Below are 56,318 nucleotides of genomic sequence, written 5' to 3'. Positions count from 1 at the left end.
GCGTGCCGTCAACACCGGCTCCGCGGCCCCGGCCCCGCATACCGGGCCCGGCCTGCCGCCGCGACCCCGGATGGGTGTGTTCGGAAACCGCCTCAGCCGCGGCCACCAGCGCTGACATGGCTCACGTCCGTGAGCCGGGGCCCGCGCAAAACCAGTTGCCGCCGGTGATGGGCCGTTCTGCTGCGCCCGTGGGGGTGGCTTCCGTCGCCCCGTTGACTTCCGACGCTGCGTCCCGGCTCCCGCCGGCCCCCGCGTTCGGGCAGCGCTCCATCGCCGAGGTCCTGACCAGCGCCGCAGCGAGCCTTGGGGTTCCGGGGTTCGAGAACAAACTCGACCTTCCGGCCGCCAAACGGGTCTGCGTGGTGCTGGCGGACGGGCTGGGCCGCAATCTGTTGAAGCAAAAGTCCGCCCATACCCCGTTTCTACGCTCGGTCCTGCAGGCCGGCCAAGGCAACATCCCCGTGTCACTGGACTCGGCCTTCCCGTCCACCACCGCTGCGTCGCTGGCGAGCTTCGGCACCGGTTTGCCCGCGGGCCAGCATGGCATGGTGGGCTACGACGTCCTCGACCCGGACCAGGACCGCGTAGTGAACATGCTCGGAAACTGGGATGCCGGCGTGAATCCGCAGGTGTGGCAGCCGTTTCCCACCGTTCTTGAACGGGCCGCCGGTCATGTCGACGTCACCACCGTCAGCCTCCCGCAGTTCAGCACCTCCGCGATGACCGAGGCCGCGCTCCGCGGCGGGCGATTCATTACCGGAACCACGTCGCACGCCCGCACGGCGGGGGCGGCCGAGGCCATGGCCGGCGCCGGCCCGTCGCTGATGTACTTTTACGTCAATGAGCTCGACAAGGCCGGGCACCGCCACGGCTGCCAGTCACCGCAGTGGGAGCACCAGCTTGAAGAGCTCGACGCCACTGTCCGTCGGCTCAGCGCCACCCTGCCGCCCGGCACCACCGTGCTGCTCACGGCGGATCACGGCATGGTGGACGTGCCGGAATCGCAACGGATCGATTACTCGGCGGAGCCGGCGCTTCTCGCCGGAGTGCGGCACACCGCCGGTGAGCCGCGGATGGTCCATCTCTATCTGGAGGATCGCACGGACGACGCCGCGCGCGCCCGCCTGCTGGAAAACTGGCGAACCCGCTTCGGCGAGAGAATATGGGCCTTCACCCGGGAGGAAGCGATCGCGGGCGGGCTGTTCGGTGATGTACGGCCCGAGGTCGCCTTCCGGATCGGCGACGTCATGATCGCCGCCCGGGACGCCCTGGCGCTTTACGACACGCGGCGGGTCCGGCCCACGGCCCTCGAGGTTGTCGGCCAACACGGATCCTTGACCAAGGCCGAACGGGAGGTTCCGCTGCTGTACTTCCAAGCTGACGGTAAGAGGGCCCCTCGAGGCTAAGCCCGCCGGTAGCGGAGTGGGGTGCCCTGGTCACCGGAATTGGCAGCGGCGCCTTGGTTCCGGCCGCTCCAGTCGCGGCGCTGCGCCCTAGTGGGCTGACAGTGACCGCTGGCCGGGCCCCAACCGTGGCTTTCGGCCCCTTCTACTGGTCGTTGCGGGTCCCAAAGACGATCTCGTCCCAGCTGGGAACGCTCGATCGTTTCGGCTTTGCCGGCTGGCGCTCCGGCTGCTCGGTGCCGGATTCGTTCCTCGCGGCTTGCGCCTCGCGGTGCTGGCGGCGGGAAGTTCCGCCGCCGATCAACTCGTCCAGGCCGGGGCTCGCCGTAGGGCTTTTGCTCACTGGACGCAGCTGGGAGGCCGCGATGGTGACTTCCCGCGTCTCGGTACTGACGCCGTCGTGCAGCCGAAGGCTATCGTCCTCCTCCTCGGGAAGGCGCGGTGCCAGGGTCAGCCGCGACAACATGGACGGCCTGCCGTCGCGCCGGCGCGTGAAGGCATCGGTTTCCGTCGGGGCGGTCTCATCAATGGCAGAGGTGGCGGCGCCAGAAGCGGCTGGCTCTGTGAGTTCGGCAGCGCCCGGAACGACGTCGTCGGCCGTAAGGTCTTCAGAAGGAGCCTCCGGCTCGGCATCTTCCGGCACCTCGGGCGCGTCCGGAACCTCGGCAGGCCTGGGGTGGGCCGCAGGGATCCCGGTGTTCAGGAGCATGGCGAGGGCATCGTCCGCGTCCTCATCCACCCCGATCCGCTGGCCCCGGCGGGAACGCAGCATGTCCAGCAGACCGTCGGCCTCCTGCTCCTGGTGAATCCTGTCCTGCTGCAGCAGCATCTGGTGGATGATGCTGTGCTGGCCGGTCGCTGTGCGGGCCGCAGCCTCGGCATCGGTTTCAAAGTCAAAGGGGCGGTCCGAGACGGCCGTAAGCCGCCGGGCCGGCACGGGACCCTCGAACGGCTCGAGCTCGCTGAGCTGCTGGGCCCAGCGGTTGGCGTTTTGAAGGGACTTCCGGGCCGGGTGGAAGGTCCACATGGCCGGCGGCTCCTCGCCGATCCCGGCAGGTCCACCGGGCTTGGGCTCGAACCGCGCCACCACGTTCCAGCTTCCGTCAGGACGCCGCCACGAGTCCCATTCCAGGGTCGAGGGTTCGACGCCGTAGGCCCTCAGGCGGTGCTCGACCATGTCGCTGAGGGAGGCGGGGTTGTCCCCAAAGACGGATCGGTAGGCGTCGTGGCCGGGGGCGGGGGAGGCCACTTCCACTTTGCGAGCCTGCTCGGCGATGTACTCGCGTTCGGCGAGGACCGGTCCTTCATAGCGCTGAACTTTTTCCAATGGAATACCGGACAGCTCAGCTACCTCCGCGGCCGTGGCTCCGTTGCGGATCCGGGTCTGGATGTCGCGCGGAGACATGGCAATCGGTGGTGCGGCCTCGCTGGCAACGGCCTTCGCCGTCGCGCGGCTGGCCGCCACCCGAAGTGCTTCATCGATTGGCAGCTGGAACATCTCGCCGCCGGCGCCACTCAACAGGAGATGCTCTCCATCGTCGTGGACGCCTACAAGCCGTAGATCCTGCATACAAATCCTCCACCCTGGCATTACTAACAATCGAAACTCTGCCACCAGCGGGACACATTTCGGGTTAGGACGGCAGGCGCGCCGCGATTTTCCGCGACTTTCCGCCGGTTTTGGTGGCTCCGCCGAAGATGGCGGGCGGAACCGACCGGCGGCCTCTGGCGTTCGGAGGGCGCTTAAGCAAAAATGTCCCGACAGCGGGCACAAAAACCGCATGCCCGGTGTTACATCGGTGAACCGATCCAGGGGCCCAGGGTTACCGTCCTGGCAGGGCCGACTGGAACGGCGAACCAACCGAATGAATGCGGAGTGTGAGCAACAAATAATGGCGACTGATTACGATGCGCCGCGCAAAACCGAAGAAGACCTCAGCGAGGAATCGATCGAGGCCCTGAAGGCGCGGCGTACGGAGAAGCCTTCCGCCGTGGTGGATGAAGACGAGTCCGACCTCGCCGAAGGCTACGAACTTCCTGGCGCCGACCTGTCCGGGGAGGAATTGCTGGTACGGGTCCTGCCCGCCCAGGCAGACGAATTCACCTGCGCCTCATGCTTCCTTGTCCGCCACCGTTCGCAGATTGCCCGCGAAAAGGACGGCCTCAAGTATTGCAAGGACTGCGAGGGATAGGTCCTGGCAATGGGGAAGCCGGGCAATAAAGAACGGGTGAACGGGTCAAGGGGAACGGGACGCGGAACTAGGAGCTGAGTGCGGCGAGCAGCCGATCCGGGTGCCGGGTGGACGTCAGCCAGTACGGGGTGCGGTCCGACGGGTCCTCGATCTCGATCCGGACCACCGGGTCCACCCAGCCGCGGATGCACAGGAATGCGAGCCCGTTAAGCCGTGGTCCCCGTTCCGCCGTCGCGTCCTTGCCCCGGTAGGCCGTTGCCTTGCCCAGGAAACCGCGTTCGATAGTGGCCCGCCCCACCTTCAGGGTCGCCTTCGTGACAATGATTGACGGGGTGGACAGCAGCAGCAGAACGGCGATGATGACGAAGAGCACGATCGCCGCCGTGATGCCGACCCAGATGCTGATGGGTGCCAGCATGAGGATTCCTGCGCTGGAGAGCAACGCCGACACGAGCCAGATCCAGAAGTTCGGCCAGAGCTTCTCAGCGTAAAGGACAGTGGAGTCGCTAGGGGCGCTATTGGGGGCAGGCGCAGCTGCGCTGGATTCGGGCATAAACACAGCTTTTCACCTTTCGCAGGCTATTTCATCTCAGCTCCTGCCCACTCCCACCCCGCGGGTGGTGTGGCCCGGCAGGGTGCCCCGGGCAGGGTGCACTGCCCGGGCGGTCGGGCGGCTAGGCCGATGCTCGTTGCTGGCGTTAGAGTGAGAAACTGTGACTGAAGAAAACACCGCCGTCGCCAGTGCCGCACTCACGGCCGACGGCAAAGAGTACGGAACGCCCACCCTGACGGTACAGCTGAAGATGCTCGACGACGGGCTCGAGCCGCCGTCGTACGCGCACCCGGGCGACGCGGGCGCCGACCTCCGCGCCCGCGAAGACGTCGTCCTCGCACCGGGGGAGCGCCGCTTGGTACCGACAGGGGTGTCGATTGCGCTCCCGGACGGCTTCGTTGCGTTGATCCACCCGCGGTCCGGCCTCGCCACAAAGCACGGGCTGACCGTGGTGAACGCCCCGGGCACGGTGGATGCCGGCTACCGCGGAGAAATCGCGGTGACGCTGCTCAATACTGACCAGTTCGAGCCGATCGAACTCCGGCGCGGCGATAGAATTGCACAGATGGTCATTCAGCGCGTGGAGTACGCGACGTTCCTCCGCGTTGAGGAACTGGACGGCTCGGTCCGCGGCGGAGGCGGGTTCGGATCCACCGGCGGTTTCGGCCGGCCGGCCTGAGCACGGGTCATAGCGGGTTGTCCGGGATTTTGCAGGGCCACACCTGCCGCTGCAGCGAGATATCCAGCACCCGCGGGATATGCGGTGCAGCGATAATTGAGCAGGCGGAAAATTGAGCAGGCGGCTGGCGGGTAGCGGGCGGCCAAGCGGGACGGCGCTGAGCGGCGGCACAGGATCACAACTGAAGGAGAACCCCCCATGGTTTTTGGGCGCGGCAGGAAAGCCAAGCAGGAACAGCTGACGGAGCAGGGGGCTGCCCAGGAAGCTGGGGCCCTTGAACTTGGGGCCGAGGAAGCTGTTGTTGAAGGTGCCGGGCCGGCCGGGGGAGGCGCCAAAACCGTCGGCCGGGCCGTGACCGGTCCCTTTGACGTTTCGGAAATCGAAGACCAGGACGGTTACGTTGACCTCGGTGCGCTCCTGATCGCCCCCAGCGAGGGACTCCAGCTGCGCCTTGAAGTTGAAGAGGCCACCCAGCGGGTCGTGGCCGTCACGCTGGACCTGGAGGGTTCGAGCCTGCAGCTCCAGGCTTTTGCCGCCCCCCGTTCAGAGGGCCTGTGGGATGAAATCCGGGAGCAGATCGGCCAGTCGGTCGGCAGCCAGGGTGGCCAGATCGAGGAAATCGAGGGGAGTTTCGGTCCCGAACTCGTGGCCAAGCTTCCCGCAGGCGGAGCCGACGGCAGCCAGGGCTACCGCGTGGCCCGCTTCATCGGCGTCGACGGACCCCGCTGGTTCCTGCGCGGCGTCTTCGGCGGCGAGGCGGCACTGGACCGCGACGCCGCCGCAGGACTGGAAGGGCTCTTCCGGAAGATCGTCGTCGTCCGCGGCGACAACCCCATGCCGCCCCGCGACTTGCTGCAGCTCCGCCTTCCCAAGGACACCGCGCCCGCTGCCCCGCAGGCCGCGCCCGAATTCGAGCAGCCCGAACGCGGACCGGAGATAACCCAGATTGGCTGATGCCCCCGGCCAGAAGGCCGCCGTCGCGGTCCGGGAACTGCCCGACCGCGGACGGGCTCTGTGCCACGGCTTCATCGAATCCGTGACCTACGTGCCGGCCAACCAGGTGGCATCCTTCATCGCCCTCGTGATCGATCACGAGGCGCCCGCACCGGCCTCCCGCGGCCTGGTGTTCGGGGCCAAAGGCGGTCCGGGCGCCGGAGCGGCCGGCACCCTGCCCGCCAACACCGTGCCCGCACCCCGCGTGAATCCCGGAGCGCAGCGCCAGCGGCCAGCCGGTCCCAAGGAACGGCTACGCGTCGTATGGCTGGGGCGGCGCCGGATCCCCGGCGTTGACGCTGGTACCGAACTCCGGCTCGAGGGCATGGTCACCATGCGCGACGGGCTACCCACAATGTTCAATCCCCGCTATGAAATACTCTCCCGCCAGGAGGAGCAATGAGCTTGCCCGAACACCCCGAGCGGGCCCAGCAGGACGCCCAGCGGGAAAACAGGACCGCCGGCGGGCAGGAGCCCGGGGTGTCCGGCGCCGCGGAACAGGACATGCCCCGGCAGGGCGCTGCTCAGCCCACTGTCGCCCAATTTGCCGAGGACTATGCGGCCAAGGCTGGCCTGCACCGGTCCAGCAATGGCAACATTGATGTGCTCAAGACTGCCGGCGGCATCCAGGGCATCGCCGAGAGCATCCTGCCGGGGCTCGTCTTCCTGATTGCCTTCACCATCGACAGGGAGAACCTGTCCATGGCCGTCATCGCCTCAGTGTCGGTGGCCGCCGTCTTTACAGTCGTGCGGCTGGTTCAGCGCAAGCCGCTGACGCAGGCGTTGGCGGGCTTCATCGGCGTCGGGCTCTCCGCCTGGCTGGCCACCTCGACGGGTAAAGCCGAGAACTTCTACGTTCTGGGATTCTTCACCAACATCGGCTACATCGTGGCGATGGCCATTTCGGTGGCAGTCCGCTGGCCGATCGCCGGCCTGCTCTTCGGTTTCATCCGCAACGAAGGCCTGGACTGGCGCAAGGACCCGAAACGGGTCAAGGCCTACGCCATTGGCACCTGGGTAATTGTTGCCGTGCTGGTCCTGCGGCTCGTGGTGCAGGTGCCGCTCTACTTCATGGGGGAGCAGGGCCTCGCCGCCCTCGCCACCACGCGGCTCCTCATGGGCGCCCCGCTCTACATCCTTGGCGTCTGGATTGCCTGGCTGCTGACCCGGCCCGTCAAGCAGGCTGCCGGAGCCGAACAGCCCAACTGACCGGATGCGCTACCAGTTATGGTCCTCACCAGCGCTTGGGAAGGACCATAACTGATAGGGCATCTGGCAGGTTAAGGCCGTTAGCCGTCGAAGCCGTCGTCTCCGGCCGGCGGGGCGCCGTGGGTGTGCTGGTCGGAGGTCACCGGGTGCTGGTCCTCGAGCGGGGACTCGGGGGAGAGCAGCGCGCGGAGTTCGTCCTCGGCCGCGATCGTGGTCACGAAGAACAGTTCGTCGCCGCCGTCGATCACGTCATCGCGGCTCGGCGTGATGGGCGCCTGATCCCGCAGGATCGCCACCAGGGTCGCGTCCTCGGGCCACTGGATGTCGCCCACGGTCAGGCCGATCACGTGGGAATCGTGCGGGACCGTGAACTCCACCAGCGAGGAGACGCCGGTCTGCAGGGTCAGCAGACGGACAAGGTCGCCAATCTCCACTGCTTCCTCCACCAGGGCGGTCATGAGCTGCGGGGTGTTGACCGCGACGTCGACGCCCCAGGAGTCGTCAAACATCCAGTCGTTCTTGGGGTTGTTGACGCGGCCGACGGTCCGGCCGACGCCGAATTCCGTCTTGGCCAGCAGTGAGACCACCAGGTTGACCTTGTCGTCACCGGTGGCGGAGACCACGACGTCGGCGTCCTCGAGTTTGGCGTCCTGTAGCGTGCTCAGCTCGCAGGCGTCACCGACCAACCAGTGGGCGCCGCGCAGGCCGCTGCGGCCGATGACCTCCGGCTTTTCGTCGATCAGCAGGATTTCGTGCTTGTGGGCGAGAAGCTCACGGGCGATCGAGGAACCGACGCTTCCGGCACCGACGATGACGACTTTCACTTAAGACTCCTTGGCGGGGGACTTGGCGAGAACATGGCCGATCTCGGAGCTCCGGTCCACGTTCAGCATGGCGTGGACGGTGTCGCCGTCCTGGTAGGACGTTCCGGCGGTGGGCAGAACGCCCTCGCCGAACCGGGTCAGATAGGCGACACGGATGCCGGCTGCCTTCTCGATCGACGTGATCGGATGCCCGATCCAGTCCGGGTTGAGGTCTATTTCGGCAAGGACCAGCCGGCCCGAGGGCTCCCGGAAATCGCCGGCGATGTGCTGTTCGGGCAAGATGCGGCGCAACACCTGGTCAGCGCTCCAACGGACCGCGGCGACCGTGGGGATGCCCAGGCGCTGGTAGATTTCCGCGCGGCCCGGGTCGTAGATCCTGGCCACGACGTGGGGAACATGGAAGGTCTCCCGCGCCACCCGGGTGGCGAGGATGTTTGAGTTGTCGCCGCTGGAGACCGCCGCGAAGGCGTACGCTTCCTCGACGCCGGCCCGCTTCAACGTCTCGCGGTCAAAGCCCACTCCCGTGACTTTCCGCCCGGAGAAGCCTGCCCGGAGCCGCCGGAAGGCACGGTCGTCCTGGTCGATGATGGCCACTGAATGGCCGGCCTCCTCAAGCGTGTGCGCCAGGGTTGACCCGACACGGCCACAACCCATGATCACGAAGTGCGCCACATGGGCCTCCTCTTGGTTCTACGTCTGATACTGCGTAGAACTCTACCGGCCACGGCGTGCACTAAGGCCACGGCCGCAAGCCGCCGGGCGGCGCCGTCGCGCGTGCCTTATTCGCCGTCATGACATCGCGTCCGAATCAGACTAGCTTTGTGTAGTGCTGACAATTTTCAATGCCGTGAAGCGGGTGCTGGTAGGCAAGCCCTTCCGGAACGACCGTCTGGCCCACACGCTCTTGCCGAAGCGGATCGCGCTCCCCATCTTCGCCTCGGACGCCCTGTCCTCCGTGGCGTATGCGCCGGACGAAATCCTTCTCACCCTGGCCCTGGCCGGCGTGAGTGCGGTGGCAATCGCCCCGTGGGTGGGACTGGCCGTCATGGTGGTGCTCCTGACCGTCGTGGCCTCCTACCGCCAGAACGTCCACGCCTACCCTTCCGGCGGCGGCGACTACGAGATCGCCAACGTGAACCTGGGCAAGTACGCGGGTCTCACCGTAGCCTCCGCGCTGTTAGTGGACTACGTGCTGACCGTGGCCGTATCCATGTCCTCGGCCGCGACCTACCTGACCACCGCCGTGCCCTCGCTGCACGGGCAGCAGGCGGCGATTGCCACGATCGGCGTCGTCATCCTGGCGCTTGTGAACCTGCGGGGCATCCGGGAAGCCGGCAGCGTCTTCGCCGTCCCGACATACATCTTCATGGCCTCGATCCTTGGCATGACCGCCGTTGGCATCTTCCAAGCCGTTACCGGCCAGCTGGGGCAGGCGCCCTCGGCGGCCTTCACAATCGTGCCGGAGCCCGAGTTCGATCAGGGACTCGTCGGACTGGCCGGCGCATTCCTGCTGCTGCGCGCCTTCTCCTCCGGCGCCGCTGCCCTGACCGGCGTCGAGGCCATCAGCAACGGCGTGCCGAACTTCCAGAAACCCAAGAGCAAGAACGCGGCCACCACGCTGCTGCTGCTCGGCGTGATTGCCTCCGCCATGCTCGCCGGCATCATCTACTTGGCCAACGCCACCAAGGTGCACATCGTGCTGGATCCGGCGACGGAGTTCCTCCTCAACGGCAAGCCGTTGGAGGAGGGTTACATCCAGAACCCGGCCATCAGCCAGATCGCACAGACCGTCTTCGGCGAGGGCTCCATCCCGTTCTATATCGTGGTGGCCGCCACCGGCGTCATCCTGGTGTTCGCCTCCAACACGGCGTTCAACGGCTTCCCGGTGCTCGGCTCCATCCTGGCCCAGGACGGCTACCTGCCCCGCCAGCTGCGCACCCGTGGCGACCGGCTGGCCTTCAGCAACGGCGTCCTGGCCCTGGCGGCCGGCGCCCTCGTACTGATCATCGCCTTCAACGCGGACGTCACAAAGCTCATCCAGCTCTACATCGTGGGCGTCTTCATCTCGTTCACCATGAGCCAGCTGGGCATGATCCGGCACTGGGGCCGCGAACTGAAACTGTCCAAGGAACCTGCCGTGCGGCGGCGCATCATCAAGTCCCGGACCATCAACACCGTGGGCTTCTGCATGACCGCCTTGGTTCTCGTGATCGTCCTCATCACCAAGTTCTCGCAGGGCGCCTGGATCGCGCTGCTGGCCATGTTCGTGCTGTTCCTGATCATGTGGAGCATCCGGGCGCACTATGACAACGTGGCCACGGAACTGGCCGTGGACGAGGACTCCTCACCACGTGCCCTGCCCACCCGCGTGCACGCTGTGCTGCTCGTCTCCCACGTGCGCAAGCCTGTGTTGCGTGCCCTCGCTTACGCCCGGGCCTCCCGCCCGTCGCGGCTGGACGCCATCACCGTGGACATCAGCCCGGAGGAAACCGAGGCGACTGTGGCGGACTGGGAGAAACTGGAAATCCCGGTGCCCCTGACGGTCCTCGCCAGCCCGTTCCGTGAAACCGTGTCCCCGATCATGGAGTACATCAAGAACATGCGCCGCGATTCGCCGCGCGACCTGATCGTGGTCTACATCCCGGAGTACGTCGTGGGCAAGTGGTGGGAGCAGCTGGTTCACAACCAGACCGCGCTGCGCATTAAGACCCGGCTGCACTTCGAGTCCGGCGTCATGGTGGCCAGCGTGCCATGGCAGCTCAAATCGTCCGAAGAAGCCAAGAAACTGCAGGATATCCAATGACCGACACCCGGACAGACGCCCCCACCGATCTCATCGTCGACGTCGGGCCCGTCGCCCACGGCGGGCACTGCGTGGCCCGGCATGAGGGCCGCGTTGTGTTCGTCCGGCACGGCATCCCCGGCGAAAAAGTCAGGGTCCGCCTTACGGAAGCCGGCGCGGATGCCAAGTTCTGGCGCGCCGATGTGGTGGAAGTTCTGGAGCCCTCACCGGACCGTGTCCCGCACTTCTGGGACGTCGCCGATTCCGCGCGCTCCTGGTCCCACCGGCATCCGCCCGTCGGCGGCGCCGAACTCGGCCACATCTCGCTGGAGCGACAGCGCAGCCTCAAGGCTGACGTCCTGGCCGAGCAACTCAAGCGGCTGGCCGGCATCGAACTTGTGCCTGAGGTGGAAGCCGTGCGGGAGCCGGCTGGAGCCGGTACCGTTCCCGGTCTCGGCTGGCGGACGCGCGCCGGCTTCGCCGTGACGCCGGCCGGAAAGCTGGGCATGCACGCCCACCGCTCCGATTCGGTCCTCCCCGTACGGGAGATGCCCCTGGCGGCGGACGGCATTAATGCGCTTCGGCTCTGGGAGATCGACCTGCAGGGCGTCGACCGCGTGGAGGTCGCCGCCCCGGCGAACGGAAGCCGGCCGCTGGTACTGCTGGTCCCCGCCCCGGGAACCCGGTCCAAGCGGCTCAGCGGCATCCTGGCCCAGCTGCCCGACGACGTCTCGGTGGCCAGCCTGGACCCGGCCACGGGCGAGGTTTTGCAGCTCCGCGGCCGCACCTATGTCCAGGAGTCCGCGGCAGGCCACGAGTACCGGGTTACCGGCGACGGCTTCTGGCAGATCCACCGGGACGCACCCGAGACGCTCGTCGGGGCTGTCACCGGCTTCCTGCACGACGGCGGCTACCTCGCCCCGGGTTCCGTGGTGGCCGATCTCTACGCCGGTGCCGGCCTGTTCACAGCACCAATGGCCGATGCCGTGGGCGTATCGGGGTCCGTGCTGTCGGTTGAGGGAGCGCCCGGAACCAGCCGTGATGCGCGCAAGAACCTGCACAACGCCACCCAGGTGGAGATTGTCCAGGGCCGCGTGGAGCGGGTGCTGCGGCAGAAACCACGCAACTTCGACGCCCTCATCCTGGACCCGCCGCGTGCCGGTGCCGGTAAGGCGGTGGTCAAGCAGCTGATCGACGCCGGTCCCCGGGCCGTCGCCTATGTGTCCTGCGATCCGGCCTCGTTCGCCCGTGACCTCGGATACTTCCGGCAGGGCGGCTGGGACATGGCGGGCCTGCGGGCCTTCGATCTTTACCCGCACACCCATCACATGGAGACTGTGGCGTTACTGACTCCCCAACCCTGATGCCATTAGGATGGGCGTAGTAGTCCGTCGTCGCGCTCCAATTCACGGCTGTTCCCTGTGCTGCGTACAAGCAATGCTGTACCGCTTTGTACTGCTGCTCGCGTAGTTAGGCAGACCTAACTAGCAAGGGTCCAGTGGCGCGACAAAGATGAAACTGTTGCGAGAGGAGTCCTGCGATGAGCATTGTGGACAGCTTCGGTTCAAAAGGCAAACTTAATGTAGCCGGAACCGAATACGAAATTTTCCGGTTGAACTCCGTCGAAGGTGCAGAAAACCTTCCGTTCAGCCTCAAGGTATTGCTTGAAAACCTGTTGAGGACCGAGGACGGTGCCAACATCACGGCCGACCACGTCCGTGCCCTGGCAGGCTGGGACCCCAGCGCCCAGCCCGACACTGAAATTCAGTTCACGCCGGCGCGCGTGATCATGCAGGACTTCACCGGCGTGCCCTGCGTCGTTGACCTCGCCACCATGCGTGAGGCCGTCAAGGAGCTCGGCGGCGACCCCAAGCGGGTCAACCCGCTGGCCCCGGCTGAAATGGTCATTGACCACTCGGTCCAGATTGATGCCTTCGGCAACTCCGGCGCACTGGAGCGCAACATGGAGATCGAGTACCAGCGCAACGGCGAGCGTTACCAGTTCCTGCGCTGGGGCCAGACCGCCTTCGACGACTTCAAGGTGGTCCCGCCGGGCACCGGCATTGTGCACCAGGTCAACATCGAGTACCTGGCCCGCACCGTCATGACCCGCGAAGTTGACGGCGTCCTCCGGGCCTACCCGGACACCTGCGTCGGCACCGACTCGCACACCACCATGGTCAACGGCCTGGGCGTGCTGGGGTGGGGCGTCGGCGGCATCGAGGCGGAGGCTGCCATGCTTGGCCAGCCCGTCTCCATGCTGATCCCGCGCGTCGTGGGCTTCAAGCTGACCGGGTCCATCCCGGCCGGCGCCACCGCCACCGACGTCGTACTGACCATCACCGAACAGCTGCGCAAGCACGGCGTGGTGGGTAAGTTCGTCGAGTTCTACGGCGAAGGCGTCGCTGCCGTGCCGCTGGCCAACCGCGCCACCATCGGCAACATGAGCCCGGAGTTCGGCTCCACAGCCGCGATGTTCCCGATCGACGACGTCACCCTCGAGTACCTGCGCCTCACCGGCCGGTCCGAGGAAAACGTCGCACTGGTGGAGGCCTACGCCAAGGAACAGGGCCTCTGGCACGATCCGTCCCACGAGATCAAGTTCTCCGAGTACCTCGAGTTGGACCTGTCCACCGTGGTTCCCTCGATCTCCGGCCCGAAGCGTCCCCAGGACCGCATCGTGCTCACCGAGGCCAAGGACGAGTTCCGCCACGACCTGCTCAACTACGTCAAGCACGACGCCGACGCCGGCACGCTGGACGAATCCCTTGAGGAGAGCTTCCCGGCCTCGGACCCGCCCTCGTTCACCCAGTCCGACACCCACGTGACGGACACGGACCGCGAGCCGCCGATCTATTCGGCAGCGCACGGTGCCGCCGGCCGCATTTCCAACGCCGTCAAGGTGACCACGGAAGACGGCCGCGAGTTCGAACTTGACCACGGTGCCGTGGCCATCGCCTCGATCACGTCCTGCACCAACACGTCCAACCCCTCGGTGATGCTGGCCGCCGCGCTGCTGGCCCGCAACGCCGTGGACAAGGGCCTGACGTCCAAGCCGTGGGTCAAGACCTCCGTCGCCCCGGGCTCCAAGGTCGTCACCGACTACTACGAGAAGTCGGGCCTGACGCCGTACCTGGAGAAGCTTGGCTTCTACATCGTCGGCTACGGCTGCGCCACGTGCATCGGCAACTCCGGCCCGCTGGATGCTGAAATCTCCGAGGCCATCTCGGCCAACGACCTTTCGGTCACGGCCGTGCTGTCCGGTAACCGCAACTTCGAAGGCCGGATCAACCCGGACGTGAAGATGAACTACCTCGCCTCCCCGCCGCTGGTCATCGCCTACGCCCTGGCCGGAACCATGGACTTCGACTTCGAGTCGGACGCCCTGGGCAAAGACGAGGCTGGCAACGACGTGTTCCTGAAGGACATCTGGCCGAACCCGGTCGAGGTCCAGCAGGTCATCGATTCCTCCATCGACAAGGAAATGTTCGCGCGCGGCTACGAGGGCGTCTTTGACGGCGACGAGCGCTGGAAGGCACTCGACACCCCGGCCGGCGACACCTTCGCCTGGGATTCGAAGTCCACGTACGTCCGGAAGCCCCCGTACTTCGAGGGCATGAAGGCCCAGCCGGAGCCGGTCCAGGACATCACCGGCGCGCGCGTGCTGCTCAAGCTCGGCGACTCCGTCACCACGGACCACATCTCCCCGGCAGGCTCGTTCAAGTCGGATACCCCGGCCGGACAGTACCTGCTGGCCAACGGTGTGGAGCGCAAGGACTTCAACTCCTACGGCTCACGCCGCGGCAACCACGAAGTCATGATCCGCGGCACGTTCGCGAACATCCGGATCAAGAACCAGCTCCTGGACGGCGTGGAGGGCGGCTTCACCCGCGACTTCACCCAGGCAGACGGCCCGCAGGCCTACGTCTACGACGCCGCGCAGAACTACCAGGCCGCCGGCACCCCGCTCGTGGTCCTGGCCGGCAAGGAGTACGGTTCCGGTTCGTCCCGTGACTGGGCAGCCAAGGGCACCGCACTCCTGGGCGTCAAGGCCGTCGTGGCCGAAAGCTACGAGCGTATCCACCGCTCCAACCTGATCGGCATGGGCGTCCTGCCGCTGCAGTACCCGGCCGGCCAGAACGCCGCCAGCCTGGGCCTGACCGGCACGGAGACCTTCGCGGTCGAGGGCGTCACCGCCCTGAACGAGGGCACTACGCCTAAGACCCTCAAGGTCACGGCAACGGCTGGAGACGGTTCTGTCACGTCCTTCGATGCGGTCCTGCGCATCGATACTCCGGGCGAGGCGGACTACTACCGCAACGGCGGCATCCTGCAGTACGTGCTGCGCCAGATCTCCGCGAACTAGCGGAGGATCTCTCCGCGAAGCAGCGGAGGACCTCTCCCAAACGGGAGGGACTGCACGCAGCGAAGGCCCCGGCCGGTCACTACGTTGACCGGCCGGGGCCTTCGCGTTCCCCGGTGCAGGTGACGGGTGCAGGGGACCTGTGCAGGTGACCGGTGCAGGGGACCGGCGCGGCGTCCTGTTGGGAGGCGTTAGAGTTAAAAGGCATGTCTACCACCCGAAGGAGGGGCCGTTGGGAATCTTGGACACTATCCGGAATCCGCAGGACCTGAGCAAGTTGTCCGGGCCGCAGCTGGATCAGCTGGCAGCCGAGATCAGGGACTTCCTGATCGGCAACGTCTCCCAGACGGGAGGGCACCTGGGCCCGAACCTCGGCGTCGTCGAACTCACGATCGCGGTGCACCGGATCTTCGATTCCCCCCGCGACAGCATCGTCTTCGACACCGGACACCAGTCCTACGTGCACAAACTCCTCACCGGACGCCAGGATTTCAGCACCCTCCGCCAGCAAGGCGGCCTGTCCGGCTACCCGGACCGCGGCGAGTCCGAGCACGACATCGTCGAAAGCTCGCATGCGTCCTCGTCGCTTTCCTGGGCCGACGGGATCTCCCGGGCCCGGCAGCTGACCGGCGACGGTGACCGGTTCGTCGTCGCGGTGGTAGGCGACGGCGCCCTGACCGGCGGCATGGCTTGGGAAGCCATCAACAACATCGCCGCGGACAAGAAGCGCCGCGTCGTCATCGTGGTCAATGACAACGGCCGCTCCTACGCGCGGACCGTCGGCGGGTTTGCAGACTACCTCGCGTCCCTGCGCCCCACCATCGATTCACTCCGAGCCGCCCCTTCTTATGAAGGCACCCTGGAGTGGTGGAAGCGCAGGCTGCAGAACGGCGGCCCCGCCGGCCAGTTCACCTACAAGAGCTTGCACGCCATGAAGAAGGGCCTCAAGGACTGGTGGGCGCCGCAGGGGATGTTCGAGGACCTCGGCATGAAGTACATCGGTCCTGTGGACGGGCACAACCTCCAGGCCATGGAAAACGCCCTCGCCACGGCTAAGAACTACGCCGGCCCCGTGATCGTGCATGCCATGACGGAAAAGGGGCACGGCTACGCTCCCGCCCGCGCTCACGAAGCGGACCAGTTCCATGCGGTCGGGATCATCGATCCGGAGACCGGCGCCCCCACCGAGGCCGGCGGCGCCAAATCCTGGACCGCCGTCTTCGCCGATGAGATCGCCGACATCGCCGACGAACGCAAGGACATCGTCGGCATCACCGGGGCCATGCTGATCCCCGTGGGGCTGCACAAATTCGCTGCCCGGCACCCCGAACGCGTGTTCGACGTCGGCATCGCCGAGCAACACGCCCTCACCTCGGCTGCCGGCATGGCGTTCGGGGGACTGCACCCGGTGGTCGCCGTCTACGCCACGTTCCTGAACCGGGCCTTCGACCAGTTGCTCATGGACGTGGCCCTGCACAAAGCCGGCGTCACGATCGTCCTGGACCGGGCCGGCGTCACCGGGCCCGACGGCGCCAGCCACCACGGCATGTGGGACATGGCCATGGTCCAGATAGTCCCCGGCCTGCATCTCGCGGCGCCCCGCGACGCCACCCGATTGCGGGAGGAACTGCGTGAGGCCGTGGCGATCGAAGATGCCCCCAGCGTGATCCGCTACTCCAAGGGCAGCGTCGGGGCGGAAGTTGAGGCGATCGAACGCCTGGCGGACGGCGTGGACGTGCTGGCCCGCCGCCCCGCAGGCTCCACGGAGAACGACGTCCTCATCGTGAGCGTGGGCGCCATGTCCGAACTCGCTTTGGACGTCTCGAACCGGCTCGGCGCGCAAGGGATCAGCTCCACGGTGGTGGATCCCCGCTGGGTTCTCCCGGTCCGCAAATCCATTGTCGACCTCGCAGCCTGCCACCGACTGGTCATCTGCATTGAGGACGGTGTGCGGGCCGGCGGCGTCGGTTCGCGGATCCGCCAGGAGGCGCGCGCGGCGGGGGTGGACACGGCCCTTAACGAGGTCGGCCTCCCGGTCGAGTTCCTCGATCACGGTACCCGCAGCGAGGTGCTTGAACGCGTCGGGCTGACCGCCCAGCAGATCACGCACGACATCGTCGCCCAGGTCCTGGGGACCAAGGTCCCGTTCGCGCGGCCCCTGCCCGGCCATGAACATCCCAGCACCGGCAGCCTGCCGATTCTGTAGCCTGCACCTCTATTGAGCACTAACCAGTGCGTCACCGCCTGCCGCGGCGCCGCACGGCCCAGGAAGGAACTGGCATATGAGCGGAATTATCCGGGTTTACAAACGCAACGACGACGGGGTTCTCGAGTTCCGGGAAGCATGGTTTGACGAGGACTACAGCCAGTTTGTGATGAACCACGGCGTCGTCGGGCACCAGAGCAAAACGGACGAGACCGACGTCGAGGACGCCGAGGCCGCAGAGCGCCTTCTGGACGCCTTCGCCGTGCAGTGCGCCGAGGACGGCTACGCCGAAATCCCCGAGGAGGAGCAGTTCTGGGTGGTGGCGCAGTACGCGCTGAAAACCAAGGACGGGACCACCCGGGACCGGTACCTTGAGGAAAAAGCCAAAGACGCCCTGATCAGCCATCTGGCGTGGCGGGGCTTGGGGATAGTGGACCGCAGCGAGTTTTCCGACGCCAGGCTCAATATCTTCTGCCTCACCCCGGACGTCAACAAGACCGTCAACGCCATCAAGGTCTGCATCCGGGGCGAGGATCTGGACTTCACCAAGCTGAGCATTGGCGCCGCGCCGTTTGGCGAGGAGACCTTCAAGCTTAAACACTCACCGAAACCGGCCAACAGCTTCACGCTGTAGGCCACCGCTGGAGGCAACTCCGCTGAAGGCAAGATACAGGGCCCTGCACGGCTCGCATCAGATTGGGGGCAACCAACTGAAAGGCAACGCAATGACGCGAAAAACCTCCCAACCAGGCAGCACTCCACTCCCGACGGGACTGGCGGCGCCGGCGCGCAAGTCCCTCGCGCACGCGGGGGTGGAAACCCTCGAGCATCTTGTGCAGCTTGGCCGGCGCCGACTTGCCGGTATGCCGGGAGTCTGCCCGCGCACCCTCGCCCAACTCCAGGACGCTATGGACGAGCACGGCCTGAAGCTGCCTGCAGGGTAGCTGCTGACGCGGTGGACGGGAGGCCCAGCGGGTCGTTATAGGGTAAATCCATGACTGAATACCGCCGTGTGGGAAATTCCGGACTATCCGTCTCGGTCGTGGGACTTGGCTGCAACAACCTGGGCCGGACCGGGACCGTCACTGAATCGCAGGAGGGCACCGACGCCGTCGTGCATGCCGCGCTGGACGCCGGGATCACCTTCTTTGACGTCGCAGACACCTACGGCCGGGAGCCCGGTCTCAGCGAGTCGATGCTGGGCCAGGCCCTCGGGAGCCGCCGGAACGACGCCGTCATCGGCACCAAATTCGGCATGGACATGCGCGGCGCCAACGGCGAGGACTTCGGTGCGCGCGGATCCCGCCGCTACATCATCAAAGCTGCTGAAGCCTCGTTGCGTCGGCTCGGCACGGACTGGATCGACCTCTACCAGTTCCACACTCCGGACCCGCTGACGCCCATCGACGAAACCCTGTCAGCCCTCGAAGACCTCGTGAGCAGCGGCAAGGTCCGCTACATCGGCCACTCCAACCGCGCCGGCTGGCAGATCGCCGAGGCAGAGTATGTGGCCCGGGCCCGCGGGGGAGCGCGCTTCATCTCCAGCCAGAACCATTACAATCTGCTGGACCGCCGCGCCGAGCTCGAAGTGACCCCCGCCGCCGAGGCCTACGGCATCGGCGTCCTGCCGTACTTCCCCCTCGCCAACGGGCTCCTCACCGGTAAGTACTCGGCCGGCAAGGCTCCCGAGGGTTCCCGGCTCAGCCACACCCGCACCAACCTGGTCCACGACGCCGACTGGGAACAGCTCGGTGCCTTCGGGGAATTCGCTGCTGCGCGGGGACTCAGCGAAGTTCAGGTCGCGTTCTCCTGGCTCGCCGCCCAGCCCTCCGTCAGCAGCGTCATCGCCGGCGCCACCACCCCGGAGCAGGTGCGCCAGAACGCCGCCGCGGTGGCCTGGAAACCCAATCACGCGGAACTTGCCGAGCTGGACGACCTCTTCCCGCGCACGCCCAAGGTGGCGCTGTTCTGAGCGGTCCCGATCTGAGCGGTCCAGTACCGGGCGGTCCCGGCGTGCGTGACTCGGCGGGGGCCCACGCCGCCACGCAGACGATCTTGATGGACGTCGACACCGGAATCGACGACGCCTTGGCCCTGGTCTACCTGCTGTCCCGGCCCGAGGTCCGCCTCCAGGCCATCACCTGCACCGCCGGGAACGTCGGGGCCCGGCAGGTGGCGCTGAACAATCTGGCCCTGCTGGAGCTGTGCGGCCGGAATGGCATCGAGGTGGCCATCGGCGCTGAAGTTCCGCTGGAGATCCCGCTGGTCACCACCGAGGAAACCCACGGTCCTCAAGGGATCGGCTACGCCGAGCTGCAGGCTCCCGCACAGCAGATCTCGGCGAGGCACGCCGTCGACGTCTGGGTGGACGAGGTACGGGCCCATCCGGGGCAGATCACCGGCCTGATCACCGGGCCGCTGACCAACTTTGCCCTTGCCCTGCGCCGCGAGCCGGAACTTCCGCGGCTGCTTAAGGGACTCGTGATCATGGGCGGGTGCTTCTATTACCAGGGCAACACGACTCCCACGGCCGAATGGAACACCTCGGTGGACCCGCATGCCGCCAAGGAGGTGTTCGCCGCCTACCGCGGGCTGCCGGAGGACAAACTGCCGATCGTCTGTTCGCTGGAAACCACCGAGCGGATTGAGATGCGCCCGGAGCACCTTCGCTGCCTCGGTGAGGCCGCCGGCGCACCGGAACCCGAACTCGTCCTCCCGGAGCAGCCCGAGGGCCAGCGCAGCACATCCGGCAACCCTCTGGTCGCCTGCCTGTCCGACGCTCTGCGGTTCTACATGGAGTTCCACCGGCTATACGACCAGGGCTACGTCGCCCACGTACATGACGCTTTCGCGGCCTGCGCTGCCGTGGGACGGACTCCGTTCACCACCCGGCTGGCCACCGTCGACGTCGAAACGGACTCGACGGTGCTGATCGGCACCACGGTGGCCGACTACCGCGGACTGTGGGGTCTGCCGCCCAACGCCAGAATTGTCTCCGACAACAACCCCGGGCACTGCTTCGACGAGCTCATATCCTCCATCGGTTCCCTGGCACGCGCCGTGGGCAGTGCGCCGCCGGGCGCCTAGGCCGGGGTCCTGGGCCGCAACCGCCGCCGCCGGGAGCGGTGGACGTTTCCGGCCGGGTCCGGATCGCTAGATTGGTTGCTGCTCGCTAGGATGGTAGCTGCGCCGAGGTGACATGAGGCGGACGTTGTCGCACCCAGCCAAAGGAACACCCCATGTCACAGCCAGCTCTTACCGTCACCACCCCTGGACAGGCGGCCGACCGGGGCCGCCGCCTGCTCGAAATCGCCGGCGCCGCGGCCATCGCCGCCACCTACATCTTCCTGGTCCTCACGCAGCCGGCTGACATCGCCAACGGCCCGGCCAGCTTCTCGGCACTCGTGGCACTCGGCGGCTTCCTGCTCGGCGCGGTGCTGCTGATTGCCGCCGTCCTGCCGGTCCTGCCCACCTCCACCTTGGTCCTCATCCCCGTGGCACTGGTCCTGAACGTGGTCCTCGGCCAGCTCATGGGCAGTACGGGCCTGCCGTTCTACATCGACGCGATCGGCACCGTCCTGATTGCCGTCCTCGCCGGTCCGGCCGCCGGTGCCGCCACAGGCGCATTGAGCAGCATCGTCTGGTCCTTCTTCAATCCGACCGTCTTGCCCTTCGCCGCCGGTGCCGCCCTGATCGGCTTTCTGGCCGGCATGGCCGCCCGGGCCGGGCTGTTCCGCCGCTTCTACTTTGCCCCGGTGGCCGGGTTCATCACCGGCATCCTGGCCGGCGTCGTTTCCGCACCGATCGCTGCCTTTGTCTTTGGCGGCACCTCCGGCCTCGGCACCGGGGCGATCGTCAGCGCTTTCCGGGCCATGGGGGACACCCTTCTGGCCGCCATCACCAAGCAGGCACTGATTTCCGATCCCATGGACAAGGCGATTGTCTTCACCATCGCGGCATTGCTGGCCTACGCGCTGCCGCGCCGCACCACCTTCCAGTTCCCGTTCGTCCGGCGCTTCCGCGTGCTCGCCGGTAAGGCCCCGTCAGCACCGGACGCCTGACCAGCCGCTGTGACCGAATAATGCCGTGACGAATGATGCCGTGACCGCCCGCCTCCACCCCCTGACCGCGCTGACCGCGGCCGCATGCACTGCCGTCATCACGACGGCGGCAGCGAGCTGGCCGCTGTCAATCGCCGTGGCACTTGCCGCGGCGGTGCTCGCGGTGCGCAGTGGAGCCGCGCGGCAGGTCCTGGCCGCCGCGGCCGTAATTCTGGTGCCCCTGTGGCTGTCGCTCCTGGTGCTGCATGGTCTGTTCTTCCCCGAAGGCCACACCGTCCTGGCCCAATGGGGCCCGGCCCGCGTCACGGCAGAAGGCCTTGGATTCGCGCTGGAGGTGGGAACGCGGACCACCGCCTGCGTGCTGGTCTTGCTGCTGTTCTCCTTCACAGTGAGCGTTCCCGATCTCCTCGCAGCCCTCGCGGCGCGGAATATCCCGCCGCAGTTCGGCTTCGTCGTGGCCTCCACACTCACCCTCCTGCCGGCCGTCGCCCGCCGCCTGGACCGGATCCGGCAGGCCCAGGAAACCCGCGGGATGGTGGTGCGGGGCGGACTGCTGGCCCGCCTCGGTGCGCTTCGCCTGCAGATGGTGCCGCTGGTCCTGGCCCTGATGGACGACGCCAGCAGCCGGGCCCAGGCCCTCGAAGCCCGCGGCTTCGCCAGCCCGGGACCCCGCAGCAGCTACCGCGACGTCGCCGACCCGCCCCTCCAGCGGCGTTTGCGGGTAGCGGCACTCGTGCTCACGGCGGCAGCCGTCACCGCCCGGATCGTCGCCTCCTGGCCGGCCGGAGGCACGGCATGACTGCGGTCGTCGGCACGGCTCTCCGGGCCCGGCTCGACGCGTTCACGTTCCACGGCGAGAACACGCCCGCGTTGTGCGATGTGGCGGTTTCGGTTCTGCCTGGTTCCTTGACCGCCGTCCTGGGCGGCTCCGGGAGCGGAAAATCCACGCTGGGAAAGCTGCTGGCCGGGTGGCTCCGGGCCGGCCACGCCGGACAACTCCGTGGCAGCCTGGAGCTTGGCGCGACCCGGCTGAACTTCCGCGGACTGCCCGAGGATCCCCGGATCAACCCCGCCGAATGGTCCCGCCGCGTGGCCTTCGTACCGCAGGACGCTGCCGCGATGCTCTCCACAGTCCGCGCCACCGTTGCGGAAGAGCTGGCCTTCGGCCTGGAAAACCGTGCGGTGCCACGGGAGGACATGTTCCGCGCCGTGGAACGCACCGCCGCACGGACCGGCCTGACAGGGCTGCTGGACCGGGACCCGGCCACGCTCTCCGGCGGCGAGCTGCGCAGGCTCGCCGTCGCCTGCGCCGTCATCGCGGAACCGGACATTCTCATCCTCGACGAGCCCCTGGCGTCCCTTGACGCCGCCGGAGCCGAGCAGATCAGGGACCTGGTCCGCAGCCTCTGTGGCGCAGGAAGCAGCGCGGGAACCGGCAACCCGGCCGGCACAGCGACCGGCGTCGTCCTGCTGAGCCAGGCGGCCGACACCCTCGCCCGGGAAGCTGCGCACTGGACCGTACTCGACGGCGGGACGGTCACCGCGGCGGGCGCGCCGGCACAGCTGATCGGCTCGGCCGAACTGGAGCGCGCCGGTGTCCTGGGCGCCGCAGCAGTCCGCGGTCATGGTCCGGTGCCGGCCATCGCTCTCCGCCCGGCCGTCTACCCGCCGCCCAGCTCCGGACCGGCGCCGCTCGAACTCCGCGGCGTCGGGTTCAGCTACGGCCTTGACCGCCGGCGATGGGGTGCACCGCGGTATCGAGGTCATCGGCTGCGTGAACAGGCGGTGCGGCGGGTGCTGCAGAACCTGGACCTCACCGTGCGCCCGGGCGAGATTATCGCTGTGACCGGCCCCAACGGTGCCGGCAAATCCACCCTGCTGCGGCACATCAACGGACTGCTGCGCCCTTCCGAGGGCGACGTGCGGGTCTGCGGACGCAGCATCGCCGGCGTGCCGGTGGGAACAGTCGCGGCCTCAGTCGGACTTCTTTTCCAGCACCCGCGGGACCAGCTCTTCGAACGGACCGTCCTGCGGGAAGCCGCGTTCGGACTCCGCCAGCACTTCGGGAAGGCCGAAGCTGAGTACCGGGCGCGCGCGGCGCTGGCCGCGGTCGGCTTCACCACGGCTGACGAGGCCGTCCACCCGGCCGAACTGTCCGCCTCGCAGCAGCGGCTGCTCGCCCTGGCCACGGTGCTGGCACGCGAGCCGGCCGTGCTGGCCCTGGACGAGCCGACCGTAGGGCTGGACCGGCGGGGACTCGAGCGGCTGGACCGGGCCGTGAGCGCCGCCGCGGCGCGCGGGACCGCCGTCGTGCTGGTCACCCACGACCTCGCCTACGCCCGCGCCACCGCGCACCGAGTCCTGGAGCTCGACGGCGGGACCCTGCGGGACGTCTGATCGGCGGTGCCCTGTCGTGCCGCCGAAGTTTCGGCCCGACGACGGTCATGTAGGGCCTTTCGGGGGGTGCCGCTGCCGGTAGATTGTCCCCATGCATCACGAAGAAGTAGAACTCGTCGGCGGAAATTCGACCGTGGTGACAAAGGTAGGGCAAACGGTGCGCCGCACTGCCGGTCCGTGGACGCCCGCGGTGCACGCCTTGCTCGCAACGCTGCGGTCCCGGGGGATCACCGAAGTACCCGAAGCCCTCGGTATGGATGCCCAAGGCCGTGAAGTGCTGAGCTTCATTCCAGGCAACGCGCCGCCCTACCCTTTGCCCGGGTGGGTCTGGGATGGGTCGATCCTGCAGGCCTCTGGAGCGCTGTTGCGGCGAATACATGATGCGAGCGTGGGGTTCGACGGGGCCGAGCACGGCTGGCAATTGCCTGCTCATGAGCCGGCGGAAGTCGTGTGCCACAACGACTTCGCGCCATACAATATGGTGTTTCGGGGCCGCCAGCTGGCCGGGATTATCGATTTCGACACTGCTTCACCGGGACCCAGGATTTGGGATTTCGCCTATCTGGCTTACCAGCTGGTTCCGTTCGTAGAGGGAGCGGGACTTGCGGCGCCGGACAACGCTCAAAGACCTGCGCGTCTGGATGCTCTGCTCGCGGCCTACGGCATGCCCTTCGGACGCAAGAAGGTGTATGAAACTGTCGCTGCCCGGCTTGCGGAGCTTGCGGATTTTACCGACGGCCGTGCAGCAGTCACGGGTCGTGCGGACTTCACGGATCATGCGGCCATGTACCGCCGAGACCGCGACAAGATGGCAGCGCTGGCTCTAGACGCCCCGTAGATTGAGTGTCCACAGAACCGTAGACACTTCGGTGGGCAGCTCCGTTCCGGTACACGAAAGCGCCGTTGCATCCGCCTGGGGCGGCGGCGACAACGGCGCTTTCGTGGCGACACCGGGCAGATCAGGCGCTGGCGGGCTCCGAGGCCACGCCTGGTGCCAGGAATTTCCTGCCGTTGACCCGCTCCGAGGCGCCCACGCGGTCCAGGTACGGGCTGATGCCGCCAAGGAACATCGGCCAGCCCGCGCCCACGATCATGCAAAGGTCGATGTCCTCCGGGCCGGCCACCACGCCCTCCTCGAGCATGAGCCCGATTTCCTCCGCCAGCGCGTCCTGGGTGCGGCGCAGGACCTCCGCCGCGGTGGACGGGGTGGTTCCGAAAGACATCAGCGCGAGCGTCTCGGCCGGGATGGAAGGGTTGCCGGCCGCCACGGAGGCCGGATCCCAGATGGACGTGACGCCATTCTCGATCAGCGCCTGCAGGTTCTTCGAGACCCGGAAGCGGTCCCCGAAGGCCGCGTGCAGCGACTCCTGGACGTGCTGGGCCACCGGCAGGCCCACCATGGCGCCCAGGACGAAGGGAGTCATGGGCAGGCCCATGGGCCGCAGGGCGTTATCAGCCACCTCGGCCGGGGTGCCCTCGTCGAAGGCCGCAGTCACTTCGCCCATGAGGCGCAGCAGCACCCGGTTTACCACGAACGCCGCGGCATCCTTGACGAGCACGGCGGACTTCTTCAGGCCCTTGGCGAGCTCGAATGCCGTGGCCAGCACGGCGTCGTCGGTCTTCGGCGCACGGACAATCTCCAGCAGCGGCATCACCGCGACCGGATTGAAGAAGTGGAAGCCCACGAGCCGCTCGGGGTGCTCCAGGTCCGCCGACATCGCCGTCACGGACAGCGCGGAGGTGTTGGTGGCGAGGATGCACTCGGGCGAGACAATGGCCTCGACCTCTTTGAAGACCTGCTTCTTGACGCTGAGTTCCTCGAAGACGGCCTCGATCACGAAGTCGGCGTCCGCAAAACCCTCCTTGGACACGGAGCCGCTCACCAGCGCCTTGGTGCGGTTCGCGGCGTCGGAGCTGATCCGTCCCTTCGCAAGCAGCTTGTCCACCTCCGCGTGCACGTAGCCCACTCCCTTGTCCACCCGGCCCTGATCGATGTCCGTCATCACCACCGGCACCTTGAGCTGGCGGGCGAACAGGAGGGCGAGCTGGCTCGCCATCAGCCCAGCCCCTACGACGCCGACTTTGCCCACCGGGCGGGCGAGCTTGCTGTCCGGGGCCCCGGCGGGGCGCTTGGCGCGACGCTGCACGAGGTCTAGGAATGCATACACCGTGGAGCGGAACTCGGGGGTCTGCATGAGGTCCGCGAGCGTCTCGCATTCGAGCTCCGCGGACTGGGCCTGGGTCATGGTCCGGTTGGCATCTAGCACCTCCAGGACCTTGGCCGGGGCGGGGGAGGCGTTGGAGGTCTTGGCCTCGACGAAGGCCCGGCCCCTGGCGACGGCGGCCGCCCAGCGCGTGGCGACCTGTGGATCGGCGGGGTCGACGGCGTTGGCACGCTCCGGCGCCACCGCACCGGCAATGACCTGGGCGGCCCACGCGACGGACTGCTCAAGGAAGTCGGCCGGCTCGAACATGGCGTCCGCCACACCGAGCTCATAGGCCTGGGGACCGGTGAGCGTGCGGTTGTTGCTTAGCGGATTTTCGATCATCACCTTGAGCGCGTTCTCCGGCCCGATCAGCCGCGGCAGAATGTACACACCGCCCCAGCCCGGAATCAGCCCGATGAACGCTTCGGGCAACCCCAGCGCACCGGCGCCCGAGGAGACCGTCCGGTACGTGGACTGCAGCGCGATCTCCAGCCCGCCGCCCAGTGCCACACCGTTGATGAACGCGAAGCTCGGCACACCCAGGTCGGCCAGTGTGGAGTAGACCTCATGGCCCAGCTGGGCCATCCACAGGCCTTGCTCGCGGCCGCTGACCGACTTGACCGTGGACAGGTCGGCGCCGGCCACCAAGAAATACGGCTTGCCGGTGACACCGACGCCGACAATCTCGCCGCGGCGGGCCCTTTCCTTCAGCGCCTCCAGGACTGTGCCGAGCTCCAAGAGGGTGTTGGGCCCGAGCGTGGTGGGTTTGGTGTGGTCCAGGCCGTTGTCCAGCGTAATCAGGGCGAAGGTGCCGGGGCTTTTGCCGTCCACTGCCGGCAGCTCGACGTCCTGGACATAGGAGTGGGTGACCGTCTCGTTGGGGAAGAGATCGGCAAGCTTGCGGAAGTCAGCGGCGCTCATGCTGCGGCTCCATTCTCGGTGGCGGAATCGGTGCTGTCTGCGGCATCGGTGGAAGTGCCGAAATCCGGGTGGTGCGGGTTCTCCCAGATTACGGTGGCACCCATGCCCAGGCCGATGCACATGGTGGTCATGCCGTACCGGACCGTGGGATCTTCTTCGAACTGCCGGGCCAGTTGGTTCATCAGCCGGACCCCGGAGGACGCCAGCGGATGTCCGACGGCGATCGCGCCGCCGTAGCGGTTGACCCGGGCGTCGTCGTCGGCGATGCCGAAGTGGTCCAGGAAGCTGAGCACCTGGACGGCAAAGGCCTCGTTGACCTCGAAGAGCCCGATGTCGCCGATGCCGAGGCCGGCATTCTTCAGCGCCTTCTCGGTGGCTGGGATCGGTCCGATGCCCATGACCTCGGGTTCGACGCCGGCGAAGGCGTAGGTGACCAGGCGCATCCGGACCGGCAGGCCGAGTTCCTCGGCAGCCTCGGCGGAGGCGAGCAGGGCCGCGGTGGCGCCGTCGTTGAGCCCGGCGGCGTTGCCGGCGGTGACCCGGCCATGGGCGCGGAACGGGGTTTTAAGCGCGGCGAGGTCCTGCAGTGACGTTCCCGGCCGCGGCGGCTCATCAACGGTGTTGATGGTCCAGCCCTGGCCGGGCTTCATGGTGGCGACCGGCACGAGGTCCCGCTGAATCTGGCCTTTGGCGTAGGCCGCGGCCAGTTTGTCCTGCGAGGCGACAGCGTAGGCGTCGGCGCGGTCTTTGGTGATGGCGGGGAAGCGGTCGTGCAGATTTTCGGCCGTGTTGCCCATGTTCAGGGCCGCCGGGTCGACGAGCCGCTCGGACAGGAAGCGCGGGTTGGGATCGGCGCCGGCGCCGATCGGGTGGTTGCCCATGTGTTCCACGCCGCCGGCGATCACGACGTCGTAGGCGCCGAAGCCGATGCCGCTCGCCGTCGTCGTTACCGCCGTCATGGCACCGGCGCACATCCGGTCGACGGCGAACCCGGGCACTGTGCGGGGGAGGCCGGCCAGCAGGGCGGCGGTGCGGCCGATGGTCAGGCCCTGGTCGCCTGTCTGGGTGGTGGCGGCGATGGCGACTTCGTCGATCCGTGCCGCCGGGACCGCGGGGTTGCGCCGCATCAGTTCGCGGATGCACTTGACCACGAGGTCGTCGGCGCGGGTACCGGCGTAGATGCCTTTCTCGCCCGCGCGGCCGAAGGGAGTGCGGACGCCGTCGACAAAGACGACATCGCGGACGGTCCGGGGATTCGCGCCGGGTTTTCCAGTGCTGCGGGCTGGGCTCACGTGTAACTCCTCATCGAGACATGGGCGGCGGACCGCGGCGGTGGCCAAATGCCCACGCCGACTGCGCATCCGCGCGACATCAAGCACTATGTTACTGGTCAGTAACAAAGCTGGCAAGAAGTTCCGGACACCGTCCGGCTTGAGGCCGGCAACGCTGCAACCGTCTTTTCAAACAACGCCAACAGGGCCATCATATTGTTTCCACCCCGTCCGAAACCGGCCCCAGCTTCAGGTTGAGGAGAGGAGGCTGAACCCTTCGGTCCATGTCTGCGTGAATCGCTGTAAGAGACACCTGCCCGCGCCCCCGACCGACCTGCGTTGTAACGGCGCGATCTCAATAGCACTGCCAGAACGCTGAGTTCCAAGCAGCGAGGGCGGTTGCTGGAAGCCCCTGAAGTTCCACCGGCGAAAGGCCAGAAACATGTTCCAGCCACACCCACGACTAGCGGCATTTTGGTCCGGTTTCCTGCTGCTTTTCACGATGTCCGCGGTGAGCTCTTGTTCCCCGCAAAACGGCGGGCCGGCACCGGCCACCACCACGGGGACTCCCGGTGCGGCATCCCCGTCGGCGGCGGAAACTGCCACCCCCACACCGACGCCCACGCGGACACCGGCAGGCACGCCTGTGGCCGCTGGCCTTTGCGGGCCGGGGACGGTGCTCAGCTTCGACCGCGGCGCCTTCCAAACATCACCGAAGGTTGACAACAAGTGGTTCCCGCTGACGCCCGGCATGCAATACACCACAGCGGGCACAGTCGAGAGTGCAGAAGGCACCACCAAGCGCATGGTGACCCACACGGTGACCGGACTGACCAAGGTGATAGACGGCGTCAAGACGCAGGTGCTGTGGGACCGGGACTATGCCGATGGCGAACTGGTGGAGTCGGAACTGGCTTTCTTTGCCCAGACAGACAGTGGAGACGTCTGGCTCTTCGGGGAGTATCCGGAAGAGTTCGAAAACGGAAAATTCGTCGGCGCGCCCAACACCTTCCTGAGCGGGCTCTCCGGAGCCCAGGGAGGGATCGCGATGCAGGGCAAACCCCGGGTCGGCGCGCCGAGTTATGTGCAGGCGCACGCACCCGCAGTGAAATTCCTGGATTGCGGGGCTGTCGTCCAGGAAAACCAGCGGGTGTGTGTTCCCAGCGGGTGCTACGAAGACGTGCTGGTCATTGACGAACGCAATCCGCTGGAGCCCGAAGTCGGCCACCAGCGGAAGTTCTATTCAGCAGGCACAGGCCTGGTGAAAGTGACAGCAGTGGGTGGCGACAATCAGGAGACCTTGGACCTGGTCAAGGCCGGACAGCTCACAGACGCTCAATTGCAGGAGGTCAACCGTCAGGCGCAGGCTCTCGACAAGCATGCCTACCAGGTGCACCCGACCGACTATGCCAAAACGGCCCCTGCCGAAGTTGCAACGCAGACCGCTGGCAGCCCGGGAGCGGTTTCGGGCTCAGCCTCCCCGGGTACGGGTTCACCTTCACCCACTGCCACGGGCTGATTACTGGGCCGGAGCGAACCGCTGGTGTTAGCGCTACTGGGCCGGCGGGGCGGCGTCGTCCGAGGCTGCGGGCTCTGCGGCCTTTGCGTCCTTCGCCGGGAGCGGCTGCGGGTGCACGAACGCCTCGGTGATCAGCGGAGCGGTGATTTCAATCTGCCACTGGCGCGCACCAAGGTTCTGCAGCTCCTCCGCCACGCCTTCTTCGCTGACTTCGGCCGGCGGACGCCAGGCCACCCGTCGAAGGTAGTCCGGAGTCAGCAGGTTTTCCACCGGCAGGTTCAGTTCCTCCGCCTTGGCCTGCAGCTTGGGCCGGGCCGTGGCGAGCCTCGCGGCTGCCTCCGGGTCGCGGTCAGCCCAGACCCGCGGCGGCGGGGGAGCGTTGGTGGGCAGGTGCAGCGGCGGGAGATCGTCAAGGGCCCGGGCTGTGCTGATGCAGCGCAGCCAGCGCGGCGCTTCACGCTGGGCCGCCCGGCCGTGGAAGCCCTTGGTGCCCAACAGTTGCGGGACCGTGGACGGCATCGCCTTGGCCGCCGCAACGAGGGCGGAGTCGGGGATGAGCCTGCCGGGGGCGACGTCGCGCTTTTGCGCCAGCGAGTCCCGCTCGAGCCAGAGTTCGCGGACGGCGGCCAACTGCCGGCGGTCCCGGATCTGGTGCAGTCCGGAGGTCTTCCGCCACGGGTCCACGCGCGGCGGCGCGAGCCCGGCTTCAAGGATGGCAGCGAATTCCTGCTCGGCGTAGTCGAGCTTGCCGTCGGCCAAGAGGAGCTCGATGAGTTCCTCCCGCAGTTCGGTGAGGACTTCGACGTCCAGTGCGGCGTAGCGCAGCCAGGGTTCCGGCAGGGGCCGGGTGGACCAGTCGGCAGCCGAGTGCTCCTTCGCCAGGCCGAAGCCCAGGAGTTGTTCGATGACCGCGGCCAGCCCAACCCGGGGCAGCCCGGCCAGGCGGGCGGCGAGTTCGGTGTCGAAGAGCTTGTCCGGCCACATGCCGAGTTCGAACAGGCACGGTAGGTCCTGGCTCGCGGCGTGCAGGATCCATTCGACGCCGCGCAGGGCATCGTTGATGATGCGCAGGTCGCCAAAGGGTTCCGGGTCGATCAGCCAGGTTCCGGCGCCTTCGCGGCGGATCTGGACCAGGAAGGCGCGCTGGCCGTAGCGGAAGCCGGAGGCGCGCTCCGCGTCCACCCCCGCGGGGCCGTGGCCGGCAGCCAGGGCCGCGGCGCAGCGTTCCAGTCCGGCCTGGGTTTCAATGACCAGCGGCACGCCGTCACGGGGTGCATCGAGGTCGATCACTTCGGGGACCAGGCTGTCGAAGCCTTCCACCGTGATGTGGGCTGTGGTGTCAGCGGCCTCAGCCGCACCTGGAACGGCGCCGGCCGTGGTGATTTCCGGAATTTTAGGGGTCATGATCTCTACAGTTTACCGATAACGCGGCGTAGAAGGCCGTGACCGGCGCCTACGAAACGGCTCTCGCGTGTCAGCGGGGCCGCCGGGGCAGGGCGGTCACGCCCTCCGGCAGAGGCGGCAGCCCGGCGAAGATGCAGACCATGTCCGACCACGCCTCCAGGTGGGACGTAATGTCTGGAGTGGCCGGCGTCCACGACGCACGGAGTTCGATTTCAATGGAGTCGGGCCGGTCCGCGAGCGTTCCGAAGCTCTCGGAAAGCACCCGGGTGGCAGTCCCGCCGGCGGACCGATAGGGCGCTCCGTGGTCTTCCAGCGCTTCGACCAGCCACGTCCAGGCAACTGAGCCCAGCATCTCGTCATTGCCCATCTCGGGTTCCAGTTGGGCGCGGATGTACGTGACGATCCGGAACTCCCCGTCCCAGACGTCGGAGCCGTCGGGATCGTGCAGCAGGATGAAGCGGCCGGTGGCCAGTTCGACGTCGTCGCCGCCGGACGCCGGCGCGAGAGCTGCCGCCGCCGGGCCGTGGATCGCGCCGTTGGCGCCGCCGGGTCCGATTACCTCGGCGCCCAGCGCCACCGCGAAGGGCGCCAGCCGGGACGGCGCCGGAATCTCATCCAGGTGCAGTTCGCTGCGGCAGCGTGCTTGTCGAAGGGTCCCCAGGGCGAAGAGGAAATCTGCCGGAACCTGATCGAGGGAGCTCACTTTGGAAGATTATGCAACGGCCCGGCCCCTGCCCGGCAGGCTCGCCGCCGGGCAGGGGAAGCCGCGCAGGGCTCAGGCGGCAGCGAGTTCGCGCTTGATGGCCGCGATGAAGGAATCAACGTCTTCCTCGGTGGTGTCGAAGGAGCACATCCAGCGGACCTCGCGGGCCGCCTCATTCCAGTCGTAGAAGCGGAAGGACTGGCGCAGCCGGTCCGCGACGCCGGCGGGCAGCACGGCGAACACGCCGTTGGACTCCGTCCGCTGGCTCAGTTCAACGCCCGGGATACCCTCGACGCCGGCGCGCAGCCGGGCGGCCATGGCATTGGCGTGCGAGGCCGACCGCAACCACAGCCCTTCCTCGAGCAGTGCGATGAACTGGGCGGACATGAACCGCATCTTGGAGGCCAGCTGCATATTCATCTTGCGGAGGTAGGCCAGGCCGTGGGCCGCCTCCGGGTTCAGGGCGATCACGATTTCGCCGAACAGCAGGCCGTTCTTGGTGCCGCCGAAGGAGAGGATGTCGACGCCGGCGTCACGGGTGAAGGCCCGCAGCGGAACACCGAGGTGCGCGGCGGCGTTGGCCAGCCGGGCGCCGTCCATGTGCAGTTTCATGCCCTTGGAGTGGACATGTTCGGCGATGGCCCGGACCTCGTCGGGCGTGTAACAGGTGCCCAGCTCCGTGGTCTGGGTGATCGAGACCGCGAGCGGCTGGGCCCGGTGCTCGTCGCCCCAGCCCCAGGCTTCGCGGTCGATCAGTTCCGGGGTGAGCTTGCCGTCCGCCGTCGGCACCTGCAGGAGTTTCATGCCGCCGATCCGCTCCGGTGCGCCGTTTTCGTCCATGTTGATGTGGGCCGTGGCGGCACAGATGACGGCACCCCAGCGCGGCAGCAGGGACTGCAGGGACAAGACGTTCGCGCCGGTTCCGTTGAACACCGGGAAGCACTCGATCCCTTCGCCGAAGTGCTCTTCCAAAAGCAGTTGCAGCCGGGCGGTGTAGTCGTCTTCGCCGTAGGAGACCTGGTGCCCTTCGTTGGCGGCGGCGAGGGCGGCCAGCACTTCGGGGTGGACGCCGGAATAGTTGTCCGAGGCGAATCCCCGGACCGAAGGATCGTGCAGCCGGGCGGTAGCGCTGGCGGTTTCTACTGTGCTTGTCATCTCTTTGCTCACGCTTTCAGTCTAGAGAGGTCCAGGCCGGCCGGTTAAGCCGCCGGGCAAGGGTAGGGGCGGGGATGCGGCGCTTAGCTCCCAAGCGGAAGGCGGCGGCCGTTCAAATCCGCCGCCGGGGTGCTGAAAAGACCGACGGCCGCAGCGGCGAGCTCGTCCACATCCGTGAAGCCTGGGAACCTGCGGTCCGGTGCCTTGGCCCGCATGGCGGCGTCAACGAGGGCCTTCACCACGAAGATGACGGCGGCGCTGCGCTGCTCCACCGGGTCTTCCTTGCGCCCGGATTGCGTGCGCTGGAAGCCGTCCGCGACCGCCAGTGTCCAGGCTTCGGCGGCGGCCTTGGCCGCTACGTAACTGGCACCTCCCGCCGTCGGGCTGCCGACGGCGGTGGAGGACACCATGGCGAAGCGTCCGGTGTCCGAGTCGGCGATGTCGTCGAAGAAGACGCGGGTGACGTTCCGCAGCGTCGTGACGGCATTGCGTTCCAGGAAATCCCAGTCCTCGTCGCTCTGGTCCGTGATGCCCTTGGCACCGCGCCAGCCGCCCACGAGGTGAATGACGCCGTCGACCCTTCCGGCCGCGCCGGCCACCGTCGCACGCAGGGCATGGACGTCGGTCAGGCTGGCGAGGTCGCAGACAAGCGGCGTGACCCCGCCGCCGGCCTCGGCGGCGGCGGCCTCGATGCGGGCGGCATCGGAGCCGACCGTGAAGACCGCGTGGCCGGCATTGCGCAAGGCGCGGGCCGTGGCGATCCCGGACGGCCCGCTGCCGCCGGTGACCAGCACGTTCAAAGCGCGTCCGGCGCTCATCCGGCGTTCAAGCCGCCGCCGGTGGCTGCACGTGTATCCGAAGAGCCGATGATGCCGGCGGTAGATTCGATGACAGGCCGCATCTTTTTCTCGAGGGCCTCGTAGAACATGGACAGCGGGAATTCGTCGTCGAGGACCTGGTCCGTCAGGCCGCGGGGCGGGCCGGCCAGGGGGAGGGCATCGGGACCCTTGGCCCAGACGGAGGCCGGGTGGGGTGTGACCGTGCCGGAGATGAGCTCATAGGCGGCCAGCCAGTGGGCCGTCTTGGGCCGGTCAATCGAGCGCCAGTACAGTTCCTCGATCCGGGCACCGAGTTCAATCACGACGCCGGCAGCCTCGTCCCAGTCGATGCTGAGCTTACTGTCGGTCCAGTGCAGGACGTGGTGCTGGTGCATCCAGGCGAAGAGCAGCTGGCCGCCGAGGCCGTCATAGTTCCGGACCCGGTTCCCGGTGATCGCGAAGCGGAAGATGCGGTCGAAGATCACGGCGTACTGGACCAGCTTGGCCTGCCGGCGGGCCTCGGGGTCGGCGTCCTCGTCCTTCTCGATCTTCACCGACTCGCGGAAGGCGGTGAGGTCACAGCGCAGCTCCTCAAGGGAGTAGAGGAAGAACGGCATGCGCTGCTTGATCATGAAGGGGTCGAAAGGCAGGTCCCCGCGCATGTGGGTGCGGTCATGGATCAGGTCCCACATGACGAAAGTTTCCTGCGTGAGGCCCTGGTCCTCCAGCAGTGCCGCCGCGTCGTCGGGGAGCTGCAGCGAGGTGATTTCGGCGGCGGCGCGCAGCACGCGGCGGAAGCGGGCTGCCTCGCGGTCGGCGAAGATCGCGCCCCACGTGAAGGTCGGGGTGTGGCGGACGGCGACGCTCTCGGGGAAGAGGACGGCGGAGTTCGTGTCGTAGCCGGGGGTGAAGTCGAGGAAGCGGATGGGGACGAAGAGCTTGTTGGAGTATTCGCCCTCTTCGAGTCCCCCGATGAACTCAGGCCAGATGACCTCGATCAACACGGCCTCGACGAAGCGGTTGCTGCTGCCGTTCTGGGTGTACATGGGGAAGACGACGAGGTGCTGGAGCCCGTTGACCCGGTGCTGCTGCGGCTGGAAGGCCTGCAGCGAATCCAGGAAGTCCGGCACGCCAAAGCCGCCGTCCGCCCAGCGGCCAAAGTCGGCGACGAGCAGCTCAAGGTAGCGGGCGTCGTGCGGAAAGGACGGGGCCAGGGCAGAGACTGCTGCGGTGATGGTTTCGACGTACCCGGCCGCGGCTTCATGGGCTGCGGCATCCGGCACGGACCCGTCCTGGACCTGAAGGGCCTGCAAAGCGGTGGCGGCAGCCTTGAGCTGAAGCCACTGCGGGTTGCTGGCCGTGAGCGGGGCGGGGGCGGTGAGAGCGGTCGTGGTCATCGTCGACGGTCGCCTTTCTGGTTGCTGTGGAGCGTGTCGCTGGATCTAGATCGAGCGTAGCAAGCAAAAAGCATCTCTAACGCACAACCGGGTTGAGCGTAAGAATCTCTGTGGCATTGGGCTGCGAACAGCCGCTCCAGCGGAAGGAGACAAGGGGCTGCCGGTCCCGGGTTGTGAGACGGCTATTGCCCGGCGGCGCCGGGACGAGTGCCCCTGGCGCAGGACTATTGCCCGGCGTCCTCGGCGGGAACGAGCTTGAGGGAGACCGAATTGATGCAGTACCGCTGGTCCGTGGGCGTGCCGTAGCCTTCACCGTCGAACACGTGGCCCAGGTGGGAATCGCACGTGGCACAACGGACTTCCACCCGCTCCATGCCCATGCTGCGGTCGTGGATGTAGCGCACGGTGCCCTCGGCGAGCGGTGCCCAGAAGGAAGGCCAGCCGCAGTGCGAATCAAACTTTTCGTTGCTCGTGAAAAGTTCGCTGCCGCAGGCCCGGCACTTGTAGACGCCCTTGGTGTGGGTGTCCCAGTATTCCCCGGTGTAGGGCCGCTCGGTGCCGGCCTGGCGCAGCACGTGGTACTCCTCCGCAGACAGCTCCTGGCGCCACTGGGAATCCGACTTTTCGACCGGCGCCTGCTGCGCGCTGGCGGTGGGGGCGTCATTCTCGGTAGTCCCGGGAGAGGGCACTGCCACGGGCATGGTCTTGGACTTGTGGTTGAAGATGCTCATAGCTTGAATAACGCTCAGGAGTCGCCGATAAATCCCGAACCCGCGTACAGATGCAGGACGGGCAGTCCAAGCTTGTCCTGCGCCTTCGTCGCCCAGTCGGTGTGGAAGGTGTCGGCGACGGCGTGCGGACGGGTGATCACCACCGCTTGACCGGCGCTGAGGTCTTTAACCTTGGCAACCAGGCCGTCGACGGCCTTGCCCTCGACGATTTCGCCGGAGACGCCCCCGCCCAGGCCCGCCAGCGCCGCCAGCGAGGCTGCCAGGGTGTCGGCGGCAGCTGCCCGCTCCGCGGCGGGGTCGGAGTGTGCCGTCAGATCACGGAAGGCTTTGGCGACTTCGAGCATGGAAAGGTTCTCCAGGAAATCCACCACCAGATGCCGCTCGGTATTGGCTGGAACCAGTACCAGCAGGGGCGCGTCACCGTCGGCAATCAAGGTCTCAATGTTGACTCGGTCATCCGCGCTCAGGGGCTCTTCTGTCAATATGACGATTGGATCACTCATGCCCCCAGCCTAGTCGCGCTGCTGTTGGCCTGCATGGTTCTGTCCTGGCGGCTCACGCCGTGTCCCTTCCGCGGGGGGGGGGCGATGCTGCCTGAACAGCGCCCGCCTGAACAGCGCTCGCCTGAACCGCGGATGCCATAGCAGCGGCAATACCGAGGTTGCGGCGCCCGTCCGTCAGAATGGTGCCATGGCATCCTCCCTGCGCCTCCTGCCGGACCTCCACCGGACCGCCGCCCGCGGAACGGCGACGCCCGCTGCCCCAGCCCCGGCCCTCACTGCAGCCTCTGGCAGCGCCAAGTGGGCGCTGGGCGGCATCATCGGAGGCAGCGCCGCCGCGGGCGTCCTTGCTGCCGGGTCATCCGCCCTGGCGCTGTACTTCGCCCGCCGCGTCATCACTCCGGCCAGGTTCCGCGCCCCGGACCAGGAGGTGCTGGCCGTGATCCGCGACGGGCACAGGCAGCAGGCCATCTTCGCCGCAACTCCCGAGTCCACTGTGGACGGCGTGTACGGGTTTTTCTTCGACGGCGGCCTGGGGCACGCCCGGATCGGCCGGATCGTGTCGTACTCGCCGGCCGAACGCACCGTACTGCGGGAAGTCGAGACCGTCTACAGCGGGGACATGGCCAACGCCCGGCGCGGCTGGTGGAGCGGCGCGGCGTTTCCTGATCCTGCCGCGGTCGGTGTTGCGGCCGAGGACGTGCTGATCGACGTCGAAGGCGGGACGGCGCCTGCCTGGCTGATCCGGGCCGAGGAGGCGCCGGACGATGTCGCCGCCGGGGTCTGGGCCATCATGGTGCACGGACGCGGCGCCACCCGGCAGGAAGGCCTGCGGGCCGTCCGGACGGCCCGGGAACTGGGCATGCCCAGCCTGCTGATCTCGTACCGCAATGACGGCCTTGCGCCATCGGCCAGCGACGGGCGCTACGGCCTCGGTTCCACGGAGTGGCGCGACGTCGAGGCCGCCATCGCCTATGCCCTCCAGCAGGGCGCCCGCGAGGTGGTCCTGTTCGGCTGGTCGATGGGCGGCGCGATCTGCCTCCAGACGGCCGACCTCTCGCGGCATCGCCAGCTGATCCGGGCACTGGTCCTGGACGCCCCGGTGATCGACTGGGTCAATGTGCTGGCCCACCATGCGGCGCTGAACCGGATCCCGTCGTCCGTGGGCCGCTATGGGCAGCTGATGCTCAGCCACCCCATGGGCCGGCGGCTGACCGGGCTGGCCGCGCCCGTGGACCTCAAGGCCATGGACTGGGTCTCAAGGGCAGTGGAGCTGCGGACGCCGACCCTGGTTGTGCATAGCGTGGATGATGAATACGTCCCGTACGGGCCGTCCGCCGCGCTGGCCGAGAAAAATCCGGAGATGGTCACGTTCGAAGCTTTCGACACGGCCCTGCACACCAAGGAATGGAACGTGGATCCGGAGCGCTGGGAGCGGCTGGTCACGGCCTGGCTGCGGCAGCAGCTGGCGCCCCGCGCCAATCCGGGGGACCAGGAACCCGCGGCCGGGACCTCCACCCCGACCTGATCTGTCGTTTCGACGGGAAGGGCGCTCAGTTGTGCCGGGTCCCGATCCTGGCGGTGCGGGCCGCCGTCAGCCGAATGAGCTCCGCCGGAGCCAGCTCGATGTCCAGCCCGCGCCGGCCACCCGAAACCAGGATGGTCTCCAGCAACAGGGCGCTCTCATCCACCACCGTGGGGGAGGACTGGCGCTGCCCCAGCGGCGAAATACCGCCAAGCACGTAGCCGGTCCGTCGCTGTGCGGCGGCAGGGTCCGCCATCGCGGCCTTCTTGCCACCCAGGGCGGCCGCCATCGCCTTGAGGTCCAGGTTTCCGCTCACGGGCACGACGCCGACGGCGAGGCGGCCGTCGACGTCGACCATCAGTGTCTTGAACACCCGCGCAGGGTCGATCCCCAGCACGTCCGCGGCTTCGAGGCCGTAGCTCGCGACCGCCGGATCATGCGGGTACGGGTGGGCAATAAAAGGAACCCCGGCCGCCGCGAGTGCTGCGGTGGCCGGAGTTCCCTGTGACGCTTGCTTGCGGGCCATGCTGGCTTGGTTTCCCGGCGCCGAAGGTCAGGCCTGCGCCGGCGACGGCCGGGACGCCAAAGCGGCAACTTTGCGCTTGATCCGGCCCAGCATGGCCGTCATGCCGCGCATGCGCAGGGGAGTGATGGCCCGGGTGAGGCCCAGCTGTTCGGGCATGTCGTCCGGGACCGCCAGGATCTCCGCGGCACTAAGCCCGTCGAGCCCCTCGTGGAGCACCCCGGCGAAGCCGCGGGTGGTCGGGGCTTCCTTGGGCGCCTTGAAGTAAAGCCGGACGCGCTCCGGTGCGCCGCCGTCGGCCGGTTCCGTCTCGATAGTGAGGAACAGCGGCGTCTGGCACTCCACCACTTGCTCAAGCAGTTCGGGGTGGTCGCGCAGCCGCTCCGGAAGCTCCGGGAGTCCATGCGAGAACTCCAGGAGCAGCTGCAGCCTTTCGGGTTCGGTCAGGGCCTGGAAGTCGTCAACAATGTCCGCCAGTGTGGCGGGGAGGGCAGAAGTATTCATCACTCCCAGCTTACGCAGGTGCGCAAATGTGTCCCGGTCGCCCCCGCCCCTGGCTGAGGAAACCTGCCGCCGGTGCCTGGCTGAGTTTGCCTGGCTCCGGGTGCCTGGCTGGACACTTTGCTCTGTACGCCTAGTAGCCGGCCGGGACGGTCCCGCGTTCGGCTCCCTTGGCGATCGGAACACGCACGGCGTTGCCCCACTCGGTCCACGAACCGTCGTAGTTCCGGACGGTGTCGAAGCCCAGCAGGTACTTCAACGCAAACCAGGTGTGGCTGGAACGCTCGCCGATCCGGCAGTAGGCAACGACGTCGTCGCCCGGCTTGAGTCCTGCCTCGCCCAGGTACAGCGCCTCCAGCTCGCCGCGGTTCCGGTAAGTGCCGTCGCCGGCAGCCGCGCGGGCCCAGGGGATGGAGGCCGCGGTCGGGATGTGGCCGCCGCGCAGCGCCCCTTCTTCCGGGTAGGCCGGCATGTGGGTCCGCTGGCCGGTGTATTCCTCGGCGGAGCGGACGTCGATCAGCGGCTTGCCCAAGTGCGCCAGGACGTCTTCCTTGAAGGCGCGGATCGGGGCATCGTTGCGTTCCACGACGGGGTAGGTGCCGGGGGTCGGAACGGTGGTTTCCGTGGAAAGGGCGTGGCCCTCGGCAATCCACTTGTCCCGGCCGCCGTCCAGCAGCCGGACGTCCTCGTGGCCAAACAACGTGAAGACCCACAGCGCGTAGGCTGCCCACCAGTTGGACTTGTCGCCGTAAATGACCACGGTGCTGTCGCGGGAGATGCCCTTGGCCTCGGCCAGGGCGGCGAAGGCCAAGCCGTCAATGTAGTCGCGCTCGACTTCGTCGTTCAGGTCCGTGTGCCAGTCGATCTTCACCGCGCCGGGGATGTGCCCGGTTTCATACAGCAGCACGTCCTCGTCGGATTCGACCACCACGAGTTTGCCGCCGTCGAGGGCACCGGCTTCAATCTCCGTGGCGAGCCACTCGGTGGATACCAGCCGCCCCGGGTGGGCGTAGGCGGCGAACTTGTCGTTCTGCTCAACGGGGTAGGGCATGATGATGGCCTTTCACTGAAGCGGTCAGGAGGCCTGGCACAGTCAAGCGTTAGCGGTGCCGGGCCTGTTACAACACTAGTCACGGGCCAGCGGGAATGCTCCACCCCGTTAACACGGGGAAATGTGGTCTTGCTCACGCCGGCCGCCGGGTCGCATCGGGCGCACGCGGGGCCGCTTGGCTTTGCCGGTATTCTTGCTGGGGACAAGAGACCAGCAGAACGGACCACCTTGGTACAGATCGAACAGCTCGCCGCCCGTACGCCGGCAGTTTCCGTGGACGAACTCCTCAACGGGTTCTATCCGTCGCCGCGGTTCGGCGAGGTGTCGTTTTCCAGCTACCGGCCCGACCCCGCCCAGCCCAGCCAGGCACATGCGGTGCACGCCCTCCAGCACTTCGCGTCGGGTGTGGGCGCGCGCGACGGCGACGGCCTCTTCAAGCGGCTCTTCGGCAAGAAGGACACCACCCGGGCGGGCATCTACCTCGACGGCGGATTCGGCGTCGGCAAGACCCACCTGCTGGCATCGCTGTGGCATGCCGCCCCCGGTCCCAAGGCCTTCGGCACCTTCGTTGAATACACCAACCTCGTCGGCGCCCTGTCCTTCCGCAAGACCGTCGAGGCCCTGAGCCACTACAAGCTTGTGTGCATCGACGAGTTTGAACTCGACGACCCGGGTGACACCGTGTTGATGTCCCGGCTCATGCGCGAACTCGCCGACGCCGGCGTGAAGCTCGCTGCGACGTCGAACACGCTGCCGGGTTCCCTCGGCGACGGGCGCTTTGCCGCCGTCGACTTCCAGCGCGAGATCCAGGTGCTGGCGGACCAGTTCGACGTCGTGCGGATTGACGGCGAGGACTTCCGCCATCGCGGCCTGCCGGCGGCGCCAGCCCCGTTGCGTAATGACGACCTGACGCACCACATGCATGCCGAATTCGACGGCAAGACAGTTGCCCGCGACGAGTTCAGCACCCTGATCAACCACCTGGCCGGCGTGCACCCGAGCCGTTACCGCCAGCTGCTGGAGGGGATCGAAGGTGTTGTGTGGAAAAACGTGCACACGATCACCGAGCAGGCGGTGGCGCTGCGGTTCGTGGTGCTGGCGGACCGGCTGTACGACAAGGACGTGCCCATCCTGGCCAGCGGTGTACCGTTCGACAAGCTCTTCACCGAGGAAATGATGACCGGCGGGTACATGAAAAAGTACTTCCGCGCCGTGTCCAGGCTTACCGCGCTGGCCCGCGAGGGACAGAACCACGAACCCTCCTAGGACCCGACCGTCTTAAACCAACGCGGGGTCACTTCCAGCCCAATCGGAGCTGCCGAATGGGCTGGAAGTGACCCCGCGTTGTTTGATTCGGCGCCGTTACCTTTGCTTCGGCGCCGTTAAATGCCGAAGTGCCGGCGCCGCCTCTCGGCGGGACCGACACTTCGCTGACGTACCTGGGTCAGAGGCCCGGCTGCCGGGGTTCCCCGGCTGCAGGAGGCTCATCCACGACGGGACGCTGCTCGGCGACGGGTGCCGTGTTCGGCCTGTCGTCAGCTTGATCCACGAAGCCAGAGGCGCCCCTCTGCGCTGCATCGATTTTATCGGCGTACTTTCCGCCGGTCTTCGAGTCGACGAAATCGCCGGCCTTATCGATGCCATCCTTGATGGCCTGTTCGTTGCCACCAATGACTTGCTGAGCCTTGCCCTTCAGATCGTCAAGTAATCCCACAGGCACCTCCCTTCGGTCGCGGAGCCAGATCGCTCCTCCGGATTCGATAGTAACTGCCGCTCCGGATCATGCCAAGGGCTGACCCAGTTCGCGGCGGCTGCTGTCAAGAGTCTTGTGACCCGGTGGTTGCCCTGCGAGCGGACCAGGGGAGGGGGCTTAATGGCACAAAAAAAGCAGCTCCAGAGGAGCTGCTTAATGGTGGGCGATACTGGGATCGAACCAGTGACCTCTTCCGTGTCAGGGAAGCGCGCTACCGCTGCGCCAATCGCCCGCAACCGGAAGAATCCGGAGTGGAATTGTTTGAATCTTTTACACAAGAGAGCGGACGACGAGATTCGAACTCGCGACATCCACCTTGGCAAGGTGGTGCTCTACCAGCTGAGCTACGTCCGCAATATGAAGTCCATGCCGGCCTGGCCGGTGGTACTGCATCAAGCAAGTTGCCTTGCTTTGGTGGGCGATACTGGGATCGAACCAGTGACCTCTTCCGTGTCAGGGAAGCGCGCTACCGCTGCGCCAATCGCCCATTTTATCCGGCCGAAACCGGAAACCATGGTTTTCACCGAGGTGGGTACGGGATTCGAACCCGTGTATACGGCTTTGCAGGCCGCTGCCTCGCCTCTCGGCCAACCCACCGTGTAAGCAGGATTCCGAAGAACCTTTGCCGTGACAGTGTCCTGCGAGCGGACGACGAGATTCGAACTCGCGACATCCACCTTGGCAAGGTGGTGCTCTACCAGCTGAGCTACGTCCGCATTATTGGGCTGCATTTCCTTGCCGCATTCGGCATTTCCTCGCGTTCCAACGAGTAAGAACTCTATAGGAGGTTATGGGAATCCACAAATCGGGCTGCGTCGGCGCCGTGCAGATGGCCCTACTTCCTTGATATCTAGGCGATTTCCCGAATTACAGGGCTGTAATTCAGGACGGCCCGGGCCACGGCCTCGACCGCTATCGCGGTTGAACCCGAGCGCTGCGCGGGCGACGCTCGGCTGCGTCGCCCAAGCGTCGGAGCGGGCCGCATCCGGACGATGCATAAGGGCAGCGAGGGTGCGGGACAGTCGCACAGTGGGCCGATTTCTAAAATCCCTCCGAGTGAGCTAGCATTCAATGTCGTTAGGGCGATTGGCGCAGTGGTAGCGCGCTTCGTTCACACCGAAGAGGTCACTGGTTCGAACCCAGTATCGCCCACTAACGAAATGGTCTGTTCCGCTGACTCAGCGGTGCGGGCCATTTTGCTTTTCACCGTTGTCAGACCCCCGTGAAAGAGTCTTTGTATGACCGCTCCACTCCTTGCCCACGCCACTGATTATGGCCGGATGTACGCACGCTCCACCTCGGCACAGTTCTCCGTCCCTTCCATCACCACGGTGATCGGCCAGCAGCCCCACGGACTCGATGGCTGGTTCGGTTACATGGGAGCCAACAGCCTCGCCCAGGACCCTGAGTTGCCCGGCATTCTAGGAAGCCCAGCCAGGCTGCGCCAGGCGGTAAGCCGGGCAGCCAAAGCGGCGGAGTATCACCGGGACGAGGCCGCGAAGCGCGGAGACCGCGTCCACAACTACTGTGAGCAGGTCGCGCTGCGCGCACTCGGCCGGCCGCACCAGATGAAGGAAACGCGCGAGGCCCTCGCCGCCAACGGTGAGGAAGCCTTCGCGGCACGCTTCGACGAATGGTGGGAGCTCTTCCAAGTTGAGCCCATCGCCCCGGAGATCACTGTGTGGAACAAAACGGTTGGCTACGCCGGCACCCTGGACCTTGTGGCAAGGATCAACGGCCGGACCTGCCTTATCGACTACAAGACCAAAGGAACCAGCCGGGACGGGACCGTTAAACCTCTGGATGACAAAGTGGTCATGCAGCTTGTCGCCGGCATGAAGGCGGAGGAGAGCCTGGTGGATCCCGTGGCGGGGGAGTGGGAGGCCTGGCAGCACGGTGAATCCCCAATCCTGCTGGCCGTGGCGGTGGGCGAAACGGAAGTTCGGCCGCAGCGGGCCAATCCCGATGTCTTGAAGCATCACTGGTGGAAGTTCTGTGCGCTGCGGCGTGTTTGGGAGATGTCCGCCGACTCGGCCGCAGCGGGCGCAGCCTTGCTCCCGCTGGCACCTCCGGTAAGGCGCTGAGCTGGCACTGCCTCGCACTACCGCCTAGGCACAGCCCCTGGGTCAGTCGCCCACGGCATCGCGGCCACGCCGCACAATCAGCGGGTCCGGTTCGTAAACCACCGCGGTGTCTTTCCCCTCATAGGGGAACTGGTTGAGGAAGAAGCGCATGGCGTTGATGCGGCCGCGTTTCTTGTCGTTGGACTTGATGGTGATCCACGGCGCGTGGTCCGTGTCGGTGCGGAGGAACGTCTGCTGCTTGGCTTCCGTGTACTCCTCCCACCGATCCAGTGAAGCCAGGTCCACCGGCGAGAGTTTCCAGCGCCGGACCGGGTCTATCTGACGGATCGCGAAACGCGTCCGCTGCTCGCGGCGGGTCACGGAAAACCAGAATTTGTTCAAGTGAATACCGGAGTCGACCAGCATCTTCTCAAAGTCCGGCACCTGCCCCATGAAGACGCGGTACTCCTCGTCGGTGCAGAAACCCATGACGCGTTCCACGTTGGCCCGGTTGTACCAGGAGCGGTCGAACATCACGATCTCGCCCGCCGTCGGAAGCTGCTGGACGTAACGCTGGAAGTACCACTGCCCCTGTTCCCGGTCGGAAGGTTTGCCGAGCGCCACCGTCCTGGCCGCCCGGGGGTCCAAGTGCTCGGTGAAGCGCTTGATCGTCCCACCCTTGCCGGCCGCGTCCCTTCCCTCAAACACGATGACGTTCTTGAATCCGCGGTCCTGGCCCCAGTACTGGAATTTCAGCAGCTCAATCTGGAGCAGGTATTTTTCCATCTCGTAGTCGTGCCTGGACATCCGTTCCCCGTAGGGGTAGTCCTCCCGCCACGTCTCCACAGCGGAGCCCCCGGGGTCAATCAGTTCCGGATCCTCGCCCTGGCCCCCGCTCACCGTATAGCCCAGCTCCACGAGCTCATCGATCGCCTGGCGCAGATTGTCCCGGACCCACCAATCCTTTCCGGGCTCCCACAATCTGGAAGACTCTGCCATCCGGATCTCCTTCACCTCATCGTCGACCGGAGCTCTAGAACACAGCGTAACGAGCCGGTGAACCAGGTGGAACGCCCTGACGGCAGGGATTCAGCCCCTAAGGCACCCGGCACGGCCAGCTGTACGCCTGGCGCCTCGCGTAGTGCAACTAAACTGGATTGAATCCCTAGCCGCCCACCGTGAGGAACAGACTGCACATGGCCATTTTGAATATCCGCATCATCGGCGATCCTGTGTTGCGCACAGTCGCCGATCCCGTGACGGAATTCGGGCCAGAACTGGCAAAACTCGTCGCCGACATGACCGAAACCATGGAAGATGTCGAGGGCGCCGGCCTGGCCGCACCCCAGATCGGTGTCAGCCAGCGTGTCTTCACTTACCGGATCGGCGGCGTGGAGGGCCACATCATCAACCCCGTGCTGGAAAACAGCGAGGACTTCCAGCCGGATCAGGTGGAGGGATGCCTGTCCATCCCGGGCCTTGGCTTTCCCGTCCGCCGGTACCGCCATACCCGCGTGACCGGAGTAGACCTCCACGGCAACCCCGTCACCGTGGAGGGCGAGGGCATGCTCGCGCGCTGCTTCCAGCACGAGACCGATCACCTGGACGGCATCCTGTACACCGACCGGCTCGAGGGCGAGGACCGCAAGGCCGCCCTGCGAGCCATCCGGAACGCCAATTACGACGCCATCACGGAAAAGACAACCACGAAGCGCGCGAAAACGGTCGGCACGAGCTTTGGCGGGTCCAGCTTCGGAATCAACCCGTGAGGGTTCTCTTCGCGGGAACCCCTGCCGTCGCCGTCCCGTCGCTGAACGCCCTGACTGACGCCGGGTTCGACGTCGTCGCCGTCCTCACCCGCCCGGACGCCCCGCTGGGCCGCAAGCGGGTCCTGACGCCGTCGCCCGTGGCCGCCCGCGCCGCCGAACTCGGGATCGAGGTCATCCACGCCGCCAAGGTTGATGGCGAGGTCACGTCCCGGATTGCCGCCGCAGCGCCCGACGTCGCGGCGATCGTTGCCTACGGCGGTTTGATTCCTCGTGCCGCCCTCGAGGTGCCCCGCCACGGCTGGGTGAACCTGCACTTTTCGCTCCTGCCGGCCTGGCGCGGCGCGGCCCCCGTGCAGCGCGCCGTGATCGCGGGCGACGACGTCACCGGCGCCGTCACCTTCCGTCTCGAGGAGGGACTGGACACCGGCCCCATTTTTGGGACCCTCACCGAAACGGTGCAGCCCGGCGACACCGCCGGCGTCTTGCTGGACAGGCTGTCCCACAGCGGCGCCACCTTGCTTGCCCAGACGCTGTCAGCGATCGACGCCGGCAAAGCCGTCGCACTGCCCCAGCAGGGGGAGGTCAGCCTGGCGCCCAAACTCGGACTCGAGGACGGCCGGCTCGACTGGCGGCAGCCCGCGCTGGCCATCGGGCGCAGGGCCCGCGGCGTCACGCCCGAACCCGGCGCCTGGACCATGCTGGCGGGCCAGCGGATCAAGCTGGACCCGGTGCGGCCGGCACCGGAGGCCGCCGCGCTCCGGCCCGGGCAGCTGGCCATGGACGGGAAGCGAGTCCTGGTGGGCACGGGCTCACACCCGGTGGAACTGACCCGAATCCAGCCCGCGGGCAAGAAAATGATGGCCGCCGCTGATTGGGCGCGCGGACAAGCAACACTGGAAAGCGTGGTATTCGAATGAGCGACTCCGCAACCGGCGGCAACGGCCGCGGCAGGGGCCAGCAGCCGCATGGGCGCAGCAGCGGCCAGTCCGGCTCCCAGCCGGGCGGCCAGGGTGCCCGCGGCGGCAGCCGGCGCAACGCCCAGGGCCGCGAACGCAACCGCGGCCCGCAACGCAGCTTTACCGAGAGCGCCCCTTCGCAACGCACCCGACGGGCCGATCCTGCCCGGCTGGTCGCCTTTGAAGTGCTCCGCGCCGTGGCCGCCGAGGACGCCTACGCGAACCTGGTACTGCCCGCCCGCATCCGGCACCACGGACTGGACAAGCGCGACGCCGGGTTCGCCACCGAACTCAGTTACGGCGCCCTCCGCGGCCAAGGCACGTATGACGCCATCCTGGCGCGCTGCGTCGACCGGCCGCTGGACCAGCTGGATCCGGCGATCCTCGACGCCCTGCGGATTGGCGCGCACCAGCTGCTCGCCATGCGCGTCCCGGCCCACGCCGCCCTGGACCAGACCGTAGGGCTGGCCCGTGCGGTAATCGGGGCCGGCCCCTCGGCCCTGATCAATGCCGTGCTGCGCAAGGTCTCTGCCCGCACCCTCGAGGAATGGCTGGACCTGCTGCTCAGCACCGAGACCGATGCCACGGCCATCGCCTCCATCCGCTACGCCCACCCGGAATGGATCGTCCGCGCACTCCGTCAATCGCTGGTGGCCCATGGCCGGACCGCTGCTGAGATCGACGAGCTTCTCGAAGCCGACAACGCCGCGCCCGTCGTGAACCTGGTGGCGCTGCCCGGTGTCGGCAGCCTGGACGAAGCCCTGGAAGGCGGGGCCACCCCGGGCGAACTCGTCGAAGGATCGGCGCTCTCCAGCGGGGGAGATCTCGGCCGGCTCGCCTCAGTCCGTGATGGGAGCACCCGTGTCCAGGATGTCGGCTCACAGCTCGTGGCCCGCGCGATGGCCGCCGTCAACCTCGGCGGCGACGGCGGCGGGAACCCCAGCCAGAACCCCGGCGGGGAACCCGATTGGCCAAGGGACCAGGGCAGCGAAGGCCCGGGGGAACGCTGGCTCGATCTGTGCGCCGGTCCCGGCGGCAAGGCCGCGCTGCTCGGTGCCCTCGCCCGGCAACGGGGAGCCCACCTGCTGGCCAACGAATTCGCCCCGCACCGGGCCAAGCTGGTCCGCCAGGCCCTGTCGGCGGTCCCGCACGACGCCTGGGAAGTCAGGACCGGTGACGGCCGTGACATCGGTGCAGAGCAGCCGGAGTCCTTCGACCGCGTGCTCGTCGATGTCCCGTGCACCGGCCTGGGTGCCCTGCGCCGTCGTCCCGAGTCACGGTGGCGCCGCACGCCGAAGGACCTCGTGGACTTGGGCCCGCTGCAACGCCAGCTGCTCAACTCCGCACTTGATGCCGTCAAACCCGGTGGCGTGGTGGCGTATGTGACGTGTTCACCGCATCCGGCGGAGACCACCGCCGTCGTGAGTGACGCCCTGCGCAAGCGGGAGGACCTCGAACTCCTCGACGCCGGTGCCGCGCTCGACGGCGTCAGCCTCACCGGAGACCTCGGGGCCGGGCACGAGCTCACCGCCCAGCTCTGGCCGCACGTGCACCACACGGACGCCATGTTCCTGGCCCTCATCCACAAGAAAGCCTGAACGCCGGGCGATACTGGCCAAGGCCGGCTGCGAGCCGAACGACGAGCCAGAACCACCATTTCATCAGACCGACAAGGAATCCCGCATGACCAAGTGCTGCATCAACCCGAGCATCCTGTCCGCCGACTTCGCCAACCTTGAGGCCGAGTTGAAGCGGATCAGCAACGCCGATGCCGTGCATGTCGATGTCATGGACAACCACTTCGTGCCCAACCTCACGCTGGGCCTGCCCGTGGTGCAGCGCCTGCAGGAAGTCAGCCCCATCCCCCTGGACGCGCACCTGATGATCAACGACGCCGACCGCTGGGCGCCGGCATATGCTGACGCCGGGCTGGCGTCGGTGACGTTCCACGCCGAGGCATCTATCGCTCCCGTCAAGCTGGCCAGGGAACTCCGGGCGCGCGGGGCCAAGGCAGGGCTCGCGCTCCGGCCGGCGACCGGCGTCGAACCGTATCTGGACATGCTCGGCGAACTGGACATGCTGCTGATCATGACCGTGGAGCCGGGCTTTGGCGGCCAGGCGTTCCTGGACCTGACCCTGCCGAAGATCCGGCGCGCCCGGGCGGCGATCGATGGATCCGGCCTCAAGGTGGCCCTGCAGGTGGACGGCGGCATCACGGAGGAGACGATTGTCCGTGCCGCCGAGGCCGGAGCCGACGTCTTCGTGGCAGGTTCCGCCGTGTACGGTGCAGCGGAACCCGCGGACGCGATCGAACGGCTCAGGGCGGCCGGCCAGCGCTGAGACCAGCGCTGAGACGAGTGCTGAGACCAGCGCTGTCCGGCAGGTACGGCCCGGCAAAAATGACCCGGGCCGTAATATGCGGGGCCAGGAATATCCGGAGGCGGGCCCGGGTTGTGTCACAATAACAAAACACATACGTGCTCCGGGGTCGGTGTAAGTCCGAACCGGCGGTGACAGTCCGCGACCCGCGCGCCAGCGCCCTTCCTCGGAAGGATGCCGGTAAACGGTTGAATCGGTGAAATTCCGGTACCGACAGTTAAAGTCTGGATGAGAGAAGCACGTACAGCTGTTATTGCGGCGCCACGAAGGCGCCGCATGACTGTGCTGTCGTATACCCCCGGAGCCATCGCGGTTCTTGAGGGAAGGAACGACACACATGGACTTTCTGCGATGGCTCTTCGAAGCACAGATCCCCGTAGGCGGATCTGTCCTGATTCTTCGCGAAGTGCTTGGCAACATCTTTGGCTTGGCCAGCGCCGTCGGCGGCATGCGCCGCCGGGTTTGGGCCTGGCCCGTCGGCATCGCCGGCAATCTCCTGCTCCTGACCGTCTTCTTGGGCAATGTCTTTGGTTCGGCAACGCCGGCCACGCTTTGGGGCCAGGCCGGACGCCAAGTCATGTTCATCGCGGTCGCCGTCTACGGATGGAATCGCTGGCGCCAAGCTGAACAGACAAGCGGCGCCCACGCCAGCGGCGACGCCGCCGCCGTCGCGCCGCACTGGGCCAGCAACAAGACCCGGCTGCTCCTGGCCGCCTCGCTCGTGGCAGGCACCATGGCGCTGACACCCGTCTTCGACTCCCTCGGCTCCTACCCGCCCGTCTGGGCCGACGCCTGGACGTTCATGGGCTCCCTGCTCGCCACCTACGGAATGGCGCGCGGCTGGACGGAATTTTGGCTCATCTGGGTTGCGGTGGACATCGTAGGGGTCCCGCTGCTCTTCAGCGCCGGATATTTCGCCAGCGCGTTCATGTACCTGTTCTACGGGATCTTCACCCTGACCGGTTTCTTCGTCTGGTGGCGCGCGGCAAAGGTTCTGCGCTCCGCAGCCCAGCCGGCAGCAGTCCAGCCGGCAACAGTCCAGCCCGGCTCCACCGCGGACGCGGCGGTGCGGGCATGAGCGGCGCCCGCCCGGTCGCGGCGGCCGATATGGGCCAGTCCGACGTCGGTGCTTCCGTAAGCGCCGCAGCCTCTTTCAGCGCCGCGGAACGCTCTGCCATGCAGGCTGCTCTCGCCGCCGCGGCGCAGGGTCCGCGGGGCGCGAACCCGCTGGTGGGCGCCGTCGTGATTGGCAGCGACGGAACACCCCTCGCGACCGGCTACCACCGGGGGGCCGGGAGTGCCCATGCCGAGGCTGACGCCATCGCCCAGGCCACGGCTGCCGGCCTCGACCTCCGTGGCGCGGCGATCGTGGTGACCCTGGAGCCGTGCAACCACATCGGGCGCACCGGGCCCTGCGCGCAGGCGATCATTGCTGCCGGGATCACCGACGTCATTTACGCTGTCGACGACCCGCACGATCCGGCCGCCGGGGGAGCCGCGACGCTCCGTGCCGCGGGCGTCCGCGTCCGTTCCGGGTTGGCGGCCGACGCCGCGCTGGAGCTCAACCGGCGCTGGTTCGACGCCGTCGCAGCCAGGCGGCCCTTCGTCACCCTGCACATCGCGCAGACCCTCGACAGCCGCATTGCCGCCAGCGACGGCACCAGCCAGTGGATCTCCAGCCCGGAGTCCCTCGCGGACAACCACGCACTGCGCGGCCGGATTGATGCCATCCTGGTGGGCACCCAGACGGTGCTGATCGACAACCCCCGGCTCACCGCGCGGAACGGCGACGGCGAAGAATCCGGCAGGCAGCCCCTACGCGCCGTCATGGGTTACCGGGCAATTCCTGACGACGCAGCCATCCACGGCACAGACGGCAAGGTGTTGCACCTGGCCACCCGCGATCCCCTTGAAGCTCTTGAAGAGCTGTTCGAGAACGGCGTCCGGCACCTCATGGTGGAGGGCGGTTCCCGGATCCTCAGCGCCTTCCTGGCCGCCGGCGTCGTCGATGAACTCATCATTTACCTCGCGCCGACACTGCTGGGCTCCGGCACGGCGGCCCTGGGCGATCTGGGCATTGCCACCCTGGCCGATGCCCAGCAGTGGGAATGGGACCCGGCGTCAGGGGGCGCCGTCCAGACCCTTGGCCGCGACCTCCGGCTCCACCTTCGCCCGCAGGTCCCGGCCGCGGCGGCGGCCAGCCCAGCCCCGGCGGTTCCAACCGCCACCTCTACTTCATCCGATCCAAACCCGCGCCGCACCGGCGCGGACACCGCCGCAGGAGGCAATTGATGTTCACCGGAATTATCGCCGAGCAGGGAAAGGTGCTGTCCGTTGAGAGCAACGGCGACATCAGCGCCACTATTCGGCTGCACGCGCCCGGCGCCACGGACGGACTGGCCCTGGGCGGCTCCATCGCGGTCAACGGCGTCTGCCTCACGGCCACGCAGATCGACGGCAAGGACTTCAGCGTCGACGTTATCGGCGAAACCCTCGACCGCAGCACTATTGGAGAACTCGCCGCAGGCGACGCCGTTAATCTGGAGCGCTGCGTGCCCGCCGGGGGACGGCTGGACGGCCACGTTGTCCAGGGGCATGTCGACGGCGTCGGCCAGCTCCTGGAGCGCGAGGGGCTCGGCAACTGGGACCGGCTGCGGTTCGGGGTGCCGGCCGGACTGGCCCGGTACATCGCTGAAAAGGGCTCGATCGCGGTCGACGGCGTCTCCCTCACTGTGGCGGCCGTGAGCCCTGCCAACGACCCGGCGCCCTGGTTCGAAGTCGGACTGATCCCCACCACGCTGGCCGAGACCGGCCTGGGCAGCAAGGCCCTCGGCGGCCGCGTGAACCTCGAGGTTGACGTGCTGGCGAAGTACACCGAGCGCCTGCTGGCGTTTGCCGGCGGCAAGGCGCCCGCAGCCCACGTAGCGCTTCCGGGCGACGCACTCAAGAGCGAGGTGGCGAAGTGAACCGCACGACAAACCCGTCAGGCCATGATTTGGCTGAAGAGATCCGCACCGGCACGGACGCAGGCCGCACCGGCCTCGACCCGATCGAGGACGCCATCAGCGCCATGGCAGCCGGACGCCCCGTCCTGGTGGTGGACAACGAGGACCGCGAGAACGAGGGCGACATTATTTTCGCCGCCCAGCACGCGTCGCCGGCGCTGATGGGATGGACTGTCCGGTACAGTTCCGGGGTGATCTGTGTACCGCTTGACGCCGACCGGGCCGACGCCTTGGCCCTGCCGCCGATGGTGGCCGTCAACGAAGACGCCAAGGGCACGGCGTATACCGTCTCCTGCGATGCCGCCGTCGGCGTCAGCACCGGGATTTCTGCCACAGACCGTGCCCTGACGGCCCGGATCCTCGCCGACCCGCAAAGCCGGCCGGACGCGCTGACCCGTCCCGGGCATGTTTTTCCCCTCCGCGCCGTTAAGGGGGGAGTGCGGGAACGTCCCGGCCACACCGAGGCGGCCGTGGACCTGTGCCGGCTCGCCGGCCTGGAACCCGTGGGAGTAATCGCAGAGTTAGTGTATGACAACGGAGAAATGATGCGGCTGGACGGACTGCGCGGCTTCGCCATCGAGCACGGTTGCCCCCTGATTTCAATTGCGGATCTGGTGGCCTACCTCGAAGCGGGGCAACACGGCAGCGACGCAGCTGATGCGGTCTGATGGAGGAGAAATAATGACGACTTCGGAAACACGAGAAGAGCTGGGCATGGCGGCCCAGCCGCACCCCGTCAGCGCAGGGCCGATCGTTCAGCTGCCAACGGCGTTTGGGGATTTCGTGGCGCAGGCCTGGACCGATCTGGCCACTGGTGCCGAACATCTGGCGGTCAGTTCGCCCACCGCCACGGCCGACGGCAAAGCCCCGCTGGTCCGGTTGCACTCGGAGTGCCTCACGGGCGATGTCTTCGGGTCCTACCGGTGCGACTGCGGCGAGCAGCTGGCCTACGCCCTCGAACTGATCAATGAACTAGGCGGCACGCTGCTCTACCTGCGTGGCCAGGAGGGCCGCGGCATCGGGCTGGCGAACAAGATCAAGGCCTACGCCCTTCAGGAGGCCGGGTTCGACACCGTGGAGGCCAACGAGCAGCTCGGGCTGCCCGTCGATGCGCGCTGCTACAAGGCCGCTGCCCAGATCCTCGCGGAGATGGGCCTGCACGAGATCAGGCTGCTGAGCAACAACCCCGACAAGCAGGACCGGCTCGCCCAGGCAGGCGTGAACGTAGTGGAGATGGTCCCCACCGAGGTTCCCTCCAGGGAACAAAACCTTCGCTACCTGCAGACCAAGAAGGACCGGATGGACCACCGGCTGGTGCTCGACGTCGAAGCCGCGCCGGCCGCCGGTCTGGCCGGATTCGAGGCCGGGTTCGAGCGCGACCAAGACTGACCGGGCGGCCTTCTGGCCGTCCCGCCCGCTTCACCCACCAGCCCATTCTGCCGTCCTGCCCAGCAGGACCGGTGCGGCGGCAGGCGGCCCCACCAACAGCACTCAGTGTCAACAGCAAGGAATCCACATGAGCGGCCACGGCGCCCCCCAGATTGACCTCAGCACTTTCCAGCCGGACGAAACCTCCCGGCTCAAACTGGCCATCGTGGCCGCAAGCTGGCATACCCAGATCATGGACGGGCTCCTTGACGGCGCCCTGCGCGCGGCGAAGGAGGCCGGCATCAGTGAACCGACGGTGCTCCGGGTGCCGGGCACGTTTGAGCTCCCCGTCGCGGCAGCCCGGCTGGCACCGCACTTCGACGCGGTCGTCGCGCTCGGCGTCGTCATCCGGGGCGGTACGCCGCACTTCGAATACGTCTGCGAGGCGGCCACGCTGGGCCTGACCGAGGTCAGCGTCCGCACCGGCGTCCCCGTCGGCTTCGGCGTGCTGACGTGCGATACCGAGCAGCAGGGGATCGACCGCGCCGGCCTGCCCGGTTCCACCGAAGACAAGGGGCACGAGGCCGTCACCGCTGCTCTGGCCACGGCCGTGACCCTCAAGCAGTTCGGCTAAGCCGCAGCCCGCACAACCGCCGCCGAAGCGGGGCTGTGTGTTGCCTCACATCGCCGTCGTCATGCAACGGCCCGGCACGGGTTCGGGTGCCGGGAGCAAGTAGGCTTGGGGCGTGAAGAATTTCGAGTCGCTGTTCGCAGAATTGAGTGAAAAGGCAGCCGTCCGTCCGGAAGGCTCCCGCACCGTCGCCGAACTGGATTCCGGAGTCCATGGCATTGGCAAGAAGGTCGTGGAGGAAGCAGCCGAGGTCTGGATGGCTGCCGAGTATGAATCCGATGAAGCCGCCGCTGAGGAAATTTCGCAGCTGCTGTACCACCTGCAGGTTCTGATGCTCGCCAAAGGACTCACCCTGGAAGACGTCTACAAGCATCTCTAGCCGCGCCCGCACGGGATGACACCCGGACCATCCGGCTGATCCCGTGCATTGCGTGGCCGCCGTGCCCCAACAGATGCTTCCGCACCCAAGAGAGACTTACCCCATGCTTAGAGTTGCTGTCCCGAACAAGGGATCCCTGTCCGAAGCTGCCTCGGCCATGCTCGCCGAGGCCGGCTACCGCCAACGCCGCGATACCCGCGAGCTTGTCATGGTGGACCCGGACAACGACATTGAGTTCTTCTTCCTGCGCCCTCGCGACATTGCCGTGTATGTGGGCCAGGGGACGCTCGACGTCGGCATCACCGGCCGCGACCTGCTGCTGGACGCAGAGGTCGAGGCCGAGGAACTGCTGCCGCTGGGTTTCGCTGCTTCCACCTTCCGCTTCGCCGGCCCGGTTGGCGATTTCACTGACATCGCCCAGCTCGAGGGCAAGCGCCTCGCCACGAGCTATGACGGGCTGCTGCGCGGCTACCTGGCCGAGCGCGGCATCAAGGCCAAGGTGGTCCGGCTGGATGGCGCCGTCGAATCCTCCGTGCGGCTCGGCGTCGCGGACGCGATTGCCGACGTCGTCGAGACCGGCACCACGCTCAAGGCCGCCGGCATGGAGATCTTCGGCGAACCGATCCTGAATTCCGAGTCGGTTCTGATCGGCCGCAAGGGCGAGCAGAACCCGGCCACAGACGTGCTCATCCGCCGGCTCCAGGGCGTCCTGGTGGCCCGCCAGTACGTCATGATGGACTACGACATCCGCAAGGAGCTCGTGGAGCAGGCCGCCGGACTCACTCCCGGCCTGGAATCGCCGACCGTCTCGCCGCTGCGCGACTCGGACTGGGTGGCCGTCCGCTCGATGGTGCCCAAGCGGCAAACCAACCGGATCATGGACGAGCTCTACGACCTCGGCGCCCGCGCCATCCTGGTCAGCAGCATCCACGCCTGCCGCATTTGAGCACCCGCCCGCATAGGCCTTCCAGCTAGAACAACTTCCAGCTAGAACAAGGAGAAGTCATGACAGTCGCCGTGCGCGTCATCCCGTGCCTCGACGTCGACGCCGGCCGCGTGGTCAAGGGCATCAACTTTGAAGGGCTCCGCGATGCCGGGGACCCGGTGGAACTGGCGCACCGCTACGACAACAGCGGCGCCGACGAACTGACCTTCCTCGACGTTACGGCGTCCTCCGGCAACCGCGAGACCACCTTCGACGTCGTCCGCCGCACCGCCGAGGAAGTCTTCATTCCGCTCACGGTCGGCGGCGGCGTCCGCGGCGTCGCCGAGGTGGACCGGCTCCTGCGCTGCGGCGCGGACAAGGCCGCCATCAACACCGCCGCCGTGGCCCGGCCGGACGTGATTGACGAGATCACCCGGCATTTCGGCTCCCAGGTCCTGGTGCTCTCCGTCGACGCACGCCGCACCCGTCCGGGTTCGGCGCCCACGCCGTCGGGTTTCGAAGTCACCACGCATGGCGGCCGGCAGGGGACCGGGATCGACGCCATCGAGTGGGCCCGGGAGGCGGCCGACCGCGGCGTGGGAGAAATCCTGCTCAACTCGATCGACGCCGACGGCACCAAGGACGGCTTTGACCTGGAACTGATCCGGCTCGCGCGGGCAGGCGTCAAGGTTCCGCTCATCGCCTCCGGCGGCGCCGGCAAGCCCGAGCACTTCCCGCCTGCAGTGGCGGCGGGCGCGGACGCAGTCCTCGCGGCGTCGGTCTTTCACTTTGGCCCGCTGGACATGATCGCCCAGGTCAAGACCGCCATCCGGCAGGCCGGCTTCGAGGTCCGCTAAAGCAACGCGGGGTCACTTACGGCCCAATAAACCCTAGGCGAGTTCTAGCGGTCGTTGCAACACTCAATGAAAATTGGGAGTTGCAACGACCGTGTCGTCTTTAGCGGAAGCACCACGAACCAGCAGGAAATACACGCAGGAGCAGAAGGACGAGTTCTTCTCGGTTCTGGATCGGTTGGGTAATGTGGCCCGGGCTGCCGAGTCACTGGGCTTTAACCGGTACACGTGCCGGAAATGGGCAAGGCGTGCCGGGTTCCGGGGCAGGCCCGGCGGCCCGGTTCATCCCGGGCTCGGGGAGTATTTCCGGCTGCGCAAGGCCGGCAGCACACGCAGGGAAGCTGCCAG

The 56,318-nt window shown here is 67.2% G+C and carries 54 protein-coding genes, 6 tRNA genes and 1 riboswitch (1 of these 61 running past the window's edge); of the genes, 37 read left to right on the top strand and 23 right to left on the bottom strand.

The window, feature by feature from the left end; all coding sequences use genetic code 11:
* Positions 1 to 115: the 3' end of a DUF5998 family protein gene (locus BM372_RS16665; RefSeq protein ID WP_090956568.1), read on the top strand. Its footprint begins 629 nt before the window's first position; only the last 115 of its 744 coding nucleotides appear in the window; the start codon falls outside the window, past its left edge; its stop codon occupies positions 113 to 115.
* A 52-nt stretch (positions 116 to 167) separates the two neighbouring features.
* Positions 168 to 1,406, top strand: coding sequence for an alkaline phosphatase family protein (locus tag BM372_RS16660; protein WP_256214367.1), 1,239 nt, complete (start codon positions 168 to 170; stop codon positions 1,404 to 1,406).
* Between the two features lie 142 nt (positions 1,407 to 1,548).
* Here the strand turns inward: BM372_RS16660 and sepH are convergent, their stop codons facing one another.
* Positions 1,549 to 2,973, bottom strand: coding sequence for a septation protein SepH (gene sepH, locus BM372_RS16655; protein WP_090956566.1), 1,425 nt, complete (start codon positions 2,971 to 2,973; stop codon positions 1,549 to 1,551).
* A gap of 322 nt (positions 2,974 to 3,295) precedes the next feature.
* Between sepH and BM372_RS16650 the strand changes: the two genes are divergently transcribed.
* Positions 3,296 to 3,595, top strand: coding sequence for a DUF4193 domain-containing protein (locus BM372_RS16650; RefSeq protein ID WP_090956565.1), 300 nt, complete (start codon positions 3,296 to 3,298; stop codon positions 3,593 to 3,595).
* 67 nt (positions 3,596 to 3,662) lie between these two features.
* Here BM372_RS16650 and BM372_RS16645 read toward each other — a convergent pair whose 3' ends face one another.
* The gene (locus BM372_RS16645; RefSeq protein ID WP_090956564.1) at positions 3,663 to 4,148 is read right to left on the bottom strand and encodes a DUF3093 domain-containing protein; all 486 of its coding nucleotides are present in this window, start codon (positions 4,146 to 4,148) and stop codon (positions 3,663 to 3,665) included.
* Positions 4,149 to 4,308: 160 nt separating this feature from the next.
* On the opposite strand from BM372_RS16645, the gene dut reads away from it, so the two are divergent.
* From dut to BM372_RS16625, 4 genes are all read left to right on the top strand, one after another.
* A complete protein-coding gene (gene dut, locus BM372_RS16640; RefSeq protein WP_090956563.1) occupies positions 4,309 to 4,827 on the top strand; it encodes a dUTP diphosphatase in 519 nt (172 codons plus the stop codon).
* A 198-nt stretch (positions 4,828 to 5,025) separates the two neighbouring features.
* A complete protein-coding gene (locus tag BM372_RS16635) occupies positions 5,026 to 5,781 on the top strand; it encodes a DUF3710 domain-containing protein (RefSeq protein WP_090956562.1) in 756 nt (251 codons plus the stop codon).
* Entirely contained in the window at positions 5,774 to 6,223 is a 450-nt protein-coding gene (locus tag BM372_RS16630; protein WP_090956561.1) for a hypothetical protein, read from the top strand. Before BM372_RS16635 ends, BM372_RS16630 begins: the two co-directional genes overlap by 8 nt.
* Positions 6,220 to 7,029 carry a DUF3159 domain-containing protein gene (locus tag BM372_RS16625; RefSeq protein ID WP_090956560.1) on the top strand — a complete coding sequence of 270 codons (810 nt, stop codon included), beginning with the start codon at positions 6,220 to 6,222 and terminating at the stop codon, positions 7,027 to 7,029. The genes BM372_RS16630 and BM372_RS16625 overlap by 4 nt, the downstream gene beginning before the upstream one ends.
* A gap of 80 nt (positions 7,030 to 7,109) precedes the next feature.
* On the opposite strand, the gene BM372_RS16620 is transcribed toward BM372_RS16625, so the two are convergent.
* A complete protein-coding gene (locus BM372_RS16620) occupies positions 7,110 to 7,853 on the bottom strand; it encodes a potassium channel family protein (RefSeq protein WP_090956559.1) in 744 nt (247 codons plus the stop codon).
* A complete protein-coding gene (locus BM372_RS16615) occupies positions 7,854 to 8,525 on the bottom strand; it encodes a potassium channel family protein (RefSeq protein ID WP_090956558.1) in 672 nt (223 codons plus the stop codon). It lies immediately after the preceding gene.
* Positions 8,526 to 8,679: 154 nt separating this feature from the next.
* Between BM372_RS16615 and BM372_RS16610 the strand changes: the two genes are divergently transcribed.
* From BM372_RS16610 to BM372_RS16555, 12 genes are all read left to right on the top strand, one after another.
* A complete protein-coding gene (locus BM372_RS16610) occupies positions 8,680 to 10,656 on the top strand; it encodes an APC family permease (RefSeq protein WP_090956557.1) in 1,977 nt (658 codons plus the stop codon).
* Positions 10,653 to 11,999: a class I SAM-dependent RNA methyltransferase gene (locus BM372_RS16605; protein ID WP_090956556.1), complete on the top strand. Its 1,347-nt coding sequence runs from the start codon at positions 10,653 to 10,655 to the stop codon at positions 11,997 to 11,999. Before BM372_RS16610 ends, BM372_RS16605 begins: the two co-directional genes overlap by 4 nt.
* Before the next feature lie 176 nt (positions 12,000 to 12,175).
* Positions 12,176 to 15,001 carry an aconitate hydratase gene (locus BM372_RS16600; protein WP_090956555.1) on the top strand — a complete coding sequence of 942 codons (2,826 nt, stop codon included), beginning with the start codon at positions 12,176 to 12,178 and terminating at the stop codon, positions 14,999 to 15,001.
* A gap of 229 nt (positions 15,002 to 15,230) precedes the next feature.
* Positions 15,231 to 17,204 carry a 1-deoxy-D-xylulose-5-phosphate synthase gene (gene dxs / locus BM372_RS16595; RefSeq protein WP_090956554.1) on the top strand — a complete coding sequence of 658 codons (1,974 nt, stop codon included), beginning with the start codon at positions 15,231 to 15,233 and terminating at the stop codon, positions 17,202 to 17,204.
* A 76-nt stretch (positions 17,205 to 17,280) separates the two neighbouring features.
* Complete coding sequence (locus tag BM372_RS16590) at positions 17,281 to 17,838, top strand: hypothetical protein (protein WP_090956553.1); 558 nt, start codon at positions 17,281 to 17,283, stop codon at positions 17,836 to 17,838.
* A 91-nt stretch (positions 17,839 to 17,929) separates the two neighbouring features.
* A complete protein-coding gene (locus BM372_RS16585; RefSeq protein WP_090956552.1) occupies positions 17,930 to 18,148 on the top strand; it encodes a helix-hairpin-helix domain-containing protein in 219 nt (72 codons plus the stop codon).
* A 50-nt stretch (positions 18,149 to 18,198) separates the two neighbouring features.
* Positions 18,199 to 19,176, top strand: coding sequence for an aldo/keto reductase (locus BM372_RS16580; RefSeq protein WP_090956551.1), 978 nt, complete (start codon positions 18,199 to 18,201; stop codon positions 19,174 to 19,176).
* A gap of 86 nt (positions 19,177 to 19,262) precedes the next feature.
* Positions 19,263 to 20,291 carry a nucleoside hydrolase gene (locus BM372_RS16575; RefSeq protein ID WP_090956682.1) on the top strand — a complete coding sequence of 343 codons (1,029 nt, stop codon included), beginning with the start codon at positions 19,263 to 19,265 and terminating at the stop codon, positions 20,289 to 20,291.
* A 152-nt stretch (positions 20,292 to 20,443) separates the two neighbouring features.
* Complete coding sequence (locus BM372_RS16570) at positions 20,444 to 21,265, top strand: glycosyl transferase family 9 (protein WP_090956550.1); 822 nt, start codon at positions 20,444 to 20,446, stop codon at positions 21,263 to 21,265.
* 25 nt (positions 21,266 to 21,290) lie between these two features.
* Positions 21,291 to 22,064 (top strand): energy-coupling factor transporter transmembrane component T, encoded by a 774-nt coding sequence (locus tag BM372_RS16565; RefSeq protein WP_256214354.1) that lies wholly within the window; start codon positions 21,291 to 21,293, stop codon positions 22,062 to 22,064.
* Positions 22,061 to 23,662, top strand: coding sequence for an ABC transporter ATP-binding protein (locus BM372_RS16560; protein ID WP_090956549.1), 1,602 nt, complete (start codon positions 22,061 to 22,063; stop codon positions 23,660 to 23,662). Before BM372_RS16565 ends, BM372_RS16560 begins: the two co-directional genes overlap by 4 nt.
* 91 nt (positions 23,663 to 23,753) lie before the next feature.
* Positions 23,754 to 24,500 (top strand): phosphotransferase enzyme family protein, encoded by a 747-nt coding sequence (locus BM372_RS16555; RefSeq protein ID WP_090956548.1) that lies wholly within the window; start codon positions 23,754 to 23,756, stop codon positions 24,498 to 24,500.
* 121 nt (positions 24,501 to 24,621) lie between these two features.
* On the opposite strand, the gene BM372_RS16550 is transcribed toward BM372_RS16555, so the two are convergent.
* Together BM372_RS16550 and BM372_RS16545 are read right to left on the bottom strand one after the other, a co-directional pair.
* Positions 24,622 to 26,790 (bottom strand): 3-hydroxyacyl-CoA dehydrogenase NAD-binding domain-containing protein, encoded by a 2,169-nt coding sequence (locus BM372_RS16550; protein ID WP_090956547.1) that lies wholly within the window; start codon positions 26,788 to 26,790, stop codon positions 24,622 to 24,624.
* Positions 26,787 to 28,082: a thiolase family protein gene (locus BM372_RS16545; RefSeq protein ID WP_090956546.1), complete on the bottom strand. Its 1,296-nt coding sequence runs from the start codon at positions 28,080 to 28,082 to the stop codon at positions 26,787 to 26,789. The genes BM372_RS16550 and BM372_RS16545 overlap by 4 nt, the downstream gene beginning before the upstream one ends.
* A 481-nt stretch (positions 28,083 to 28,563) precedes the next feature.
* Between BM372_RS16545 and BM372_RS16540 the strand changes: the two genes are divergently transcribed.
* Positions 28,564 to 29,580, top strand: a complete 1,017-nt coding sequence (locus BM372_RS16540) for a hypothetical protein (RefSeq protein ID WP_371261761.1) — start codon at positions 28,564 to 28,566, stop codon at positions 29,578 to 29,580.
* A gap of 33 nt (positions 29,581 to 29,613) precedes the next feature.
* Here BM372_RS16540 and BM372_RS16535 read toward each other — a convergent pair whose 3' ends face one another.
* The 7 genes from BM372_RS16535 to BM372_RS16505 form a co-directional block, all read right to left on the bottom strand.
* Complete coding sequence (locus BM372_RS16535) at positions 29,614 to 30,984, bottom strand: HRDC domain-containing protein (RefSeq protein WP_090956545.1); 1,371 nt, start codon at positions 30,982 to 30,984, stop codon at positions 29,614 to 29,616.
* A gap of 70 nt (positions 30,985 to 31,054) precedes the next feature.
* Positions 31,055 to 31,687, bottom strand: a complete 633-nt coding sequence (locus tag BM372_RS16530; protein ID WP_090956544.1) for a DUF3000 domain-containing protein — start codon at positions 31,685 to 31,687, stop codon at positions 31,055 to 31,057.
* Positions 31,688 to 31,759: 72 nt separating this feature from the next.
* On the bottom strand, positions 31,760 to 32,842 hold the full coding sequence (locus BM372_RS16525) for a threonine aldolase family protein (RefSeq protein WP_090956543.1): 1,083 nt from the start codon (positions 32,840 to 32,842) through the stop codon (positions 31,760 to 31,762).
* A gap of 83 nt (positions 32,843 to 32,925) precedes the next feature.
* Positions 32,926 to 33,660, bottom strand: coding sequence for an SDR family NAD(P)-dependent oxidoreductase (locus tag BM372_RS16520; protein WP_090956542.1), 735 nt, complete (start codon positions 33,658 to 33,660; stop codon positions 32,926 to 32,928).
* Positions 33,657 to 35,057 carry a DUF6421 family protein gene (locus tag BM372_RS16515; protein ID WP_090956541.1) on the bottom strand — a complete coding sequence of 467 codons (1,401 nt, stop codon included), beginning with the start codon at positions 35,055 to 35,057 and terminating at the stop codon, positions 33,657 to 33,659. Before BM372_RS16515 ends, BM372_RS16520 begins: the two co-directional genes overlap by 4 nt.
* Before the next feature lie 224 nt (positions 35,058 to 35,281).
* Positions 35,282 to 35,788, bottom strand: a complete 507-nt coding sequence (gene msrB / locus BM372_RS16510) for a peptide-methionine (R)-S-oxide reductase MsrB (RefSeq protein ID WP_090956540.1) — start codon at positions 35,786 to 35,788, stop codon at positions 35,282 to 35,284.
* Between the two features lie 14 nt (positions 35,789 to 35,802).
* A complete protein-coding gene (locus BM372_RS16505; protein WP_090956539.1) occupies positions 35,803 to 36,291 on the bottom strand; it encodes a hypothetical protein in 489 nt (162 codons plus the stop codon).
* A gap of 187 nt (positions 36,292 to 36,478) precedes the next feature.
* On the opposite strand from BM372_RS16505, the gene BM372_RS16500 reads away from it, so the two are divergent.
* Positions 36,479 to 37,816 (top strand): alpha/beta hydrolase family protein, encoded by a 1,338-nt coding sequence (locus tag BM372_RS16500; RefSeq protein WP_090956538.1) that lies wholly within the window; start codon positions 36,479 to 36,481, stop codon positions 37,814 to 37,816.
* Between the two features lie 25 nt (positions 37,817 to 37,841).
* Here the strand turns inward: BM372_RS16500 and ybaK are convergent, their stop codons facing one another.
* The 3 genes from ybaK to BM372_RS16485 all read right to left on the bottom strand — a co-directional run bounded on the left by ybaK (position 37,842) and on the right by BM372_RS16485 (position 39,888).
* On the bottom strand, positions 37,842 to 38,339 hold the full coding sequence (ybaK, locus tag BM372_RS16495) for a Cys-tRNA(Pro) deacylase (RefSeq protein ID WP_090956537.1): 498 nt from the start codon (positions 38,337 to 38,339) through the stop codon (positions 37,842 to 37,844).
* 27 nt (positions 38,340 to 38,366) lie between these two features.
* Positions 38,367 to 38,840 carry a SufE family protein gene (locus tag BM372_RS16490; RefSeq protein ID WP_177236048.1) on the bottom strand — a complete coding sequence of 158 codons (474 nt, stop codon included), beginning with the start codon at positions 38,838 to 38,840 and terminating at the stop codon, positions 38,367 to 38,369.
* Between the two features lie 130 nt (positions 38,841 to 38,970).
* Positions 38,971 to 39,888, bottom strand: a complete 918-nt coding sequence (locus tag BM372_RS16485) for a sulfurtransferase (protein ID WP_090956536.1) — start codon at positions 39,886 to 39,888, stop codon at positions 38,971 to 38,973.
* Between the two features lie 228 nt (positions 39,889 to 40,116).
* On the opposite strand from BM372_RS16485, the gene zapE reads away from it, so the two are divergent.
* On the top strand, positions 40,117 to 41,154 hold the full coding sequence (zapE, locus tag BM372_RS16480) for a cell division protein ZapE (protein WP_090956535.1): 1,038 nt from the start codon (positions 40,117 to 40,119) through the stop codon (positions 41,152 to 41,154).
* 178 nt (positions 41,155 to 41,332) lie between these two features.
* Here zapE and BM372_RS16475 read toward each other — a convergent pair whose 3' ends face one another.
* The 6 genes from BM372_RS16475 to BM372_RS16450 all read right to left on the bottom strand — a co-directional run bounded on the left by BM372_RS16475 (position 41,333) and on the right by BM372_RS16450 (position 42,357).
* Entirely contained in the window at positions 41,333 to 41,602 is a 270-nt protein-coding gene (locus tag BM372_RS16475; RefSeq protein ID WP_090956534.1) for an antitoxin, read from the bottom strand.
* A 196-nt stretch (positions 41,603 to 41,798) separates the two neighbouring features.
* Positions 41,799 to 41,873: transfer RNA gene (locus tag BM372_RS16470), tRNA-Val, on the bottom strand.
* 49 nt (positions 41,874 to 41,922) lie between these two features.
* Positions 41,923 to 41,995: transfer RNA gene (locus BM372_RS16465), tRNA-Gly, on the bottom strand.
* 58 nt (positions 41,996 to 42,053) lie between these two features.
* Positions 42,054 to 42,128: transfer RNA gene (locus BM372_RS16460), tRNA-Val, on the bottom strand.
* 39 nt (positions 42,129 to 42,167) lie between these two features.
* Positions 42,168 to 42,238 (bottom strand) — tRNA-Cys (locus BM372_RS16455).
* A 46-nt stretch (positions 42,239 to 42,284) separates the two neighbouring features.
* Positions 42,285 to 42,357, bottom strand: a tRNA-Gly gene (locus tag BM372_RS16450).
* A gap of 364 nt (positions 42,358 to 42,721) precedes the next feature.
* On the opposite strand from BM372_RS16450, the gene BM372_RS16445 reads away from it, so the two are divergent.
* A tRNA-Val gene (locus BM372_RS16445) sits at positions 42,722 to 42,793 on the top strand.
* Positions 42,794 to 42,879: 86 nt separating this feature from the next.
* Entirely contained in the window at positions 42,880 to 43,725 is an 846-nt protein-coding gene (locus tag BM372_RS16440; RefSeq protein ID WP_090956533.1) for a cytochrome, read from the top strand.
* Positions 43,726 to 43,767: 42 nt separating this feature from the next.
* Here the strand turns inward: BM372_RS16440 and ppk2 are convergent, their stop codons facing one another.
* Positions 43,768 to 44,703, bottom strand: a complete 936-nt coding sequence (gene ppk2, locus BM372_RS16435; RefSeq protein WP_090956532.1) for a polyphosphate kinase 2 — start codon at positions 44,701 to 44,703, stop codon at positions 43,768 to 43,770.
* Between the two features lie 197 nt (positions 44,704 to 44,900).
* Here ppk2 and def point away from each other — a divergent pair, with 197 nt between their 5' ends.
* From def to hisF, 13 genes are all read left to right on the top strand, one after another.
* Positions 44,901 to 45,473, top strand: coding sequence for a peptide deformylase (def, locus tag BM372_RS16430; protein ID WP_218160889.1), 573 nt, complete (start codon positions 44,901 to 44,903; stop codon positions 45,471 to 45,473).
* On the top strand, positions 45,470 to 46,390 hold the full coding sequence (gene fmt / locus BM372_RS16425; RefSeq protein WP_090956531.1) for a methionyl-tRNA formyltransferase: 921 nt from the start codon (positions 45,470 to 45,472) through the stop codon (positions 46,388 to 46,390). Before def ends, fmt begins: the two co-directional genes overlap by 4 nt.
* Positions 46,387 to 48,027 (top strand): RsmB/NOP family class I SAM-dependent RNA methyltransferase, encoded by a 1,641-nt coding sequence (locus BM372_RS16420; RefSeq protein WP_090956530.1) that lies wholly within the window; start codon positions 46,387 to 46,389, stop codon positions 48,025 to 48,027. Before fmt ends, BM372_RS16420 begins: the two co-directional genes overlap by 4 nt.
* 85 nt (positions 48,028 to 48,112) lie before the next feature.
* A complete protein-coding gene (rpe, locus tag BM372_RS16415) occupies positions 48,113 to 48,769 on the top strand; it encodes a ribulose-phosphate 3-epimerase (RefSeq protein ID WP_090956529.1) in 657 nt (218 codons plus the stop codon).
* A gap of 133 nt (positions 48,770 to 48,902) precedes the next feature.
* Positions 48,903 to 49,053: riboswitch (FMN riboswitch) on the top strand.
* Between the two features lie 92 nt (positions 49,054 to 49,145).
* Entirely contained in the window at positions 49,146 to 49,886 is a 741-nt protein-coding gene (pnuC, locus tag BM372_RS16410; protein WP_090956528.1) for a nicotinamide riboside transporter PnuC, read from the top strand.
* 29 nt (positions 49,887 to 49,915) lie between these two features.
* Positions 49,916 to 51,100, top strand: coding sequence for a bifunctional diaminohydroxyphosphoribosylaminopyrimidine deaminase/5-amino-6-(5-phosphoribosylamino)uracil reductase RibD (gene ribD / locus BM372_RS16405; RefSeq protein WP_090956527.1), 1,185 nt, complete (start codon positions 49,916 to 49,918; stop codon positions 51,098 to 51,100).
* A complete protein-coding gene (locus BM372_RS16400; protein WP_090956526.1) occupies positions 51,100 to 51,774 on the top strand; it encodes a riboflavin synthase in 675 nt (224 codons plus the stop codon). The genes ribD and BM372_RS16400 overlap by 1 nt, the downstream gene beginning before the upstream one ends.
* 29 nt (positions 51,775 to 51,803) lie before the next feature.
* Complete coding sequence (gene ribB / locus BM372_RS16395; protein ID WP_090956525.1) at positions 51,804 to 52,481, top strand: 3,4-dihydroxy-2-butanone-4-phosphate synthase; 678 nt, start codon at positions 51,804 to 51,806, stop codon at positions 52,479 to 52,481.
* 13 nt (positions 52,482 to 52,494) lie between these two features.
* Positions 52,495 to 53,202 carry a GTP cyclohydrolase II gene (ribA, locus tag BM372_RS16390; protein ID WP_090956524.1) on the top strand — a complete coding sequence of 236 codons (708 nt, stop codon included), beginning with the start codon at positions 52,495 to 52,497 and terminating at the stop codon, positions 53,200 to 53,202.
* Between the two features lie 127 nt (positions 53,203 to 53,329).
* Positions 53,330 to 53,815: a 6,7-dimethyl-8-ribityllumazine synthase gene (gene ribH / locus BM372_RS16385; RefSeq protein WP_090956523.1), complete on the top strand. Its 486-nt coding sequence runs from the start codon at positions 53,330 to 53,332 to the stop codon at positions 53,813 to 53,815.
* A 112-nt stretch (positions 53,816 to 53,927) separates the two neighbouring features.
* Positions 53,928 to 54,191: a phosphoribosyl-ATP diphosphatase gene (locus BM372_RS16380; protein ID WP_018772463.1), complete on the top strand. Its 264-nt coding sequence runs from the start codon at positions 53,928 to 53,930 to the stop codon at positions 54,189 to 54,191.
* A gap of 103 nt (positions 54,192 to 54,294) precedes the next feature.
* On the top strand, positions 54,295 to 55,137 hold the full coding sequence (gene hisG / locus BM372_RS16375; RefSeq protein ID WP_090956522.1) for an ATP phosphoribosyltransferase: 843 nt from the start codon (positions 54,295 to 54,297) through the stop codon (positions 55,135 to 55,137).
* Positions 55,138 to 55,196: 59 nt separating this feature from the next.
* Positions 55,197 to 55,973, top strand: a complete 777-nt coding sequence (gene hisF / locus BM372_RS16370; RefSeq protein WP_090956521.1) for an imidazole glycerol phosphate synthase subunit HisF — start codon at positions 55,197 to 55,199, stop codon at positions 55,971 to 55,973.
* The last annotated feature ends 345 nt before the right edge of the window (positions 55,974 to 56,318 follow it).

Source organism: Arthrobacter sp. ov118 (genome assembly GCF_900116495.1).
In the GTDB taxonomy this organism is placed as follows: Bacteria; Actinomycetota; Actinomycetes; order Actinomycetales; family Micrococcaceae; genus Arthrobacter.
The sequence above is the reverse complement of the archived record's forward strand: the minus strand, read 5'-3'. Positions and strand labels throughout refer to the sequence as shown.

Bases quoted from the DNA above. Each gene is read 5' to 3' on its own strand.
- ribA (WP_090956524.1), top strand. From the start codon at position 52,495: ATGACGACTTCGGAAACACGAGAAGAGCTGGGCATGGCGGCCCAGCCG.
- BM372_RS16645 (WP_090956564.1), bottom strand. From the start codon at position 4,148: ATGCCCGAATCCAGCGCAGCTGCGCCTGCCCCCAATAGCGCCCCTAGC.
- hisF (WP_090956521.1), top strand. From the start codon at position 55,197: ATGACAGTCGCCGTGCGCGTCATCCCGTGCCTCGACGTCGACGCCGGC.
- msrB (WP_090956540.1), bottom strand. From the start codon at position 35,788: ATGAGCATCTTCAACCACAAGTCCAAGACCATGCCCGTGGCAGTGCCC.
- BM372_RS16635 (WP_090956562.1), top strand. From the start codon at position 5,026: ATGGTTTTTGGGCGCGGCAGGAAAGCCAAGCAGGAACAGCTGACGGAG.
- BM372_RS16515 (WP_090956541.1), bottom strand. From the start codon at position 35,057: ATGACCACGACCGCTCTCACCGCCCCCGCCCCGCTCACGGCCAGCAAC.
- BM372_RS16625 (WP_090956560.1), top strand. From the start codon at position 6,220: ATGAGCTTGCCCGAACACCCCGAGCGGGCCCAGCAGGACGCCCAGCGG.
- ribD (WP_090956527.1), top strand. From the start codon at position 49,916: ATGGGCCAGTCCGACGTCGGTGCTTCCGTAAGCGCCGCAGCCTCTTTC.
- BM372_RS16575 (WP_090956682.1), top strand. From the start codon at position 19,263: ATGGACGTCGACACCGGAATCGACGACGCCTTGGCCCTGGTCTACCTG.
- BM372_RS16585 (WP_090956552.1), top strand. From the start codon at position 17,930: ATGACGCGAAAAACCTCCCAACCAGGCAGCACTCCACTCCCGACGGGA.
- def (WP_218160889.1), top strand. From the start codon at position 44,901: ATGGCCATTTTGAATATCCGCATCATCGGCGATCCTGTGTTGCGCACA.
- BM372_RS16540 (WP_371261761.1), top strand. From the start codon at position 28,564: ATGTCCGCGGTGAGCTCTTGTTCCCCGCAAAACGGCGGGCCGGCACCG.
- sepH (WP_090956566.1), bottom strand. From the start codon at position 2,973: ATGCAGGATCTACGGCTTGTAGGCGTCCACGACGATGGAGAGCATCTC.
- BM372_RS16600 (WP_090956555.1), top strand. From the start codon at position 12,176: ATGAGCATTGTGGACAGCTTCGGTTCAAAAGGCAAACTTAATGTAGCC.
- hisG (WP_090956522.1), top strand. From the start codon at position 54,295: ATGCTTAGAGTTGCTGTCCCGAACAAGGGATCCCTGTCCGAAGCTGCC.
- ppk2 (WP_090956532.1), bottom strand. From the start codon at position 44,703: ATGGCAGAGTCTTCCAGATTGTGGGAGCCCGGAAAGGATTGGTGGGTC.
- pnuC (WP_090956528.1), top strand. From the start codon at position 49,146: ATGGACTTTCTGCGATGGCTCTTCGAAGCACAGATCCCCGTAGGCGGA.
- BM372_RS16500 (WP_090956538.1), top strand. From the start codon at position 36,479: ATGGCATCCTCCCTGCGCCTCCTGCCGGACCTCCACCGGACCGCCGCC.
- BM372_RS16505 (WP_090956539.1), bottom strand. From the start codon at position 36,291: ATGAGTGATCCAATCGTCATATTGACAGAAGAGCCCCTGAGCGCGGAT.
- BM372_RS16525 (WP_090956543.1), bottom strand. From the start codon at position 32,842: ATGACAAGCACAGTAGAAACCGCCAGCGCTACCGCCCGGCTGCACGAT.
- BM372_RS16420 (WP_090956530.1), top strand. From the start codon at position 46,387: ATGAGCGACTCCGCAACCGGCGGCAACGGCCGCGGCAGGGGCCAGCAG.
- ribH (WP_090956523.1), top strand. From the start codon at position 53,330: ATGAGCGGCCACGGCGCCCCCCAGATTGACCTCAGCACTTTCCAGCCG.
- BM372_RS16605 (WP_090956556.1), top strand. From the start codon at position 10,653: ATGACCGACACCCGGACAGACGCCCCCACCGATCTCATCGTCGACGTC.
- BM372_RS16520 (WP_090956542.1), bottom strand. From the start codon at position 33,660: ATGAGCGCCGGACGCGCTTTGAACGTGCTGGTCACCGGCGGCAGCGGG.
- ybaK (WP_090956537.1), bottom strand. From the start codon at position 38,339: ATGGCCCGCAAGCAAGCGTCACAGGGAACTCCGGCCACCGCAGCACTC.
- BM372_RS16660 (WP_256214367.1), top strand. From the start codon at position 168: ATGGGCCGTTCTGCTGCGCCCGTGGGGGTGGCTTCCGTCGCCCCGTTG.
- BM372_RS16485 (WP_090956536.1), bottom strand. From the start codon at position 39,888: ATGCCCTACCCCGTTGAGCAGAACGACAAGTTCGCCGCCTACGCCCAC.
- BM372_RS16490 (WP_177236048.1), bottom strand. From the start codon at position 38,840: ATGAATACTTCTGCCCTCCCCGCCACACTGGCGGACATTGTTGACGAC.
- BM372_RS16440 (WP_090956533.1), top strand. From the start codon at position 42,880: ATGACCGCTCCACTCCTTGCCCACGCCACTGATTATGGCCGGATGTAC.
- BM372_RS16400 (WP_090956526.1), top strand. From the start codon at position 51,100: ATGTTCACCGGAATTATCGCCGAGCAGGGAAAGGTGCTGTCCGTTGAG.
- BM372_RS16580 (WP_090956551.1), top strand. From the start codon at position 18,199: ATGACTGAATACCGCCGTGTGGGAAATTCCGGACTATCCGTCTCGGTC.
- BM372_RS16535 (WP_090956545.1), bottom strand. From the start codon at position 30,984: ATGACCCCTAAAATTCCGGAAATCACCACGGCCGGCGCCGTTCCAGGT.
- BM372_RS16650 (WP_090956565.1), top strand. From the start codon at position 3,296: ATGGCGACTGATTACGATGCGCCGCGCAAAACCGAAGAAGACCTCAGC.
- rpe (WP_090956529.1), top strand. From the start codon at position 48,113: ATGACCAAGTGCTGCATCAACCCGAGCATCCTGTCCGCCGACTTCGCC.
- BM372_RS16590 (WP_090956553.1), top strand. From the start codon at position 17,281: ATGAGCGGAATTATCCGGGTTTACAAACGCAACGACGACGGGGTTCTC.
- BM372_RS16550 (WP_090956547.1), bottom strand. From the start codon at position 26,790: ATGAGCGCCGCTGACTTCCGCAAGCTTGCCGATCTCTTCCCCAACGAG.
- BM372_RS16560 (WP_090956549.1), top strand. From the start codon at position 22,061: ATGACTGCGGTCGTCGGCACGGCTCTCCGGGCCCGGCTCGACGCGTTC.
- BM372_RS16555 (WP_090956548.1), top strand. From the start codon at position 23,754: ATGCATCACGAAGAAGTAGAACTCGTCGGCGGAAATTCGACCGTGGTG.
- BM372_RS16570 (WP_090956550.1), top strand. From the start codon at position 20,444: ATGTCACAGCCAGCTCTTACCGTCACCACCCCTGGACAGGCGGCCGAC.